Annotated in this window: 54 protein-coding genes, 1 tRNA gene and 1 pseudogene (1 of these 56 cut by a window edge); 33 read left to right on the top strand and 23 right to left on the bottom strand. The window is 67.7% G+C overall.

Features of this window, described 5'->3' with window-relative positions:
* Nucleotides 1-645 carry the 3' portion of a glycine cleavage system aminomethyltransferase GcvT gene (gcvT, locus tag CHC02_RS24865; RefSeq protein WP_089394072.1) on the top strand. 468 nt of this gene lie to the left of the window's left edge, so 645 of the gene's 1,113 nt are visible here — the last part of the coding sequence; the start codon falls outside the window, past its left edge; its stop codon occupies nt 643-645.
* Between the two features lie 316 nt (nt 646-961).
* On the opposite strand, the gene CHC02_RS24860 is transcribed toward gcvT, so the two are convergent.
* From CHC02_RS24860 to CHC02_RS24845, 4 genes are all read right to left on the bottom strand, one after another.
* Entirely contained in the window at nt 962-1,363 is a 402-nt protein-coding gene (locus CHC02_RS24860; protein WP_089394071.1) for an META domain-containing protein, read from the bottom strand.
* Complete coding sequence (locus tag CHC02_RS24855; protein ID WP_089394070.1) at nt 1,360-1,800, bottom strand: hypothetical protein; 441 nt, start codon at nt 1,798-1,800, stop codon at nt 1,360-1,362. Before CHC02_RS24855 ends, CHC02_RS24860 begins: the two co-directional genes overlap by 4 nt.
* A 73-nt stretch (nt 1,801-1,873) precedes the next feature.
* The gene (locus CHC02_RS24850; RefSeq protein WP_089394069.1) at nt 1,874-2,863 is read right to left on the bottom strand and encodes a 2-hydroxyacid dehydrogenase; all 990 of its coding nucleotides are present in this window, start codon (nt 2,861-2,863) and stop codon (nt 1,874-1,876) included.
* A gap of 8 nt (nt 2,864-2,871) precedes the next feature.
* The gene (locus tag CHC02_RS24845; RefSeq protein ID WP_089394068.1) at nt 2,872-5,616 is read right to left on the bottom strand and encodes a response regulator; all 2,745 of its coding nucleotides are present in this window, start codon (nt 5,614-5,616) and stop codon (nt 2,872-2,874) included.
* A 163-nt stretch (nt 5,617-5,779) separates the two neighbouring features.
* On the opposite strand from CHC02_RS24845, the gene CHC02_RS24840 reads away from it, so the two are divergent.
* Both CHC02_RS24840 and CHC02_RS24835 read left to right on the top strand, forming a co-directional pair.
* Complete coding sequence (locus CHC02_RS24840) at nt 5,780-6,490, top strand: response regulator transcription factor (protein ID WP_089394067.1); 711 nt, start codon at nt 5,780-5,782, stop codon at nt 6,488-6,490.
* A complete protein-coding gene (locus tag CHC02_RS24835) occupies nt 6,468-7,847 on the top strand; it encodes a HAMP domain-containing sensor histidine kinase (RefSeq protein ID WP_089394066.1) in 1,380 nt (459 codons plus the stop codon). Before CHC02_RS24840 ends, CHC02_RS24835 begins: the two co-directional genes overlap by 23 nt.
* Nucleotides 7,848-7,869: 22 nt before the next feature.
* Here the strand turns inward: CHC02_RS24835 and CHC02_RS24830 are convergent, their stop codons facing one another.
* Nucleotides 7,870-10,098: a TonB-dependent receptor domain-containing protein gene (locus CHC02_RS24830; RefSeq protein ID WP_089394065.1), complete on the bottom strand. Its 2,229-nt coding sequence runs from the start codon at nt 10,096-10,098 to the stop codon at nt 7,870-7,872.
* A gap of 332 nt (nt 10,099-10,430) precedes the next feature.
* Here CHC02_RS24830 and cysM point away from each other — a divergent pair, with 332 nt between their 5' ends.
* The 4 genes from cysM (at nt 10,431) to mazG (ending at nt 15,871) form a co-directional block, all read left to right on the top strand.
* Complete coding sequence (gene cysM, locus CHC02_RS24825; RefSeq protein WP_089394064.1) at nt 10,431-11,330, top strand: cysteine synthase CysM; 900 nt, start codon at nt 10,431-10,433, stop codon at nt 11,328-11,330.
* Nucleotide 11,331: 1 nt separating this feature from the next.
* A complete protein-coding gene (gene rlmD, locus CHC02_RS24820; protein ID WP_089394063.1) occupies nt 11,332-12,696 on the top strand; it encodes a 23S rRNA (uracil(1939)-C(5))-methyltransferase RlmD in 1,365 nt (454 codons plus the stop codon).
* A gap of 90 nt (nt 12,697-12,786) precedes the next feature.
* Complete coding sequence (gene relA / locus CHC02_RS24815; protein ID WP_089394062.1) at nt 12,787-15,045, top strand: GTP diphosphokinase; 2,259 nt, start codon at nt 12,787-12,789, stop codon at nt 15,043-15,045.
* A complete protein-coding gene (mazG, locus tag CHC02_RS24810; protein WP_089394061.1) occupies nt 15,038-15,871 on the top strand; it encodes a nucleoside triphosphate pyrophosphohydrolase in 834 nt (277 codons plus the stop codon). The genes relA and mazG overlap by 8 nt, the downstream gene beginning before the upstream one ends.
* Before the next feature lie 410 nt (nt 15,872-16,281).
* On the opposite strand, the gene CHC02_RS24805 is transcribed toward mazG, so the two are convergent.
* Nucleotides 16,282-17,214, bottom strand: coding sequence for an aspartyl/asparaginyl beta-hydroxylase domain-containing protein (locus CHC02_RS24805; RefSeq protein ID WP_089394060.1), 933 nt, complete (start codon nt 17,212-17,214; stop codon nt 16,282-16,284).
* A gap of 164 nt (nt 17,215-17,378) precedes the next feature.
* Here CHC02_RS24805 and CHC02_RS24800 point away from each other — a divergent pair, with 164 nt between their 5' ends.
* Entirely contained in the window at nt 17,379-17,918 is a 540-nt protein-coding gene (locus CHC02_RS24800) for a DUF2058 domain-containing protein (protein WP_089394059.1), read from the top strand.
* Nucleotides 17,919-17,975: 57 nt separating this feature from the next.
* Here the strand turns inward: CHC02_RS24800 and CHC02_RS24795 are convergent, their stop codons facing one another.
* From CHC02_RS24795 to purM, 3 genes are read right to left on the bottom strand one after another with little or no spacing between them, the layout of a single operon-like run.
* On the bottom strand, nt 17,976-18,692 hold the full coding sequence (locus CHC02_RS24795) for a DUF3108 domain-containing protein (RefSeq protein ID WP_089394058.1): 717 nt from the start codon (nt 18,690-18,692) through the stop codon (nt 17,976-17,978).
* Between the two features lie 10 nt (nt 18,693-18,702).
* Nucleotides 18,703-19,353 (bottom strand): phosphoribosylglycinamide formyltransferase, encoded by a 651-nt coding sequence (gene purN / locus CHC02_RS24790; RefSeq protein ID WP_089394057.1) that lies wholly within the window; start codon nt 19,351-19,353, stop codon nt 18,703-18,705.
* Nucleotides 19,353-20,414 (bottom strand): phosphoribosylformylglycinamidine cyclo-ligase, encoded by a 1,062-nt coding sequence (gene purM, locus CHC02_RS24785; protein ID WP_089394056.1) that lies wholly within the window; start codon nt 20,412-20,414, stop codon nt 19,353-19,355. Before purM ends, purN begins: the two co-directional genes overlap by 1 nt.
* 214 nt (nt 20,415-20,628) lie before the next feature.
* Here purM and CHC02_RS24780 point away from each other — a divergent pair, with 214 nt between their 5' ends.
* Both CHC02_RS24780 and hda read left to right on the top strand, forming a co-directional pair.
* Complete coding sequence (locus tag CHC02_RS24780; protein ID WP_089394055.1) at nt 20,629-21,672, top strand: DUF2066 domain-containing protein; 1,044 nt, start codon at nt 20,629-20,631, stop codon at nt 21,670-21,672.
* Between the two features lie 146 nt (nt 21,673-21,818).
* Complete coding sequence (hda, locus tag CHC02_RS24775; RefSeq protein WP_009616904.1) at nt 21,819-22,526, top strand: DnaA regulatory inactivator Hda; 708 nt, start codon at nt 21,819-21,821, stop codon at nt 22,524-22,526.
* A 242-nt stretch (nt 22,527-22,768) separates the two neighbouring features.
* Here hda and CHC02_RS24770 read toward each other — a convergent pair whose 3' ends face one another.
* The 3 genes from CHC02_RS24770 to arsC are packed head-to-tail and all read right to left on the bottom strand — an operon-like array spanning nt 22,769 to nt 24,135.
* The gene (locus tag CHC02_RS24770; protein ID WP_089394054.1) at nt 22,769-23,188 is read right to left on the bottom strand and encodes a DUF2069 domain-containing protein; all 420 of its coding nucleotides are present in this window, start codon (nt 23,186-23,188) and stop codon (nt 22,769-22,771) included.
* Nucleotides 23,189-23,785 (bottom strand): NAD(P)H:quinone oxidoreductase, encoded by a 597-nt coding sequence (gene wrbA, locus CHC02_RS24765; RefSeq protein ID WP_009616906.1) that lies wholly within the window; start codon nt 23,783-23,785, stop codon nt 23,189-23,191.
* Nucleotides 23,782-24,135 carry an arsenate reductase (glutaredoxin) gene (gene arsC, locus CHC02_RS24760; protein ID WP_089394053.1) on the bottom strand — a complete coding sequence of 118 codons (354 nt, stop codon included), beginning with the start codon at nt 24,133-24,135 and terminating at the stop codon, nt 23,782-23,784. Before arsC ends, wrbA begins: the two co-directional genes overlap by 4 nt.
* A gap of 113 nt (nt 24,136-24,248) precedes the next feature.
* Here arsC and CHC02_RS24755 point away from each other — a divergent pair, with 113 nt between their 5' ends.
* Both CHC02_RS24755 and CHC02_RS24750 read left to right on the top strand, forming a co-directional pair.
* Nucleotides 24,249-25,478, top strand: coding sequence for a YihY family inner membrane protein (locus CHC02_RS24755; RefSeq protein ID WP_089394052.1), 1,230 nt, complete (start codon nt 24,249-24,251; stop codon nt 25,476-25,478).
* Nucleotides 25,479-25,636: 158 nt separating this feature from the next.
* Nucleotides 25,637-25,834, top strand: a complete 198-nt coding sequence (locus CHC02_RS24750) for a hypothetical protein (RefSeq protein WP_089394085.1) — start codon at nt 25,637-25,639, stop codon at nt 25,832-25,834.
* 3 nt (nt 25,835-25,837) lie between these two features.
* On the opposite strand, the gene CHC02_RS24745 is transcribed toward CHC02_RS24750, so the two are convergent.
* Both CHC02_RS24745 and CHC02_RS24740 read right to left on the bottom strand, forming a co-directional pair.
* Nucleotides 25,838-26,236 carry a hypothetical protein gene (locus CHC02_RS24745; RefSeq protein ID WP_089394051.1) on the bottom strand — a complete coding sequence of 133 codons (399 nt, stop codon included), beginning with the start codon at nt 26,234-26,236 and terminating at the stop codon, nt 25,838-25,840.
* Nucleotides 26,237-26,414: 178 nt separating this feature from the next.
* The gene (locus CHC02_RS24740; protein ID WP_089394050.1) at nt 26,415-27,827 is read right to left on the bottom strand and encodes a PilZ domain-containing protein; all 1,413 of its coding nucleotides are present in this window, start codon (nt 27,825-27,827) and stop codon (nt 26,415-26,417) included.
* Between the two features lie 30 nt (nt 27,828-27,857).
* Here CHC02_RS24740 and CHC02_RS24735 point away from each other — a divergent pair, with 30 nt between their 5' ends.
* Both CHC02_RS24735 and CHC02_RS24730 read left to right on the top strand, forming a co-directional pair.
* Nucleotides 27,858-28,328: a TlpA disulfide reductase family protein gene (locus CHC02_RS24735; RefSeq protein WP_089394049.1), complete on the top strand. Its 471-nt coding sequence runs from the start codon at nt 27,858-27,860 to the stop codon at nt 28,326-28,328.
* Complete coding sequence (locus CHC02_RS24730; protein ID WP_009616913.1) at nt 28,328-28,603, top strand: acylphosphatase; 276 nt, start codon at nt 28,328-28,330, stop codon at nt 28,601-28,603. The genes CHC02_RS24735 and CHC02_RS24730 overlap by 1 nt, the downstream gene beginning before the upstream one ends.
* A gap of 34 nt (nt 28,604-28,637) precedes the next feature.
* Here the strand turns inward: CHC02_RS24730 and CHC02_RS24725 are convergent, their stop codons facing one another.
* From CHC02_RS24725 to CHC02_RS24715, 3 genes are all read right to left on the bottom strand, one after another.
* The gene (locus CHC02_RS24725; RefSeq protein WP_089394048.1) at nt 28,638-29,588 is read right to left on the bottom strand and encodes a hypothetical protein; all 951 of its coding nucleotides are present in this window, start codon (nt 29,586-29,588) and stop codon (nt 28,638-28,640) included.
* Between the two features lie 8 nt (nt 29,589-29,596).
* The gene (locus CHC02_RS24720; protein ID WP_089394047.1) at nt 29,597-31,312 is read right to left on the bottom strand and encodes a proline--tRNA ligase; all 1,716 of its coding nucleotides are present in this window, start codon (nt 31,310-31,312) and stop codon (nt 29,597-29,599) included.
* 171 nt (nt 31,313-31,483) lie between these two features.
* Nucleotides 31,484-32,806 carry an OprD family porin gene (locus CHC02_RS24715; protein WP_089394046.1) on the bottom strand — a complete coding sequence of 441 codons (1,323 nt, stop codon included), beginning with the start codon at nt 32,804-32,806 and terminating at the stop codon, nt 31,484-31,486.
* A gap of 705 nt (nt 32,807-33,511) precedes the next feature.
* Here CHC02_RS24715 and CHC02_RS24710 point away from each other — a divergent pair.
* Together CHC02_RS24710 and CHC02_RS24705 are read left to right on the top strand one after the other, a co-directional pair.
* Entirely contained in the window at nt 33,512-33,934 is a 423-nt protein-coding gene (locus CHC02_RS24710; RefSeq protein ID WP_089394045.1) for an HIT family protein, read from the top strand.
* Between the two features lie 5 nt (nt 33,935-33,939).
* On the top strand, nt 33,940-34,146 hold the full coding sequence (locus CHC02_RS24705; protein WP_089394044.1) for a SlyX family protein: 207 nt from the start codon (nt 33,940-33,942) through the stop codon (nt 34,144-34,146).
* 705 nt (nt 34,147-34,851) lie between these two features.
* On the opposite strand, the gene CHC02_RS30025 is transcribed toward CHC02_RS24705, so the two are convergent.
* The 3 genes and pseudogenes from CHC02_RS30025 to CHC02_RS24695 all read right to left on the bottom strand — a co-directional run bounded on the left by CHC02_RS30025 (nt 34,852) and on the right by CHC02_RS24695 (nt 36,139).
* A complete protein-coding gene (locus CHC02_RS30025) occupies nt 34,852-35,082 on the bottom strand; it encodes a cold-shock protein (protein ID WP_134163507.1) in 231 nt (76 codons plus the stop codon).
* 63 nt (nt 35,083-35,145) lie between these two features.
* Nucleotides 35,146-35,451: pseudogene (locus CHC02_RS30800) on the bottom strand (cold shock domain-containing protein membrane protein); the annotation flags it as partial.
* A 217-nt stretch (nt 35,452-35,668) separates the two neighbouring features.
* Nucleotides 35,669-36,139 (bottom strand): Dps family protein, encoded by a 471-nt coding sequence (locus CHC02_RS24695; RefSeq protein ID WP_089394042.1) that lies wholly within the window; start codon nt 36,137-36,139, stop codon nt 35,669-35,671.
* Nucleotides 36,140-36,356: 217 nt separating this feature from the next.
* On the opposite strand from CHC02_RS24695, the gene CHC02_RS24690 reads away from it, so the two are divergent.
* From CHC02_RS24690 to CHC02_RS24615, 16 genes are all read left to right on the top strand, one after another.
* A complete protein-coding gene (locus CHC02_RS24690; protein WP_089394041.1) occupies nt 36,357-36,620 on the top strand; it encodes an FmdB family zinc ribbon protein in 264 nt (87 codons plus the stop codon).
* Nucleotides 36,621-36,663: 43 nt separating this feature from the next.
* A complete protein-coding gene (gene aspS, locus CHC02_RS24685) occupies nt 36,664-38,442 on the top strand; it encodes an aspartate--tRNA ligase (RefSeq protein ID WP_089394040.1) in 1,779 nt (592 codons plus the stop codon).
* A 65-nt stretch (nt 38,443-38,507) separates the two neighbouring features.
* The gene (locus tag CHC02_RS24680) at nt 38,508-39,254 is read left to right on the top strand and encodes a YebC/PmpR family DNA-binding transcriptional regulator (RefSeq protein WP_009616929.1); all 747 of its coding nucleotides are present in this window, start codon (nt 38,508-38,510) and stop codon (nt 39,252-39,254) included.
* A gap of 84 nt (nt 39,255-39,338) precedes the next feature.
* Nucleotides 39,339-39,863, top strand: coding sequence for a crossover junction endodeoxyribonuclease RuvC (gene ruvC, locus CHC02_RS24675; RefSeq protein ID WP_089394039.1), 525 nt, complete (start codon nt 39,339-39,341; stop codon nt 39,861-39,863).
* Between the two features lie 26 nt (nt 39,864-39,889).
* Complete coding sequence (ruvA, locus tag CHC02_RS24670; protein WP_009616936.1) at nt 39,890-40,495, top strand: Holliday junction branch migration protein RuvA; 606 nt, start codon at nt 39,890-39,892, stop codon at nt 40,493-40,495.
* A gap of 3 nt (nt 40,496-40,498) precedes the next feature.
* Nucleotides 40,499-41,563 carry a Holliday junction branch migration DNA helicase RuvB gene (gene ruvB / locus CHC02_RS24665; RefSeq protein ID WP_089394038.1) on the top strand — a complete coding sequence of 355 codons (1,065 nt, stop codon included), beginning with the start codon at nt 40,499-40,501 and terminating at the stop codon, nt 41,561-41,563.
* A 52-nt stretch (nt 41,564-41,615) separates the two neighbouring features.
* Complete coding sequence (ybgC, locus tag CHC02_RS24660) at nt 41,616-42,062, top strand: tol-pal system-associated acyl-CoA thioesterase (protein WP_074981475.1); 447 nt, start codon at nt 41,616-41,618, stop codon at nt 42,060-42,062.
* A gap of 1 nt (nt 42,063) precedes the next feature.
* Nucleotides 42,064-42,759 carry a protein TolQ gene (tolQ, locus tag CHC02_RS24655; RefSeq protein ID WP_089394037.1) on the top strand — a complete coding sequence of 232 codons (696 nt, stop codon included), beginning with the start codon at nt 42,064-42,066 and terminating at the stop codon, nt 42,757-42,759.
* 18 nt (nt 42,760-42,777) lie between these two features.
* Complete coding sequence (gene tolR, locus CHC02_RS24650) at nt 42,778-43,242, top strand: protein TolR (RefSeq protein WP_089394036.1); 465 nt, start codon at nt 42,778-42,780, stop codon at nt 43,240-43,242.
* Entirely contained in the window at nt 43,242-44,267 is a 1,026-nt protein-coding gene (gene tolA, locus CHC02_RS24645; protein WP_167364837.1) for a cell envelope integrity protein TolA, read from the top strand. The genes tolR and tolA overlap by 1 nt, the downstream gene beginning before the upstream one ends.
* 53 nt (nt 44,268-44,320) lie before the next feature.
* Entirely contained in the window at nt 44,321-45,565 is a 1,245-nt protein-coding gene (tolB, locus tag CHC02_RS24640) for a Tol-Pal system beta propeller repeat protein TolB (protein ID WP_217900409.1), read from the top strand.
* Nucleotides 45,566-45,617: 52 nt separating this feature from the next.
* Nucleotides 45,618-46,124, top strand: coding sequence for a peptidoglycan-associated lipoprotein Pal (pal, locus tag CHC02_RS24635; protein WP_009616943.1), 507 nt, complete (start codon nt 45,618-45,620; stop codon nt 46,122-46,124).
* Between the two features lie 6 nt (nt 46,125-46,130).
* Nucleotides 46,131-46,952 carry a tol-pal system protein YbgF gene (gene ybgF, locus CHC02_RS24630; protein WP_089394033.1) on the top strand — a complete coding sequence of 274 codons (822 nt, stop codon included), beginning with the start codon at nt 46,131-46,133 and terminating at the stop codon, nt 46,950-46,952.
* A gap of 444 nt (nt 46,953-47,396) precedes the next feature.
* Nucleotides 47,397-48,044 (top strand): 7-carboxy-7-deazaguanine synthase QueE, encoded by a 648-nt coding sequence (gene queE / locus CHC02_RS24625; RefSeq protein WP_089394032.1) that lies wholly within the window; start codon nt 47,397-47,399, stop codon nt 48,042-48,044.
* 24 nt (nt 48,045-48,068) lie between these two features.
* Nucleotides 48,069-48,743 (top strand): 7-cyano-7-deazaguanine synthase QueC, encoded by a 675-nt coding sequence (queC, locus tag CHC02_RS24620; protein ID WP_089394031.1) that lies wholly within the window; start codon nt 48,069-48,071, stop codon nt 48,741-48,743.
* 59 nt (nt 48,744-48,802) lie between these two features.
* Nucleotides 48,803-48,878: transfer RNA gene (locus CHC02_RS24615), tRNA-Lys, on the top strand.
* A gap of 54 nt (nt 48,879-48,932) precedes the next feature.
* On the opposite strand, the gene CHC02_RS24610 is transcribed toward CHC02_RS24615, so the two are convergent.
* The 3 genes from CHC02_RS24610 to CHC02_RS24600 form a co-directional block, all read right to left on the bottom strand.
* Nucleotides 48,933-49,829: a TauD/TfdA dioxygenase family protein gene (locus CHC02_RS24610; RefSeq protein WP_089394084.1), complete on the bottom strand. Its 897-nt coding sequence runs from the start codon at nt 49,827-49,829 to the stop codon at nt 48,933-48,935.
* Between the two features lie 71 nt (nt 49,830-49,900).
* Nucleotides 49,901-50,803 (bottom strand): TauD/TfdA dioxygenase family protein, encoded by a 903-nt coding sequence (locus tag CHC02_RS24605; protein ID WP_089394030.1) that lies wholly within the window; start codon nt 50,801-50,803, stop codon nt 49,901-49,903.
* Nucleotides 50,804-50,873: 70 nt separating this feature from the next.
* A complete protein-coding gene (locus CHC02_RS24600) occupies nt 50,874-53,264 on the bottom strand; it encodes a TonB-dependent receptor (RefSeq protein WP_089394029.1) in 2,391 nt (796 codons plus the stop codon).
* 345 nt (nt 53,265-53,609) lie between these two features.
* On the opposite strand from CHC02_RS24600, the gene CHC02_RS24595 reads away from it, so the two are divergent.
* Nucleotides 53,610-54,530 (top strand): LysR family transcriptional regulator, encoded by a 921-nt coding sequence (locus CHC02_RS24595; RefSeq protein WP_089394028.1) that lies wholly within the window; start codon nt 53,610-53,612, stop codon nt 54,528-54,530.
* The last annotated feature ends 299 nt before the right edge of the window (nt 54,531-54,829 follow it).

Here is a 54,829-nt window from a genome sequence, read left to right as displayed (position 1 = left end):
GGACGCCTCGCCCCGGCGGTGAAGGCGCTGACCTTCATGCAGGTGGCCACGGTCGAGCTGCTCGGCGTGCAATGCAACGTCAGCCGTTCCGGCTACACCGGCGAGGACGGCTACGAGATTTCCGTGCCGGTGGCCCAGGCCGAAGCCCTGGCCCGCGCCTTGCTGGCCGAGGAAGAGGTGCAGCCGATCGGCCTGGGCGCGCGCGACTCGCTGCGCCTGGAGGCCGGCCTGTGCCTGTACGGCCATGACATGGACAGCGCCACCACCCCGGTGGAGGCGAGCCTGGGCTGGGCCATCTCCAAGGTGCGCCGCGCCGATGGCGCGCGCGCCGGCGGCTTCCCCGGCGCCGAGCGGATCTTCGCCCAGCAGCGCGAAGGCGTGGCCAGCAAGCGCGTCGGCCTGCTGCCGCAGGAGCGCGTGCCGGTGCGCGAAGGGGCGGAGATCGTCGACGCCGATGGCGCGGTGATCGGCAAGGTCAGCAGCGGCGGCTTCGGCCCGAGCCTGGGCGCGCCGGTGGCCATGGGCTACGTGGCCGGCGCCCATGCCGCGCTGGACAGCGAAGTGTTCGCCATGGTCCGCGGCAAGCGCGTGCCGATGAAGGTGGCGCGCACGCCCTTCGTGCCGCAGCGGTATTACCGCGGCTGAAGCGCATCGCGGACGGAGTCCGTTCCTGCGACCGTGCTTCCTGGAACCGTAGGAGCGGGCCCTGCCCGCGAATCGCGCGCAGGGCGCGCTCCTACAGGTGGGACAGTGGTGGCAGGGTAGGAGCGGACTCTGTCCGCGATTTGGCGGATAACGCCGTAGGCGTTATGCGCCCTACGCCAAGCCCTCCCATGACGTAGGGCGAATAACCGTTCGCGGTTATCCGCCGTTGGCCGTGTCACCGGGATGTCCGGCGTGGCCGGTGAATCCCATCGCGGACTCTGTCCGCGATCATGGCGAATAACGCCGTAGGCGCGCCTCAATCCTCCGGCCACATCCGCAGCACGCGGCTGTCGGCCGAGAGCAGGCGCAGTTCGCCCTTGTCTGTTATTTCCCAGCGCTGCACTTCGCCCAGGGCCTGGAAGAAGCGCTGTTCCTGCTCCATCAGCGCCGGCGCGCACATCCGCCGGGTGCTGCCGGGCTGGCCGAAGCTGAGCTGCTCGCCATCGATCTGGTAGCTGGCGAACCAGTGGTTGCAGCCGGCGTTGCCGAACGCCCGGCCCTGGCCGTCGAAGGTCAGGCTGACGTGGCTGCGGCCCACCAGCGGGCGCTTGCCGATCCATTCCACGCGGTAGGCCTGGTCGCTTTCCGGTTCCGTCGGGTGCTGGGCGCAGCCGGCCAGCAGCAGGGCGCCGAGCAGGGCTGTCAGCGTCTTCTTCATGCTTGCTCCCGGGCCTGGCAGGCGGGGCAGAGGTGGCGGTCGCCGTCCACGCTCCAGCCCAGCTCGGCGATGCGCGCGGTGGCGGCAGGGGCGTGGGCGGCCTTGCCGAGGCTGGCGTCGACGGCGAACTCGAAGTCCAGCATGGTCCCGCAGCCGTCGCACTTGACCTGCCAGTTGAGGATCGACAGCTCCTTGAACACCGGCCCCTTGGCCACCGCGGTCCATTGCCCCGGCGGGTTGATCAGGTGGCGCACCTTGTCCACCGTCAGCGTCATGCTCAGGTCGCGGCTGCCCTTGAGGCTGACCAGCAGGGTGTCGCCGTTCTGGATCGAGCCACCGTTGCCGGTGACCTGGTAGAGGCCCGGGCCGAGCGCGCGGCACTCGTTCAGCGTGTGTTGCGGGTTGAGCAGGTTGTAGCGGAAATCGTGTTGAGCCATGGGTCCTCCGAAAGTCCGCCCATAGTAGGGGAAGTGGCCCGGACTCGCGACCGTGGCGGCGTGGCCACGGTCCTCAGGGTTCGACGAGGTTGACAGGAGCACCTTGGCGCCAGGCGGCGATGTTGTCCAGCGTGGTCCCGGCGATGGCCGCCAGCGCCTCGCGGGTGAGGAAGGCCTGGTGCGCGGTGATGATCACGTTGGGGAAGGTCAGCAGGCGCGCCAGCACGTCGTCCTGCAGCGGCAGGTCGGAGCGGTCGGCGAAGAAGATCTCCGCTTCCTCCTCGTAGACGTCCAGCCCCAGGTAGCCCAGCTGGCCGCTCTTGAGCGCCTCGATCAGCGCCGGGGTGTCCACCAGCGCGCCGCGGCCGGTGTTGATCAGCATGGCGCCGCGCTTCATGCGCTGCAGGCTGTCGGCGTTGACCAGGTGGCGGGTGGCGTCGTTGAGCGGGCAGTGCAGGCTGATCACGTCGGACTCGGCGAGCAGTTGGTCGAGGCCGACGAAACGCCCGCCGAGGGCCTCGATGGCCGGGTTGGGGTAGGGGTCGTAGGCCAGTATCCGGCAGCCGAAGCCGCGCATGATCTGGGCGAACACCTGGCCGATCTGCCCGCTGCCGACCACCCCGACGGTCTTGCCGTGGAGGTCGAAGCCGGTCAGCCCGTGCAGCGAGAAGTCGCCTTCGCGGGTGCGGTTGTAGGCGCGGTGCAGGTGCCGGCACAGCGCCAGGACCAGCCCCACGGCATGCTCGGCCACCGCGTGGGGCGAGTAGGCCGGCACCCGCACCACGGTCAGCCCCAGGGCGTGGGCGGCGGCCAGGTCGACGTGGTTGTAGCCGGCCGAGCGCAGGGCGATCAGCCGCGTGCCGCCGGCCGCCAGGTGTTCCAGCACCGGCCGCGAGAGGTCGTCGTTGACGAACGGGCAGACCACCTCGAAGCCCATGGCCAGGGCGACGGTGTCCGGGCGCAGCGGGCTCTGCTGGAAATGCAGCTCGAAGCCGTGCCCGGGGTTGGCGGCGAGGAAGCTGTCGCGGTCGTGGTTCTGGCTGCTGAACAGGATGATGCGCATGGCCGGCCTCAGTGGGTGTCGTGGGGCGCGCGCTGCCCGGTGTGGCTTTCGGTGGCGCGGGTCAGCTCGCCGATGGCGTGGTCCAGGTCCTCCAGGGCGGCGCCGGCCTGCGGGTCGTTCTGCTTGAGCAGGGTTTCCGCGCGCTGGCAGGCGGCGCGCAACTGCGGCACGCCGCAGTAGCGGGTGGCGCCGTGCAGGCGGTGCACGCGCTCGATCAGGGTGGCGCGGTCGTTGCGCTCGCGGGCCAGGCGGATGGCCTGGCGGTCGGCGGCCAGGGAGGCGAGCAGCATGGCCAGCATGTCGGCGGCCAGGTCGGCCTTGCCGGCGGCCAGGCGCAGGCCTTCCTCGGCGTCGAGCACGGCCAGGCCGTCGGCGGCGCAGCGCCCGCCCTGGGCCGCCATGCCGCGGCCGGCCAGGGCCAGGCCGGTCCACTTGAGCACCACCTGGGCCAGCTGGCGCTCGTCGATCGGCTTGGTCAGGTAGTCGTCCATGCCGCCCTGCAGCAGGGCGCGCTTCTCGTTGGCCAGGGCGTGGGCGGTGAGGGCGACGATGGGCACCGGGCTGACCTCGCGCTGGGCCTCCCAGTGGCGGATCGCCTCGGTGGCCTGGCGGCCGTCCATGCCGGGCATCTGCACGTCCATGAAGACCAGGTCGAAGCGCTCGCGCTGCACCGCTTCCACCGCGGCCAGGCCGTTGTCCACCGCGGTGACTTCCGCGCCCAGGTCGCCGAGCAGGGTCTGCACCAGCAGCAGGTTGGCCGGGTTGTCGTCGACGCACAGCAGGTGCGGCACCTGGCGCTCGGCCCGCGGCGAGGGCTTGTCCTTGCGCGCCGGGCGCAGGTGCAGGAGCTGGTCGAGGGCGTGCTGCAGCTTGCGCGTGCAGGCCGGCTTGCTCTGCACCTGGCCCTCGGGCAGCACGGCGTTGTACTGCGACTGGTCGACGGTGGGGCACAGCACCAGGGTCTTGCAGCCCTTGAGCTCGAAGTCGCGGATGGTCTGGCGCAGCACGTCCGGCTGGCTGTCGGCGAGGTTGACGCCGAGCACCGCCAGCTCGATCGGCGCGCTGCCGGCTTCGGCGGGCTTGTCCAGGGCTTCGCGCAGGGCGTCGAGGCCGTCGAACTCGTGCACCTCCAGGCCGCAGTCCTCCAGTTGGTGGTGCAGCGCGGCGCGCGTCAGCTCGTGGGGTTCGCAGAGCGCCACGCGGTGGCCGCTGGGCGGCGCCGGCAGGTTGTCGTCGCTGTCCTCGCGGGCCTTGGGCAGGCTCAGACTGATCCAGAATTCCGAGCCTTCGCCGGAGCTGCTGTCGACGCCGATCTCGCCGCCCATCTGCTCGATCAGGCGCTTGGAGATCACCAGCCCCAGGCCGGTGCCGCCGGCCTGCCGCGACAGCGAGTTGTCGGCCTGGCTGAAGGCCTGGAACAGCGCGCGCAGGTCGGCGTTGGTCAGGCCGATGCCGGTGTCGCGCACGCTGATGCGCAGCTGCGCGCGCTCGTCGTTCTCGTCCTCGAGCATGGCGCGCACGGCGATGGTGCCTTCGTGGGTGAACTTGATGGCGTTGCTCACCAGGTTGGTCAGCACCTGCTTCAGGCGCAGCGGGTCGCCCACCAGGTTCAGCGGGGTGTCGCGGTAGATCAGGCTGACCAGTTCCAGGCGCTTCTCGTGGGCGGCCGGGGCGAGGATGGTGAGGGTGTCCTGGACCAGCTCGCGCAGGTTGAACGGGATGTTCTCGAGGATCAGCTTGCCGGCCTCGATCTTGGAGAAGTCGAGGATCTCGCTGATGATCCCCAGCAGGCTCTCGGCGGACTTCTGGATGGTACCCAGGTAGTCCTGCTGGCGCACGGTGAGGTCGCTCTTCTGCAGCAGGTTGGTGAAGCCGATGATGCCGTTGAGCGGGGTGCGGATCTCGTGGCTCATGTTGGCCAGGAACTCGGACTTGATGCGGCTGGCCTCCAGGGCCTCCTTGCGCGCCAGGTCCAGCTCGATGTTCTGGATCTCGATGGTCTCCAGGTTCTGCCGCACGTCCTCGGTGGCCTGGTCGATGTTGTGCTGCATCTCTTCCTGGGCGCTCTGCAGCGCCTCGGCCATGCGGTTGATGCCGCCCGCCAGCTCGTCCAGCTCGTGGCTGCCCAGGGCCGGCAGGCGGGTTTCCAGGCGGCCTTCCTTGAGCTGCGCGACGCCCTGGGCGATCTGCCCCAGGGGCGCGCTGATGGCGCGGCTCATGCGCAGGGAGAGCAGGGCGGTGACCACCAGGCCGCTGACGATCAGCAGCAGGCTGGTGAACAGGCTGCGGTAGCCGCGCAGCAGGGTGCCGTGGTGCGAGAGCTCCAGCTCGACCCAGCCGAGCAGGCGGTTGGCGTCCTCCTCCGGGGTGCTGGACAGGCTGCGGTGGCGGCCCAGCACCGGCAGCAGGAAGTGCGTGGTGTCCAGGCTGCTGACCAGGCTCAGGTGGGTGGCGTCGCCGCCGGGCATGGGGGTGAGGATGCTCGGCCCGGCGTGGACCAGGCGCGTGCGCTCGGGCCCCAGGAAGGTCACCGCGCGCACGTCGGGCTGGTCCAGGGCCTCGTTGGCGATGCGCTCCAGCAGCGGCAGGTCGCCGTGGTCCAGGGCGGAGGCCGACAGCGGGGCGAGCTGTTCGGCGATCAACTGGCCGCGCTCGATCAACTGCACGCGCATGTCCGACAGCTGCACCCAGGTGAAGTAGCCGCCCAGCACCAGCGTCAGCAGGCTGGTGGGCAGCAGGGTGAGCAGCAGCACCCGCCGCCGAGATCCTTGAACACGCGCGTCCTCCTAAGCGGTTTCGGGGCAGTTTAGCGGGTCGCCGGGCGGGAATCCCGCACATTGACCGCCGGACGGCTGCGCTTGCCCTGGGCATGGGCCCTCATGAATACTTGTCGTTCGCGAATAAGTCTTGTTTGCCATGATCCAGACTGCTACCAGCCAACCCCGCCTGCTGACCATCGAGGACGACCCCACCCTGGGCGCGCACCTGCACAGCCACCTGAGCCAGCGCGGCTTCGCCGTGACCTGGTGCCGCGATGGCCGCGAGGGGCTGGACCAGGCCTTGAGCGAGGCCTTCGACCTGGTCCTGCTGGACGTCATGCTGCCCGGCTGCAGCGGCCTGGAGGCCCTGCGCCAGTTGCGCCGCGAGCAGCGCGTGCCGGTGATCCTGATGTCTGCCCTGGGCGCCGAGCAGGACCGCATCGCCGGTTTCTCCCAGGGCGCCGACGACTACCTGCCCAAGCCCTTCAGCCTGGCCGAGCTGAACGTGCGCATCGACGCCATCCTGCGCCGCGTCGCCCTGGAGCGCGGCAGCCTGCTGCCGGCGGGCCCGGAGGACGCCGGGCTGCGCCTGAGCGAGGAGCCCTGCGAGGTGGCCTGGGAAGGGCAGAGCGCCGGCCTCACCGCCACCGAGCACCGCCTGCTGGAGACCTTCCTCGGCAACGTCGACGAGACCCTGAGCAAGCCGTTCCTCTACCAGCATGTGCTGCACCGTGGCTTCACCGCCCACGACCGCGGCCTGGACATGCACGTCAGCCACCTGCGCCGCAAGCTGCAGTCCATCGGTTACCTGCGCCATCAACTGCGCGCGGTCTGGGGCAAGGGTTATGTTTTCGCTAGCGCCGAATGAGCGGCGCCCGCGCCAGCTGCTGCCCGGCCGCCATTCGCTGTTCTGGCGCCTGGCGGTGCCGGTGGTGCTGCTCTGCCTGCTGCTCATCTGGCTGTCCTGGACCTGGGGCCGCCAGGTCGAGCGTCGCGGTTATTTCCTCGACGCTCAGGCCCAGGCCGTGCTGCGGGGCTACGCGGCCGACCTGGAGCGGGCCTGGAACGCCGGCGGCGAGGCCGCGGTGGACGACTGGCTGGCGCGCATGCGGGCCAGCGAGCAGACCTGGATGGTGGCGCTGGACGGCCGCCTGCAGCCCCTGGGCAGCCAGCCGCTGAGCATCGAGGAGGCCACCCGCCTGACCTTCCAGCGCGGCCTGGACTGGCCGGTGAGCAACCGCAGCCGGAGCCTGCCCTACATTGGCATTCCCTTCCCCGGGCACCCCGCCGACGGCCGCCTGGTGCTGCAGCTGCCGCAACGCTTCAAGCCCGGCGGCTACTCCGTGCTGCTGCGTTTCTTCACCCATGGGCTGGTGCCCGCCGGGCTGGCGCTGCTGCTGTGCACGCTGCTCTACCGCCAACTGATCCACCCGCTGGCGCGCCTGCGCGAGCACGCCAACGCGTTGCGCGCCGACGACCTGGGCTCGGGCGCCGCCCGCGAGGTCAGCGTCCGCCGCGACGAGCTGGGCGAGCTGGGCCGCGCCTTCGACCACATGGCCCAGCGCCTGAGCGGCCACGTGGAGTTCCAGCGCCAGTTGCTGCGCGACCTGTCCCATGAGCTGCGCACCCCGCTCAGCCGCCTGCGCGTCGCCGCCGAGAGTGCGCCGGCCGACGACCCGTTGCGCCTGCGCCTGGAGCGCGAGGTGGAGGTCATGCAGCGCCTGGTGGCCAACACCCTGGAGCTGGCCTGGATGGACACCGAGCGGCCGCGCCTGCCGCTGGAGGACGTCGCCATCCTGCCGTTGTGGGAGCTGCTGGTGGAGGACGCCGGCTTCGAGTCCGGCTGGGCGCCTTCGCGCTTCCACTGCGAGGTGCCGGTGGACTGCGTGGTCCGCGGCCATCTCAACGGCCTGGCGCAGGCCCTGGAGAATCTGCTGCGCAACGCCATCCGGCATTCCCCGGAAGGCGGTTGCATCCACCTGCTCGGCCAGCGCGAGGGGGACTTCTGGCACCTCTGCCTGGCCGACCAGGGGCCGGGGGTGGCGGCCGCCGACCTGGAGCGCATCTTCCTGCCCTTCACCCGCCTTTCCGCGGCGCGGTCCGGCGAGGGCTTCGGCCTGGGGCTGAGCATCGCCCGCAGCGCCATCCGCCTGCAGGGCGGCGAGCTCTGGGCCGAGCGCGGCGACCCCGGCCTGCGCATGCACCTGCGCCTGCCCGCCGCCTGAGGCGGGCGGGCGCGGGCCGGCGTCAGAACTCGAGCACCGCCGACAGCCACAGCCGCCGGCCCTGTTCCAGGGTGCCGGTGGTGGCCTGGGCCGTCTGGATGTAGTGGGAGGCCCAGGCGGTGCCGCCGGTGGCGGTCGTGTAGTACTCGCCGCCCAGGAAGTCCTTGTCCAGCAGGTTGTATACGGCGGCATTGAGGGTCAGGTTCTGGCTGGCCTTGAACGAGCCGCCGAGGTGGAACACCTGGTAGGCGTCCAGGTCGCCGACCTGGCGGGCGATGGCCTGGTTGGCCGCGCTGAGGTTGGCGTAGCGCGAGGTGAAGCGCGCCCGCTCGCCGTGGTGCTCGCCCTTGAGCCAGAGCTTCAGGCGTTCGTGCGCCTGCCAGTCGAGCCGGGCATTGGCCAGGTGCCTGGGGGTGTTGGTCAGCGGGGCGCCCTTGTCGTCGCCGCTGAGCTGCTCGCTGTCGGTGTAGGTGTAGTTCAGCGCCAGCGCCCAGGCCGGGGCGAAGGCCCAGCGCCCGGCCAGCTCCACGCCCTGGGTGCGGGCCTTGCCGATGTTCACCTGCTGGGCGAAGTTCTCCTGCTGGAAGCTGCTGCCCATGTCGATGCAGCCGGGCTGGTTCGGCGCGTCCGGCCAGTTGCAGTTGGCCACCGGGGGGCCGGTGTCGATCTTGTCCTTGAAGCGGGTGTGGAACAGCGTGAGGTTGGCGTTGAAGTCGGCGAGGTTGTCGTAGTAGATGCCGAACTCGGTGCTGGTGGAGGTTTCCGGGTCCAGGTCGGGGCTGCCGATGGTGATGATCTGGCCCTGGCCGCTGACGCCGTTGATGCCGTCGTGCAGCTGGTTCAGCGTGGGCGTCTTGTAGCCCTGGCTGACGCCGCCCTTGAGCGTCCAGCTGTCGGTGGTGTTCCACACCAGGTAGGCGCGCGGGCTGAAGTGCCCGCCGAAGGCCTCGTGGTCCTCGTAGCGGCCGCCGAGGGTCAGCGCCAGGTCCTCGCGCAGGCGCCACTCGTCCTCGGCGAACAGCGCCCAGGAGCTCTGCTGGAAGTCTTCGGTGGCGATGCCGTCCTCGACCTTGGCGTCCCAGTACTGGCCGCCGAGGGTGAAGACGTGCGCCTGGCCCAGGGGCATCACCAGCTTGCTGTCCAGCACCAGGTCGGTGGATTTCAGCTTGCGCGCGTCGCCGCCGACGATCGACGGGTAGCCGCTGTAGGGCACGCCCATGGTGCCGGGGATGGTGCGCCCGAGAGTCTCGGTGGCGATGTGCGTCAGGCTGCTGTCGAGGGTGCCGAAGCCCAGGCGGCCGGTGTGGGAGAGGGCGAACTGGTCGCGCTCGAAGCGCAGCTCGTCGGCGTAGCCGTTGGCCCGCGTCGGCGCGTCGCGGCTGCAGCCGTCGGTGGCGCTGCCGCCGGCCTTGCCGTCGAGGTTGCCCAGCTGGCAGTCGTCGTTGTCGTACGCCTGGCGGCCGCGCTCGAAGTCCAGGGAGATGTCGTGCTCGGTGTTGGGGGTGAAGGTCAGGCGGCTGCCGATGTTGTAGTTCTGCCCCTCCACCGGGGCGGCGCCGCGGCGGCTGACGGTGGCGCCGTCGTCGAAGCTCAGGTCCGAGGCGCCGCGGTCGAGGAAGCTGCCACGCAGGTTCAGGCCGAGCTTGTCCACCACCAGCGGGCCGCTGGCGTACAGGCTGGTGCCGCTGCTGTCGCCGTAGTCGCGGTGTTCCTGGAAGGTGTGGTCGAGGCTGAGGGTGGCGCCCCATTCGGGGGCCACCTTGCGGGTGATGATGTTGACCACGCCGCCCATGGCGTCGGAGCCGTAGAGCGTGGACATCGGGCCGCGGATCACCTCGATGCGCTCGATGGCCGAGAGCGGCGGCATGAAGCTGGTGGCGGTCTCGTTGAAGCCGTTGGGGGTGATGTTGCCTGCGCTGTTCTGCCGGCGGCCGTCGATGAGGATCAGGGTGTAGTCGCTGGGCATGCCGCGGATGCTGATGTTCAGCCCGCCGGTCTTGCCGGTGCCCTGGCCGATGTCGACGCCCTCGACGTCCTCCAGGGCCTCGGCCAGGTTGCTGTAGCGCTTCTGCTCCAGTTCCTCGCGGCTCAGCACGCTGATGCTGGCCGGCGCCTCGGTGACCTTCTGCTCGTAGCCGGCGGCGGTGACCACGGTATCGCCCAGGCTCAGGGTGTCGTTGCCCTGGGCCTGGCCGGCGATGGCCAGGGCGACGGCGCCGGCCAGGGCGTGGCGGGAAAGGGGAAGGGACATCTGTTGGCTCCTGATTGCTCGTGATGGCGGCGGAGCCTGTGGGTAACGCAAATCATTTTCATCTTCACGAAGGTTACCGCATATGTCGGCGGAGGCCTCGGATTGCGCTGCAGCCCACGGTCCATGGGCGCTGAAGCACTTTGTGGCAGCATGTGAATTGCGGAGCTTTCCTACGCGAATGTTCAGGTGTTCATATAAGGATTCCGCAGCCTCGACGCCGGGGCCGGCAGGGCCGCCGATGCCACTCGCTGCGCTTGCCGATATGGCCGGCGGCGGTTTACCGGTATCATAGGCCGTTATCCAGATCCGCCTTGCTGACGACGAGCGACTCCATGACCGTGCAGTACCCCACCATCGCCGAGTGCATCGGCAATACTCCGCTGGTGCGCCTGCAGCGCCTGCCCGGGGAAACCTCCAACACCCTGCTGGTGAAACTCGAAGGCAACAACCCGGCCGGCTCGGTGAAGGACCGCCCGGCGCTGTCGATGATCACCCGTGCGGAGCTGCGCGGCGACATCCGCCCCGGCGACACCCTGATCGAGGCCACCTCCGGCAACACCGGCATCGCCCTGGCCATGGCCGCGGCGATCAAGGGCTACCGCATGATCCTGATCATGCCGGACAACTCCACCGCCGAGCGCAAGGCGGCCATGACCGCCTACGGCGCCGAGCTGATCCTGGTGAGCAAGGAGCAGGGCATGGAAGGCGCCCGCGACCTGGCCGACCAGATGCAGCGCGAAGGCAAGGGCAAGGTGCTGGACCAGTTCGCCAACGGCGACAACCCGGTGGCCCACTACCAGGGCACCGGCCCGGAGATCTGGCGCCAGACCGGTGGCGAGATCACCCACTTCGTCAGCTCCATGGGCACCACCGGCACCATCATGGGCGTGTCGCGCTACCTCAAGGAGCAGAACCCGGCGGTGCAGATCGTCGGCCTGCAGCCGATGGAAGGCTCGTCGATCCCCGGCATCCGCCGCTGGCCGCAGGAATACCTGCCGAAGATCTTCGACGCCAGCCGCGTCGACCGCGTGGTGGACATGCACCAGAGCGAGGCCGAGGACGTCATGCGCCGCCTGGCCCGCGAGGAAGGCATCTTCTGCGGCGTGTCCTCGGGCGGCGCGGTGGCGGCCATGCTGCGCCTGTCCCGCGAGCTGGAGAACGCCGTGCTGGTGGCGATCATCTGCGACCGCGGCGACCGCTACCTGTCCTCCGGAATCTACGACCCCAACTGACATGGCCAAGCAGAGAAGCGGGCTGCGCTTCCAGCCCAGCGGCGGCGCCCGCGGCACGGGCGTGCCGGTGGGCAAGAAGCAGCGCCTGCGCATCGAGCGCCTGGCCCATGACGGCCGCGGCATCGCGCACCTGGAAGGGCGCACCTGGTTCGTCGCCGGCGCCCTGCCCGGCGAAGAGGTCGAGGCCCGCGTGCTGGCCGCGCGCAGCCAGGTGGTGGACGCCCGCGGCGAACGCATCCTGGCCGCCGCGCCGGAGCGCCGCGCCGAACCCTGCCCGGTGGCCGGCAAGTGCGGCGGCTGCACCCTGCAGCACCTGCCCCACGCCGGACAATTGGCGCTCAAGCAGCGCACCCTCGCCGAGCAGTTGCAGCGCTTCGGCGAGATCGTCCCCGAACACTGGGCAGAGCCCCTGGCCGGCCCCGAATTCGGCTATCGCCGCCGGGCCCGCATCGCCGTGCGCTGGGATGCCAAGGCCCAGCGCCTGGAGGTCGGCTTCCGCGCCGCCGCCAGCCAGGCCATCGTCGCCTTCGACGACTGCCTGGTGCTGGTGCCCGAGCTGCAGGCGCTGGCCCGCGAACTGCCGGCGCTGCTGCAGGGTTTCCAGCGGCCGCGGGCCATCGGCCACGTCGAGCTGTTCCACGGCACCGCCTGCGCCTTGCTGCTGCGCCACACCGAAGCTTTGCCCGGCGCCGACCTCGAACGCCTCCAGGCCTTCTGTTCGGCACGGGATGTGCAGCTGTGGCTGCAGGGCGACGGCGAACCGACGCCGGCCGACGGCGAGGGGCGACTGGGCTACCGCCTGGACGCCTGGGACCTGGCCCTGGCCTACCGGCCGGGGGACTTCGTCCAGGTCAACGAGCCGGTCAACGCGGCCATGGTCGCGCAGGCCCTCGACTGGTTGGCTCCCGCGGCGACGGAACGGGTGCTAGACCTGTTCTGTGGCCTGGGCAATTTCGCCCTGCCGCTGGCCCGCAGCGCCGCCTGCGTGGTGGGCGTGGAGGGTGTGCACAGCATGGTCGCGCGCGCCGCGGCTAACGCCCGGGCCAATGGCCTGGACAACGCCGTGTTCCACCAGGCCGACCTGGCGCAGCCGCTCTCCGCGGCGCGCTGGTTCGCCGGGGACGCGGCCAAGGGATTTTCCGCCGTGCTGCTCGACCCGCCGCGTGACGGCGCGCTCGAGATGGCACGGGGCATGCGCGCCCTGGGCGCCGAGCGGGTACTCTATGTGTCCTGCAACCCGGCGACCCTGGCGCGCGACGCCGGCGAACTGGCCCGTCAGGGCTATCGCCTGAAGCGTGCCGGAATCCTCGACATGTTCCCGCAGACGGCGCATGTGGAGGCGATGGCTCTGTTCGAGGCAGGTTAGGACGACCTGCGCAATCCGACCGGCCCACGCCAGAAAGGCCGGCGCAGTCGAGCGGTGTGCCGTGGCACACCGTGGGGAAGGGTAGACAAGATGGTACAGGTGAGAGCGCACCAGCCGGTCAACACCGACGGCAGCATCAACCTCGAGGCCTGGCTGGACCACGTCCAGACCCTGGTCCCGGTGCTGGATCGCAAGGTCCTGCTTCAGGCCTGCGAGTTCGCCCGCGAGGCCGAGAACAAGGCCGTCAGCCAGGTGGAAGCCGCCTGGGCCGATGGCACCTCGAGCTTCCAGACCGGCCTCGAGATCGCCGAGATCCTCGCCGACCTCAAGCTCGACCAGGAATCCCTGGTGGCCGCGGTGATCTACCGCGGCGTGCGCGAGGGCAAGGTCAAGCTGGAGGAAGTGCAGCAGCGCTTCGGCCCGGTGGTGGCCAAGCTGATCGAGGGCGTGCTGCGCATGGCGGCGATCAGCGCCAGCCTCAACCCGCGGCAGTCCATGGTGCTCGGCACCCAGGCGCAGATCGAGAACCTGCGCAAGATGCTGGTGGCCATGGTCGACGACGTGCGCGTCGCGCTGATCAAGCTGGCCGAGCGCACCTGCGCCATCCGCGCGGTGAAGAACGCCGACGAGGAGAAGCGCATGCGCGTCGCCCGCGAGGTGTTCGACATCTACGCGCCGCTGGCGCACCGCCTGGGCATCGGCCACATCAAGTGGGAGCTGGAGGACCTGTCCTTCCGCTACCTGGAGCCCGACCAGTACAAGCAGATCGCCAAGCTGCTGCACGAGCGCCGCCTGGACCGCGAGCAGTACATCGCCACCGTGATGCAGCAGCTCAAGGACGCCCTGGCCGCCACCGGCATCAAGGCCGACCTGTCCGGCCGCGCCAAGCACATCTACTCCATCTGGCGGAAGATGCAGCGCAAGGGCCTGGACTTCAGCCAGATCTACGACGTGCGCGCGGTGCGCGTGCTGGTCCCGGAGATGCGCGACTGCTACACCGCGCTGGGCATCGTGCACACCCTGTGGCGGCACATCCCCAAGGAATTCGACGACTACATCGCCAACCCCAAGGAAAACGGCTACCGCTCGCTGCACACCGCGGTGATCGGCCCCGAGGGCAAGGTGCTGGAAGTGCAGATCCGCACCCACGCCATGCACGAGGAAGCCGAGCTGGGCGTGTGCGCGCACTGGCGCTACAAGGGCACCGACGTCAAGTCCGGCTCCAACCACTACGAGGAGAAGATCTCCTGGCTGCGCCAGGTCCTGGAGTGGCACGAGGAACTGGGCGACATCGGCGGCCTGGCCGAGCAGCTGCGGGTCGACATCGAGCCCGACCGGGTGTACGTCTTCACCCCCGACGGCCACGCCATCGACCTGCCCAAGGGCTCCACGCCGCTGGACTTCGCCTACCGCGTGCACACCGAGGTGGGCCACAACTGCCGCGGCGCCAAGATCAACGGCCGCATCGTGCCGCTGAACTACAGCCTGCAGACCGGCGAGCAGGTGGAGATCATCACCGGCAAGCACAGCGGCCCGAGCCGCGACTGGCTGAACCAGAACCTCGGCTACGTCACCACCTCGCGGGCGCGGGCGAAGATCGTCCACTGGTTCAAGCTGCAGGCTCGCGATCAGAACGTCGCCGCCGGCAAGGCCATGCTCGAGCGCGAGCTGGGGCGCCTGGCGCTGCCGCCGGTGGACTTCGAGAAGCTGGCCGAGAAGGCCAACTACAAGACCGGCGAGGACCTCTTCGCTGCCCTCGGCGCCGGCGACCTGCGCCTGGCCCACGTGGTCAGCTACGCGCAGCAGCTGGTGGAGCCGGAGCGCGGCAACGAGCAGCTCGAACTCATCCCGCGCAAGCCCAGCCGCATCGGCCACGGCAAGCGCGGCGACATCCAGATCCAGGGCGTGGGCAACCTGCTGACGCAGATGGCCGGTTGCTGCCAGCCGCTGCCGGGCGACCCCATCGTCGGCTACATCACCCTCGGCCGCGGCGTCACCATCCACCGCCAGGACTGCGCCACCGTGCTGCAGCTGGCCGGCCGCGAGCCGGAGCGGATGATCCAGGTGAGCTGGGGCCCGGTGCCGGTGCAGACCTACCCGGTGGACATCGTCATCCGCGCCTACGACCGCTCCGGCCTGCTGCGCGACGTGTCCCAGGTGCTGCTCAACGAGCGCATCAACGTGCTGGCGGTCAACACCCGCTCGGACAAGGACGACAACACCGCGACCATGCGCCTGACCATCGAGATCCCCGGCCTGGAGTCCCTCGGCCGCCTGCTGGCGCGCATCTCGCAACTGCCCAACATCATCGAGGCGCGGCGCGACCGCGCGGGTGGCAAGGATGTATAAGCTCGACGACCTGCTGCACCTCATGGCCCGCCTGCGCGATCCGCGGCATGGCTGCCCCTGGGACCTCAAGCAGGACTACGCGAGCATCGTCCCCTACACCATCGAGGAGGCCTACGAGGTCGCCGACGCCATCGAGCGCGGCGACTTCGGCCACCTGCGCGAGGAGGTCGGCGACCTGCTGTTCCAGGTGGTCTACTACGCCCAGCTGGCCCGCGAGGAAAACCGCTTCGACTTCGACGAGGTGGTCCACGGCATCACCGCCAAGCTGGTACGCCGCCATCCCCACGTGTTCCCCGACGGCGACCTGTACGGCGAGCCTGACCCGGCGAAACTGGAAGAGGCGGCGGTGAAGCAGCGCTGGGAGGAACTCAAGGCCGAGGAACGCGCCGCCAAGGCCGCCGAGCCGGTGCAGCTGTCGCTGCTGGACGACGTGCCCGCGGCGCTGCCGGCCCTGAGCCGCGCGGCCAAGCTGCAGAAGCGCGCGGCCCAGGTCGGCTTCGACTGGCCGGAGGCGCTGCCGGTGGTGGACAAGCTGCGCGAGGAGCTGGACGAGGTGCTGGAAGCCATGGCCGACGGCGACGCCGAAGCCCAGGCGGAGGAGGTCGGCGACTTGCTGTTCGTGGTGGTCAACCTGGCCAGGCACCTGAAGGTCGACCCGGAAACCGCCCTGCGCGCGGCCAACGGCAAGTTCGAAAGGCGCTTCCGCTACATCGAGAGCGCCCTGCGCGACCAGGGCCGCAAGGCCGAGGAATGCAGCCTGGAAGAGCTGGATGCGCTCTGGGGCGAGGCCAAGCGCGAGGAGAAGAACCCGCTGGGGTGTGGCTAGGTTCGCCGGCGTTACGAAAAAGCCCCGCGGTGCGGGGCTTTTTGCTTTTCGTAGGAGCGAGCTGGGCTGTTCGTGCCACCGGGGAGTCCAATCGCGGACAAAGTTGCTCCTACCCCGCCACCGCTGTCCCACCTGTAGGAGCGCGCCCTGCGCGCGATTCGCGGGCAGGGCCCGCTCCTACAATGGGGCGATATGGGAGACGCGAATTTCGATTCAGTCACTCCCGCGAACGAGGGAGCCCAGAAGACAGTTGCTCCTACGCCCGTGCCTCCTGTAGGAGCGGACTCTGTCCGCGATTCGGCGGATAACGCCGTAGGCGTTATGCGCCCTACGCGGACTGTCCTGGAACGTAGGGCGAATAACCGTTCGCGGTTATCCGCCGTTGGCCGGAACGCCGGGCTCGGGACGGTTCAGCCGAACATCCAGCGCAACAGCAGCACCAGCAGCACCACCGCCAGGATCGGCCGGCCGATGCGGTAGGCCTTGGGGTAGCGGCGCTTGAACTTCTTCACCTGGGCGCCCACGGCGTTGCCCAGGCGGATCAGCACCGAGTAGGCCTGGTTGATCCCGCCGACGCGCTCGCCCTCGACGTTCTGCGGCGCGGTGGCGCGGCCGAGGAAGGCGCTGACGCGGCGGTTGATGCGCGTCAGCAGCGGCGACCTGAGCGGGCGCTCGACGTCGCAGAAGAGGATCAGGCGCGATTCGTCGGTCTCGTTCTTCACCCAGTGCACGAAGGTTTCGTCGAACATCACGTCCTCGCCGTCACGCCAGGCGTAGGGCTGGCCGTCGACGAAGATGCGGCAGGCGTCCGAGTTCGGCGTGGCCAGGCCCAGGTGGTAGCGCAGGGAGCCGGCGTAGGGGTCGCGGTGCTTGTTCAGGTGGCTGTTCGGCGGCAGGCGGGTGAACATCGCGCCCTTGACGTTGGGGATGCTGCTGACCAGCTCCACGGTCTTCGGGCACAGGCGCTGCGCGGAGGGCAGGGGGCCGTCGTACCAGGTCAGGTAGAAACGCGTCCAGCCCTTCTTGAAGAAGGAACCGAAGCCCGCCTCGTTGTTGTTCAGGGCGTCGCGGATGTAGCCCTCGTCGAACAGTTGCTCGGCTTCCTCGCGGATCATCTGCCAGTTGTCGCGCAGCTTGTCGAGTTCCGGGAAGCGCTCGCGGTCCAGGTACGGCCTGGAGGGTACGCTGGAGTTCAGGTACATCAGCGAGTTGTACGGGGCGAACCAGGCCGAGTGGTTGACCACCTGGCGCAGGAACGGCAGGCGTACCTTGCCGCGCAGGTGCACGTAGAGGATGGCGACGAGGAAGATGGCGAGGATTGCGAGGACGAGGAGCTTGATCATGGGATGGCGAGTCCGCCCTGTTTGACTGAAATACGACCGGCCACTTGCGCAATGCCGGCACAGGCCCGAGGATTATACCCTCAGCGCGCGTCGCCGCTGAATTTTCCGCCATGTCAGAATTGTCCTGCGTCAAAGTTCGCGGGCTGTCGGAGAGTCGTTAGCCAATGAGCATGTCATTGCGTGACCAGCTGCTGAAAGCCGGGCTGGTCAACGAAAAGCAGGCCAAGCAGGCCAGCAAGCAGAAACAGAAGCAGCAGCGCCTGGAGCACAAGGGCCAGGCCGAGAAGGACGACAGCCAGCGCCAGGCCGCGCTGCAGGCCCAGGCCGAGAAGCTGGCCCGTGACCAGGAGCTGAACCGCCAGCAGCAGGAGAAAGCCGAGAAGAAGGCCCGCGTCGCGCAGATCAAGCAACTGATCGAGGGGACCCGCCTGCCCAAGATGGAGGGCGACGACTACTACAATTTCGTCGACGCCAAGAAGGTCAAGCGCATCGCGGTGAACGCCCTGATCCGCGACAAGCTCAGCCGCGGCAGCCTGGCCATCGTCAGCTACGAGGGGCGCTACGAGATAGTCCCGCGCGACGCCGCGCTGCGCATCCAGGAGCGCGACGAGCGCCGCGTGGTGCTGCTCAACGAGCCCAGCGGCGAGCCGGACGAGGACGATCCGTACAAGGACTACGTGGTGCCCGACGACCTCATGTGGTGACACGGGCAGAAACGAAAAAGCCGGGCGGATGCCCGGCTTTTTTCGTTGCGGCGGCGCTTACGAGCCCTTGACCTGCTTGCCGTCGACGGTGCCGTCCTTGAGCATGATCTGGTACTCCTTGCCGTCGGTCTCCTGCTGGTACAGGCGCACGAGCAGGTAGTCCCAGTCCTTGGCGAACCAGAGGACGGTCTTGCGGTTGCTCTTGGTCGGGTCGCGCACGCGCTCGACCTTGATGGCGTCGATCTGGCCGGCCTGGGTGGCGACCTTCTCCTCGCCGAGCACGCGGAAGTCGTAGGTATCGGTGTCGGTACCCTCGATCACCTGGTAGCTCATGCTCTTCTTGCCGACGGCGACGTCGTGCTGCAGCACCAGCTGGTAGGTGGACTTGTCGAGCTGGCCGCGGTTCAGCGGCAGGCGCACGGCGTCGCCGCGGTCGCTGCCGGTGACCTGTTTCTGCGCCCAGTTGAACTGCAGGTCGGTGGACTTGTTCTTGCCCAGGCCCTCGCGGGCCCAGTGGTAGGTCTGCGGCAGGTAGGTGTCGCCCTCGACCTTGAAGGAACTGCTTTCCTTCAGGCTGGCGAGCAGCATGGAGGCCTGGAAGTCGAGTTCCCAGTTGCCCCCGTCGCCTTGCTTGAGGCTGCGGGAAGCGGTCCCGCTCAGCGGCATCTGCTTCCAGTCCGCGGTGTAGCTGGCCTCGAACGGCTTGATCTGGAACGAGGCGGCATGGGCCGGCAACGTCAGCAGGGCCATCAGGAACAGCAGGACTCTACGCATCGCGAATCTCCTAGGTTCGGAACGGGTAGCCGGTGGCCGGCAGCGCCTGGCCATCCAGCATGGCGCCTCGCTCGCCCAGGCGCAAACGGCCTTCGGCGAACCAGCGCATGGCCAGCGGGTAGATCAGGTGCTCCTGCACGTGCACCCGCGCGGCCAGCGTCTGCGGCGTGTCTTGCGACTCTACCGGGATTGCCGCCTGTACGACCAGAGGGCCGCCGTCGAGTTCCTCGGTGACGAAGTGCACCGAGCAGCCGTGCTCGGCGTCGCCGGCCTCCAGCGCGCGCTGGTGGGTGTGCAGGCCCTTGTACTTGGGCAGCAGCGAAGGGTGGATGTTCAGCAGGCGGCCGTGGTAGTGGCGCACGAAGGCCGGGCTGAGGATGCGCATGAAGCCGGCCAGGACCACCAGGTCCGGGGCGTGGGCGTCGATGCGGCGGATCAGCTCGGCGTCGAAGGCTTCGCGGTCGGCGAAGCCCTTGTGGTCCAGGACCTCGGTGGCGATGCCCGCGGCGGCGGCGCGCTGCAGGCCGTAGGCGTCCGCGCGGTTGGAAATCACCGCGCGGATGGTTGCCGGCGTGGCGCCGTCGGCCAGGCTGTCGATCAGTGCTTGCAGGTTGCTGCCGGAGCCGGAAATCAGCACCACGACATTGCAAGGACGGGACATCAGTGGCCTTTCAGGTTGTTCAGCACCACGCGCTCGGCGTCCGCTGCGCAGGCGTCGATGCGGCCGATGACCCAGGGCTGCTCGCCGGCGGCGCGCAGGGACGCCAGGGCGGCCTCGACCTGGTCCTGGGCGACGCAGATGACCATGCCCACGCCGCAGTTCAGCACGCGGTGCATCTCGTGCTCGTCGACGTTGCCTTTTTCCTGCAGCCAGTCGAACACCGCCGGGCGCTGCCAACTGGCCACGTCGATGACCGCCTGGGCGTTGTCCGGTAGCACGCGCGGGATGTTGTCCAGCAGGCCGCCGCCGGTGATGTGGGCCATGGCCTTGACCGCGCCGGTCTGCTCGATCAGCTGCAGCAGCGGCTTGACGTAGATGCGCGTCGGCGCCATCAGCAGGTCGGCCAGGGGCTTGCCGTCCAGCTGGGTGGCCTCGATGTCGGCGCCGGCGACCTCGATGATCTTGCGGATCAGCGAGTAGCCGTTGGAGTGCGGGCCTGAGGAGGGCAGGGCGATCAGGGCGTCGCCGGCGACCACCTTCGAGCCGTCGATGATCTCGGTCTTCTCCACCACGCCGACGCAGAAGCCGGCCAGGTCGTAGTCCTCGCCCTCGTACATGCCGGGCATCTCGGCGGTCTCGCCGCCTACCAGGGAGCAGCCGGCCAGCTCGCAACCGGCGCCGATGCCGGTCACCACGGTGGCGGCGACGTCGACGTTGAGCTTGCCGGTGGCGTAGTAGTCGAGGAAGAACAGCGGCTCGGCGCCGCAGACCACCAGGTCGTTGACGCACATGGCGACCAGGTCCTGGCCGATGCTGTCGTGCTTGTTCAGGTTCAGTGCCAGGCGCAGCTTGGTGCCGACGCCATCGGTGCCGGATACCAGCACCGGCTGCTTGTAGCCGGCCGGGATTTCGCAGAGCGCGCCGAAGCCGCCCAGGCCGCCCATGACTTCAGGACGCGCGGTGCGCTTGGCGACGCCTTTGATGCGTTCGACGAGGGCTTCGCCGGCGTCGATGTCCACACCGGCGTCCTTGTAGCTCAACGAGGGTTGCTTGCTGCTCATGTATCCAGGCCTGTAGATAGGAGTGATTCGTCTGCCGGCCGCGGCGCGAAGGATTCGCGGCGACCTCGCGGGAGGCGCGGGATTTTATCAGGCTTGCCCGGCAGCGGCCATCTCGCGCTGTTGCCGCTGACCGGAGGGCTGTTTAAGGTATAGGCCTTCCGGAGGGGCTTGCCAGGTGCCGTTCCCTTCCTTTCCCGTTCGTCGAGAGCCTGTCATGCGACTTACCGCCCGCCTGTTGATCCTCTGCCTGTCGTTGTTCGCCCTGCCGTCCTTCGCCGCCGCGCCGGGCAACCTCTACCAGGTGCACGAGCCGGTGGCCTCGCAGCAGCCGGACGAGCGCAGCGCCGGCCTGTCCCGCGCGCTGCAGACCCTGGTGCTGCGCCTGACCGGCGACCCCCGCGCCATCCAGAGCGGCGCGCTGGCCGGCTACTTCAAGGACCCGCAGCAGCTGATCAGCCAGTACGGCTACGAGAACGGCCCGCCGCTGGCCCTGGTGGTGGACTTCGACCCCGCCTCGGTGAACAACGCCCTGCGCCAGGCCGGGCTGCCGGTCTGGGGCGCCAACCGCCCGAGCCTGCTGGCCTGGTGGCTGAACGAAAGCGCCGCCGGCAGCAGCCTGGTGGGCGACAGCCAGGAAGGCGCCGCGCCGCTCAACCGCGCCGCCCAGCGCCGCGGCCTGCCGCTGCTGCTGCCGATGGCCGACCTCTCCGAGCAGGGCGTGGGCACCGCGCAGAACATCACCGCCGCGCAGCCCGACGCGCTGCTCGCCGCCTCCGAGCGCTATTCCGCCGATGGCCTGCTGGCGGTCGACGCCAAGGAGGATGGCGGCAAGTGGCAGGCCCAATGGCGCCTGTGGCTGGGCGACTCCCGCGAGCAGGGCCAGGCCCAGGGCGACAGCCCGGACGCCCTGGCCGATGCCGTGATGCTGGCGGTCAGCCAGCGCCTGGCGCCGCGTTTCGTCGGCGCGCCGGGCGCGGCCAGCGCCCTGACCCTGCAGGTGCAGGGTGCCAACCTCGAACGCTATGCCCAACTGCAGAAGCTGCTTGACCCCATGGGGGCGAAGCTGCTGCTGGCCCAGGGCGACAACCTGCAATACCGCCTCAACGCCAGCCCCGACCAGCTGCGCGCCCAGCTGGGCCTGGCGCACCTGCAGGAGGCCCCGGTCGAGCCGGCCCAGCAGCCGGCGCTCGACGCCAACGGCCAGCCGCTGCCGGCGCAGCCCGCGGCGCCGGGCAACGTCATGCGTTTCCGCTGGTAGTGACGCCGCGGGTGGGCCTGGCGCCGGATTCGCAGTATGCTGCGCCTCCGGCGCCTTTTCGGATGCGCCAAAATGATGATTTGGTTACACTTTTGATCCGTACGGCTTCACTGTAAGCGTTTTCGAAGAAAAGCCCCGCCCGGCACATGAAACAACCTATGCAGCTCCCCCTGGGCATCCGCCTGCGCGACGATGCCACCTTCGCCAACTTCTACCCCGGCACCAATGCCGCGGCGCTGGGGTATGTCGAGCGGCTGTGCGACTGCGACGCCGGCTGGGCGGAAAGCCTCATCTACCTGTGGGGCGTCGAGGGCGTGGGGCGCAGCCACCTGCTGCAGGCGGCCTGCCTGCGCTTCGAGCAGTACGGCGAGACCTCGGTGTACCTGCCGATGGCCGAGCTGGTGCAGTACGGCCCGGCGATCTTCGACGACCTCGAACAGCTGGAGCTGGTCTGCCTCGACGACATCGAGGCCCTGGCCGGCCTGCCGGAGTGGGAAGAGGCGCTGTTCCACCTGTTCAACCGCCTGCGCGACGCCGGCCGCCGCCTGCTGCTGGCGGCCTCGATGCCGCCGCGCGAGCTGCCGGTCAAGCTGCCGGACCTGAAGTCGCGGCTGACCCTCTCGCTGATCTTCCAGCTGCACCCGCTGACCGACGAGGAAAAACTCCGCGCCCTGCAACTGCGCGCCTCGCGCCGCGGCCTGCACCTGACCGACGAAGTCGGGCGCTTCATCCTCACCCGTGGCGCACGCAGCATGGAATTCCTCTTCGACCTGCTGGACGAGCTGGACAAGGCCTCGCTGCAGGCGCAGCGCAAGCTGACCATTCCCTTCCTCAAGGAAACCCTGGGTTGGTAGGCCCCTTCGGGGGAGCTGCAAGCTGCAAGCCATAAGCTGCAAGTCACCGGGAGCCGTACGCTCTTCGCCCTACGACGTTGCGCCGAGGTGCTTTTCTCGTAGGAGCGAGCTTGCTCGCGAATGGGCCCCGCAGCGGAATCTGTTCGCGAGCAAGCTCGCTCCTACGATGGGTCCGCCTCCGAACCCACCTGTAGGAGCGGGCCCTGCCCGCGAATCGCGCGCAGGGCGCGCTCCTACAGGGTCTAATCCTCCCCCGCCAGCTTGCGCTCGTACTGGAAGCGCCAGCGGGTGTAGAGCAGCGCCGCGCAGAACAGGCTGACGCTGAGCAGCACCTCGGCCCAGCCGTAGATGCGCTGGCCCGGTTCGAAGGTGTTGAGCACCCCGGTGATGAAGTACAGGTTCACCACGTAGCAGGCCCAGGCGTGGCCGCGGGCGCTGCCGAGCAGCATGCCGGGGGCGATGATCAGCAGCGGCAGCAGCTTGAGCGCGGTCCACACCTTCGGCACCCAGTCCGGGGCGCCGTGGGCGTCGGTGAACAGCAGGCCCCAGGTGAGGATCAGCAGGACCAGGGCCAGCAGGCTGCCCAGGCTCACCGCGCGGCTCGCGGCCAGGCGCGGGCGCAGGTGTTCGAGGGAGGGCAGGGGTTTCTTCTTGCGGGCCATTCAGCGCTCCAGTTTGCCGGCGACCTCGGCCAGGCGCTTGCCCAGCGCGCGGCACAGGGTGATCTCGTGTTCGTCCAGGGCGCGCTTGCCGTCGGCGCCGGCGAAGTGGCTGGCGCCATAGGGCGTGCCGCCGCCGCGGGTCTCCAGCAGGGCCGGTTCGCTATAGGGGATGCCGGTGACCAGCATGCCGTGGTGCAGCAGCGGCAGCAGCATGGACAGCTGGGTGGTCTCCTGGCCGCCGTGGAGGCTGGCGGTGGAGGTGAACACCGCCGCCGGCTTGCCCACCAGGGCGCCGGTCAGCCACAGGCTGCTGGTGCCGTCGAGGAAGTACTTCAGCGGCGCAGCCATGTTGCCGAAGCGCGTCGGGCTGCCCATGGCCAGGCCGGCGCAGTCCTTGAGGTCGTCCAGGGTGGCGTAGAGCGCGCCTTCCTCGGGCAGGTCCGGGGCCACCGCCTCGCACTCGGTGGACACCGCCGGCACCGTGCGCAGGCGCGCCTCCAGGCCGCCCTGTTCGATGCCCCGGGCGATCTGCCGGGCCATCTCGGCGGTGGCGCCGTGGCGGCTGTAGTAGAGCACCAGGATGTAGGGCGCGCTCAAGGCAGGATCTCCAGCACCTTCTCCGGCGGCCGGCCGATCACCGCCTTGTCGCCGGCCACCAGGATGGGCCGTTCGATCAGCTTCGGATGGGCGGCCATGGCCTCGATCAGCTGGGCGTCGCTGAGCTGCGGGTCGTCCAGGCCCAGGGCCTTGTATTCCTCTTCGCCGGTGCGCAGCAACTGGCGCGCGCCCATGCCCAGCTTGCCGAGCAGCGCCTGGAGTTCGGCAGCGCTGGGCGGCGTCTCCAGGTAGCGCACGATGGTCGGGGCCAGGCCGCGCGCCTCGAGCAGTTCGAGGGCGCCACGGGACTTGGAGCAGCGCGGGTTGTGGAAAAGTGTCAGTTGGCTCATATCCATGGGCTCGCTGGGCCGTTAAAGTGGCGGCTATTCTAACCGCCTCCCGAGGGTTGGCTGAACCATCGGCGTTCGGCCGGGCCGGCGGCCCCGCGACTTAAGGACACAGCATGCACCCGCGCCTGCAGAACCTGATCGAGTTCTGGCGTTATCTCCTCCAGCGTTTCCGCGCCGACCGTGTCAGCAGCCACGCCGCCGCGCTGACCTACACCACGCTGTTCGCCGTGGTGCCGATGATGACCGTGACCTTCGCCATCGTCTCGGCCATTCCCGCCTTCGAAGGCATGGGCGAGCGCATCCAGCTGTTCATTTTCCACAACTTCGTGCCGTCCACCGGCGAGGCAGTGGAGACCTACCTGCGCGCCTTCATCGTCCAGGCGCGCCACCTGACCTGGCTGGGGGTGGCCTTCCTGGCGGTCACCGCGTTCAGCATGCTGGTGACCATCGAGCGCGTGTTCAACGAGATCTGGCGGGTGCGCAAGCCGCGCCGCGGGGTGACGCGCTTCCTGCTGTACTGGGCGATCCTCAGCCTGGGGCCGCTGTTGCTGGGCGCCGGCTTCGCGGTGTCCACCTACGTCACTTCGCTGTCGTTGCTGTCCGGGCCCCATGCGCTGCCCGGCGCCGGCATGCTGCTGAAGTTCATGCCGCTGCTGTTCAGCGTGGCGGCCTTCACCCTGATCTACGCCGCGGTGCCCAACGCCCGCGTGCCGCCGCTGCACGCCCTGGCCGGCGGCGCCCTGACGGCCTTCCTGTTCGAGGCGGCCAAGTCGCTGTTCGGCCTCTACGTCGGCCTGTTTCCCGGCTACAAGCTGATCTATGGCGCCTTCGCCACGGTGCCGCTGTTCCTGCTGTGGATCTACCTGTCCTGGCTGATCGTGCTGTTCGGCGCCGAGCTGGTCTGCAACCTGTCCTCGACGCGCCTGTGGCGGCGCAGGGCGTTGCCGCGGCTGCTGGTGCTGCTGGGTGTGCTGCGGGTGTTCTACGAGCGCCAGCGCCACGGCGAGGCGACGCGCCTGGCGCACCTGCACCGGGCTGGCTGGATGCTGCCGGAGGACGAATGGGAGGAACTGCTGGCCTTCCTCGAACGCGAGCAGATGGTCTGCCGCTCGGGCGGCAGCGACGACGCCTGGGTGCTGTGCCGCGACCTGGGCAGCTACAGCCTGCATCGCCTGCTCAACCGCTGCCCCTGGCCGCTGCCCTGCCTGGAGACGCTGCCGGACAGCCTGCCGGAGGACTGGTACCCGCCGTTGCGCGAGGCCCTGCAGCGCTACCAGGCCGAGCGCGAGGCGCTGTTCGGCGGCAGCCTCGCGGAATGGTTGAGTCCGTCACATTCCAGGTGACGTAAAAGGTCAGTTTGCGGCGAAACGCAATGCCGGCAGCGGCGGGGCGGGGATGGAAATGCGTGGAATCGCGGGCCTCGAAAGTTTGGCACGCTTCTGGCTATAGCCGGTTCAGGACAGTGGTGTTCCCCAGAAGTTCCGAGAAGGCCCGCATCTTCATGAACAAAGACCTGAACAAAGTCGTACACCTGCACCAGCGCGACCCGCAGAGCGCCCTGGAGCGGCTGAATAGAATCACCGGTCTGCAGTTCAGCAGTTGGCCGGAATCCCTGCTGCCCAGCGTCCATGCCGCGCTCGAGGAGCAGGCTGCCGGCAACGCCGAGCCCGTCGGCGAGCCCGCCCGCCAGCTGGGCTGAGCGTTACGACAGCTGGCCGGCGTTGATCCGCTGGTCGCTGGCGATCTGTTCCACCGCCTGGATGAAGAGTTCTTCCACCGTCAGGCGCGAAAGTCCCACCGCCGAACGCAGCCTGATCTGCAGGTTGTCGATCCTGTACCTGAACGACAGCCGCGCGATGCCGGACAGCAGTATGCGTCCGCTGGCGTTGAGGGTGCCGTGGTCGATCACCACCTCGTGCTGCCGCTCGCCGTCGCCGTAGCAGGCCAGCAGCGTCACCGGCAGCTGGGCCATGCCCGGCACCTGCAGCCAGGCGGCGATGTTGTAGTCGCAGGCCCGGCCGCCGTTCCCCATGCCGAGGGGCCTGGCATTGGCCACGATGTGTTCGGGCACCCGGCTGACGATCTGATCCGTGGGCTGCATCGGTCTATTCCATGAATGGGCATCGGCCGGCGTACATGGCGCCAGCATGTTCTTCGACAGGGCGTGTAGGACATGCGGAAAGTAAATTTCCGCAAGCCTCGGCATTATAGGAAGCGTCAAGCCGGCAAAACGTGCATGTTGCCGATCCCGGCTGTGACCTGGGTCTCAATTGACGACATCAAGCCAGCCGCAGCGGGTGCCGGCTGACCAGCGGCGTGCTCAGGTTGGCCGTGGGCAGCGGGAGGATGGTCTGGTTGTCGAAGCTGGCCAGTTGCAGCCAGAGGTTCTCGCCCTCGACGAATTGCCCCTGGGGCAGCCAGATGCCGTGGTACCAGCCGTTGCCCGGTTCGGGGGTGCTCTGCAGGACCGCCGGGTGACGTTGTGCGTCAGGCGTGCGGCGCAGCCATGCCGGCCGTGGCAGGCCCTTGAGGAAGCGCAGGCCCAGGTGCAGGCCGTCGCCGTTGAGGTGGCGCCAGCGCACCATCGCCAGGATCGGCGAGCCCGGCTGGTCGAGGATCAGCAGCAGTTGCCCGACCGGCAGGCGCTGCGCCTGGCTGCCCTGGCAGACGATGCGGGCCCCGCCGGGGCTGCAGTCGGCCATCTGCGCCTCGCAGCTGCTGGCGGCGCCGGCCAGCAAGTGGGCCTGGATCGCCGTCAGGCCGATCACCACCTGGCAGTTCGCCTGCTTCTCGGCGCGGGTATGGCGGCGCGGCTGGTGGCCCAGCCAGTGGGGCCGGACCCGCTCCAGCAACTGGTTCTCTGCCGCCGGGCGCAGGGGCGCCGGGTCGTGCAGGGCGATCAGCAGCGCGCCCAGTTCCAGGCGGCGCAGTTGTTCGGCCGGTGCCGCGGGCTTCTGGTCGAAGCCCAGGCAGGGGCGATCGTCGCCCAGGTCCACCAGGTAGCCGTCCTGTTCCTCCTCCTCGTCGTCCCAGTCCTGCAGCCGGGCCAGGCCGGCCAGCGGGGCGAGGGCGCTGAACAGGTGTGGCGCCTCGCCTTCGGTGAGGTGGAAGGGGTTGCTCAGCGCCAGCAGCAGGGACTGCTGGTACAGGCCCCGCAGGGTGCCGGCCGGGGTGGGCTCGAAGGCGGCGGCGATGGGCTCGTCGAGGCACTGCTGGTACTCGCCTATCCAGTACAGCAGGTGGCTGTCGCGCCACAGCGAGCCCGGCGGCTGCTGGTATTGCTGGTAGTGGCGCAGCAGGGCCTGGGCGAGGAAGTGCTCGGCCATGTACAGGCACCAGGCCAGGTGCGGGCGCGAGGGCTTGTGGCCGTTGAGTATCTGCAGCAGCAGGCGCTTGAAGCCGGCGGCCAGTTCGCCGCACAGGTGCACGAAGAGCGCCGGGGGCGCCTTCTCGGCGCGGATCAGCCGGGTGTAGTGGCGATATTCTTCGGCGAGGCTTTGCAGCGCGCGCTGCCTTTCCAGTAAGGTCAGGGCGCAACGGTTGAGCCGGAAGAGGACGCCCAGGCAGTGCTGCAGGCCTTCGTGCAAGGGCAGTCGCCGGGCTTGCGCCAGTCCTGCCGCCAGGTTGCTCGCTGCGTCGCCGTTGTCTTCCAGGATGTCCGGCACTTCCAGGCGCAGGGCTGAGAGCATCATGACCACCCCGCATACACGAGGACTGAAGGCATGGGAGTACGGCTCCGTTTTGTCAGTGGACTGTTGGCCGGCCTGATCCTGGCCGGCTGCTCGGCGGATTACGGCGTCGATCAGTATGGAAAGAAGGTACCCACAGCAAGCCTAGATGGCCAGTGGCTAGTCATCAATTACTGGGCCGACTGGTGCGTGCCCTGCCGCAAGGAAGTGCCCGAGCTCAACCGCCTGGCGGAGGAGAACCGGGACAAGGGCGTGCGGGTGCTGGGCGTCAACTACGATGGCCTGCGGGACGCCGAGCTGAGCAAGGCCGCGCAGGACCTGGGCATCCGCTACACGGTGCTGGCCGACGACCCGGCGCCGCGCTTCAAGCTGCCGCGCAGCGAGGCGCTGCCGGTGACCTACATCGTCGACGCCAAGGGCCAGGTGCGCGAGCGCATGCTGGGTGAACAGACGGCCAGCGGCGTACAGGCGCGCCTGCTGGCCCTGCAGGAGGAGAAACGCTGATGGCGAGAATCTGCATGCACGGCTTCGTCAGTGGGCGCGTGCAGGGTGTCTACTACCGCCAGGGCACCCAGGAGCAGGCCGACCGGCTGGGCATCGACGGCTGGGTGCGCAACCTGCCCGATGGGCGGGTCGAGGTGCTGATGGAGGGGGAGGAGAGTGCCGTCCACGCGCTGCGCGAGTGGCTGCACCAGGGGCCGGAGAAGGCCCAGGTGACGGATGTGGCGTTGCAGGACATGCCGGCCCAGGGCATCACCGGCTTCATCGTCCGGCGTTGAACCCGGCGCCGGCGCCCGATGCGCCGGCGCGGGCTCAGTTGTTGGCGCCGGGGTCCGCGGCCAGGCGGCCGGCGTCGCTCAGCAGGCGCTGGAGGAATTCCTTCTGCAGCTCCGGATCGTTGCGCGTCAGCTCGATCAGGCTCTGTTCCAGTTCGCTGGCTTCCTCTTCCAGGCCGAGGTCGGACAGGCGCTTGACGCGGTGCACCCAGTGCTGCACGTCTTCGCCTTCCAGGTCGTCGTAGATCAGCGCGTGGGCTTCGTGCAGCTTGCCCCGCAGCGTCGGGCTGACCAGCAGGCCGGCTTCGGCATGGGCGCTGTCCTGGGCATCGCGTACGCTCAGCTGCAGGCGCCCGGCGCGGTACACGGCGTCGTCGCTGAAGGGGCTGTCCAGCAGGTTCAGGCGCAGGATGCCGTGGCGGTCGGTCAGCAGTTCCTGGGTTTCCTTGCCCACGCTCACCTGCACCGGGCGCTCGGCCCAGGGCAGGCTGGAGTACTCGGTGTGCCTGTTGCGCCGCTGCTCGTCGATGCTGGCCAGGTTCTGCTCGGCGCGGCCGTTGGACTGCACGTTCATGAACGGGTTCATGCCGTCGATGCCGTAGCCGATCCAGCCGCGGGTGACGCTTTCCGGCAGGTTGCCCAGGGCGAACACGTTGACCACGTTGGCGCCGATGCCGGCGACGAAGGTCACCGCGCCCAGCGGCACTTCGTAGAATTCGCGCCAGCCCTGGTAGGGGGTGTAGCGGTCGTAGCGGCGGGTGACCTCGAAGGTGGTGACCTCGAAGGTCTTCTGCTCCTGCACGCGCACGCGGCGCTGCGGCAGCTGCAGGACGCCGGGCTCGCCGACGTCGATCTGCAGGCTGTGGTCGAGCAGCTTGCGCTCGACGCGCTCCTCGTGCTCGCTGCGCTGCGACATCTGGTTGGCGCAGCCGCTCAATGCAAGGCTGCCGCACAGGGCGGCAACCTTGAGGGTGGTGCTTCGGGACATCGCGCTGCTCAGTTGCCGATCTTCGCCTTGAGGAAGTCCATGACATCGGCCACGGCGACGTTCTGCGACTCGCTGTCGCGACGGCCCTTGTACTCCAGGGTGCCTTCGCCCAGGCCGCGGTCGCTGACCACGATGCGGTGCGGGATGCCGATCAGCTCCATGTCGGCGAACTTCACGCCGGGGCTGGTCTTCTTGTCGCGGTCGTCCAGCAGCACCTCGTAGCCGGCGGCGGTCAGCTCGGCGTAGAGCTTGTCGGTGGCCGCGCGCACGCTTTCGGTCTCGTACTTCAGCGGCACGATGGCGACCTGGAAGGGCGCCAGGGCGGCCGGCCAGAGGATGCCGCGCTCGTCGTTGTTCTGCTCGATGGCCGCGGCGACCACGCGGGATACGCCGATGCCGTAGCAGCCCATGATCAGGGTGACCGGCTTGCCCTGCTCGCTGAGCACGGACAGGCCCATCGCCTCGCTGTACTTGGTGCCGAGCTGGAAGATGTGGCCGACCTCGATGCCGCGGCGGATCACCAGGGTGCCCTTGCCGTCGGGGCTGGGGTCGCCGGCGACGACGTTGCGCAGGTCGGCGACTTCCGGCAGCGGCAGGTCGCGTTCCCAGTTCACGCCGAAGTAGTGCTTGTCGTCGAGGTTGGCGCCGATGGCGAAGTCGCTCATCAGGGCCACCGAGCGGTCGACGATGCAGGGCAGCGGCAGGTTCAGCGGGCCGAGGGAGCCGGGGGCGGCGCCGATGGCGGCCTTGATCTCGGCTTCGCTGGCCATCTGCAGGGGGCTGGCGACCTGGGGCAGGTTGGCGGCCTTGATCTCGTTCAGCTCGTGGTCGCCACGGACCACCAGGGCGACCAGCTTGCCTTCCTCGGCGCCACGCACCACCAGGGTCTTGATGGTCTTCTCGATGGCCAGGCCGAACTTCTCCACCAGGTCGGCGATGGTCTTGGTGTCCGGGGTGTCGACCAGGCGCAGTTCCTCGGTGGCGGCGCCGCGCACGGTTTCACGCGGGATGGCCTCGGCCTTCTCGATGTTGGCGGCGTAGTCGGAGCTGTCGCTGAAGACGATGTCGTCCTCGCCGGAGTTGGCCAGCACGTGGAATTCGTGGGAGCCGCTGCCGCCGATGGAGCCGTTGTCGGCCTGCACGGGGCGGAAATCCAGGCCCAGGCGGGTGAAGATCTTGCAGTAGGCCGTGTACATGCCGTCGTAGGTCTGCTGCAGCGATTCCTGGTTCATGTGGAAGGAGTAGGCGTCCTTCATGATGAACTCGCGGCCGCGCATCAGGCCGAAGCGCGGACGGATCTCGTCACGGAACTTGGTCTGGATCTGGTAGAAGTTGATCGGCAGCTGCTTGTAGCTGGACAGTTCGTTGCGCGCCAGGTCGGTGATGACCTCTTCATGGGTCGGGCCGACGCAGAACTCGCGGTCATGGCGGTCCTTCAGGCGCAGCAGCTCGGGGCCGTACTGCTGCCAGCGGCCGGACTCCTGCCACAGCTCGGCGGGCTGCACGGCCGGCATCAGCACTTCCAGGGCGCCGGCGGCGTTCATTTCCTCGCGGACGATGGTCTCGGCCTTGCGCAGTACCCGCAGGCCCATCGGCAGCCAGGTGTACAGACCCGAGGCCAGCTTGCGGATCATGCCGGCGCGCAGCAGCAACTGGTGGCTGATCACCACGGCATCGGCAGGGGTTTCTTTCAGGGTGGACAGCAGGTACTGACTGGTACGCATGGTTGGCCGTTATTCGATAGCGAGGAAAAGAAAGGGACGGGGCATTGTACGGTGCGTGCCCAGCGCCGTACAGGGCGCGGCTGGGCGCGCGGGATGCCGCGGCGGGACGAGGCGCGGAAAAGGAAAAGCCCGGCGCGGGGCCGGGCTTTTCTTGACCTGCAGTCGTTCCGGTTACAGAACGGACAGCGGGTAGTCGACGATCAGGCGGAATTCGTCGATATCGCCTTCGGCCTGGTCGGCGTTGGCGCGGTGCCAGGATTGACGGATGCGGAAGGACAGGTCCTTGGCCGGGCCGTTCTGGACCACGTACTTGGCTTCCACGTTGGTTTCGTGGTGCTTGCCGTCTTCGCCGTAGCCGTAGGCAGCGTAGGCGCTGGTAGGATCGATCTTGGTGCCGTCGATATCCTTACCGTTGATGTAACGAGCCATGAAGGTCAGGCCAGGTACGCCGTACTCGGCCATGTTCAGGTCGTAGCGAGCCTGCCAGGATTTTTCGCCCGGGCCGTTGAAGTCGGAGTACTGGACGGAGTTGGCGAGGAAGATCGAGTCCGCCGCTTCGTTGTTGTCACCGATGCCGATGTAGTCGAACGGAGTGTTGCCGTTCACTTTCTGGAAGGCCAGGGTGAAGGTGTGGGCGCTCAGGGTATAGGCGGCGGCCAGGGAGAAGGTGTTGTTGGTGATATCACCAGCCTTCGCGCTGCCTTCGTCCTTGGTGTTGTAGTAGTTCACGTCGAAGCCCAGGGACTGGGCGTCGGCGATCGGCAGGGTGTAGTTCAGGTTGACATAGTACTGTTTCCAGACGTCTTCCAGCTTGGCGCCGTACAGCGATGCGCTGAAGTTGTCGTTGAAGGCGTACTTGCCACCGACGAAGTCGGCGGAGCTGGCGTCAACGCCGGCGTAGGTCGCCCAGATGTCACCATCGCGGTTGGTGGTGGTCTGGCCGGTGCCGGAGTAGTAGTGACCTGCCTCGACGTCCAAGCCTGCGATTTCGCTGCTCATCAGGCTGAAGCCAGTGGCGGTCTGCGGCAGCAGGCGGGTGCCGCCGACGGCGAATACCGGGGCGGTGGGCTGCATGTCGCCGAATTTCAGCTCGGTCTTGGAGACGCGAACCTTGACGGCTGCGCCGGCCTTGCCGTAATCGTCGGCCTTGTCGCCGTCGTCGTGGACCGGCAGGTTGCCGGTGGCGCCATAACCGCTGCCGCCATCCAGTTTCAGGCCCAGGTAGCCGAAGGCGTCAACGCCGAAGCCGACAGTACCCTGAGTGAAGCCGGAGTTGTAGTTGGCCCAGAAACCCTGGGTCCAGTCGCGGGCGTCAACGGCGCCATCTTTCTTGTTGCGGTTGAAGTAGTAGTTGCGGACCAGGAAGTTCAGGCTGCTGTCTTCGACAAAGCCTTTGGATTCCGCTTGATCGCTGACGAAGGCTTCGGCCATGGCCAGTTGCGAGGTGGCTGCAGAAATCGCCAGGGCAATGGCGCTCCACTTCATCACTTTCATCGTGATTGCTCCTTTGGTTTTGAAATTATCTGCCATCACTATGTGCCGCGGTGACGGCTCGTTCTTCTTGTCGGCGCTAACTTATAGCACGCGTGTTGTCTTGGCGATAGTTGCCGGAAACTTCAAACGGTTTCTTTATGGCACTGTCGCAAACATGTATGACAAGTGTCGCTTCCAAGTAGGTCTCATCTTGAGAATCTGGTTATGCGACGACTTGACGCTCGCTTGTTTTATTTCCCCTTGGTGGTGTCGCGTATCTTCTGGTTGTTTTTTGTTCAATTGCGATCCGCGCTTTTGTTGTTCTTCCCGGTGGCGAGCATCTAGCAACATCCGTGCTCAAAAGCCGATTCGGTCCCGCGAAGGTTTCACCATCGCTCCGGATGTTGCACGGTGTATGCCGTTGGCGCGCGGATTTCAAGATGTTGCGGAAATATTTGCGACTTCTCCTACGCGCCCGGCGCTTGTCCGGGGTTGCAGGTTCGTTCGAGAAGCCGGGGTTTTCCTGCCAGGTTCCTTTCAGTAGACGGCAGATGCCCGTGCTTCCCTGTTGTCGGAAAGTGCCCCGATTTGGCGCAGTGCACGAATAGGGTGCCGCGCAACTGCGCCGTGGCTGCCGTTCCGCGCCTGCCTCTAGTATCCTGCGCGCCCAGCGCCCCCGAGGGGGCTAAGCTTCCCTTCAAAGACTGGTCGAACAGGAGAAGTCAGATGTTCGTCTTGGATTCCCGCCTGCAGCAGGACACCATCGCGCTGGGCGACTTTCCCCTGAGCCGCCTGCTGCTGATGAACGATGCGCAGTACCCCTGGTTCATCCTCGTGCCGCGCCGCGCCGACGTCAGCGAGATCTTCCAGCTGGCGCCGGACGAGCAGCAGGAGCTGTGGCGCGAGGCCACTCACCTGGCGGAAGTGCTCAAGGACACTTTCAAGGCCGACAAGATGAACGTTGCCAACCTGGGCAACGTGGTCAGCCAACTGCACATGCACGTGATCGTGCGGCGCCGGGACGACGCCGCCTGGCCGGGCCCCGTCTGGGGCCGGCACCCGGCGCGCCCCTACACCGCCGAGGAACTGCTGGCGGTGCGCGGCAAGCTGCGCATGGCGCTGGGCGACGGCTTTCGTTTCGAGGAGTGAATGCCATGAACCTTGAAGAGCGGGTGACCGACCTGGAGAGTCGCCTGGCGTTCCAGGACGATGCCCTGCAGACGCTGAGCGACGTGGTCTACGAGCAGGAGCGCCTGATCGAGCGCCTGCGCCTGCAGATGCAGGCGCTGCTCAAGCGCCTGGACGACCTGCAGGGGCAGGTCGGTATCGCCGAGGACGAGGCGCCGCCGCCGCACTATTGATGGTGGTCGTGGGTGGCGTAATGCCGTGTATGCGGGGTGTTGTGTCTGGTGTCTGCCGGTGAGAGTGGGGTTTGGGGGTTGAGCCCGCGCCCTCTCCCCAACCCTCTCCCGCAAGCGGGAGAGGGGGCTGTCCCGGGCAAGCGGACAACGCAGCGTCAGCCGGCAAGTCCGTAGGGCGAATAACCGTTCGCGGTTATCCGCCGCCATCCGTGCCACCGGGGCGTCCGGCGTGGCCGGTGAATCCAATCGCGGACGAGGTCCGCTCCTATGCCCGTGCTTCCTGTAGGAGCGGACTCTGTCCGCGATTCGGCGGATAACGCCGTAGGCGTTATGCGCCCTACGGGTTTCCAGCGAAACCTCCGAGCGCACCGGAACGCCCCTTCAGAAGGCCGAGCGAAACCGGCGCTCAGGAGGTCATGCGACGTGGATGTCGCGAGAGCCCCGGTCAGCACAGGGACGTGCTGTCGGGGCGGGCCTCCGTGGCGGGGGAGTTCGCGAGGGTAGCCCGACATCCTTGGGTTTCCGCATTCGCGGGAATGACGAGGGGGCGGAGCATGGGGGCGGGACAAGGGACGAAGGCCCCGCGAGCAAAGCCATGACCCCACCCCACATGAAAATGCCGTTTCCCCATAAGAAGAAACGGCATCCTGTTTTAAGCAAACGGCATTGCACCCATCAACGGGCTTCCGCGTTTCTGCTTGCCCGTCAGCGGCGGCCGGGCAGGGCGGCGATCACGTCCTCCGCCTGCAGGCCCTTGTCGCGTTGCACCACGGAGAACTCCACGCGCTGGCCCTCGATGAGGATGCGGTGGCCTTCGCCGCGGATGGCGCGGAAGTGCACGAAGATGTCCTCGCCGGTGTCGCGGGAGATGAAGCCGAAGCCCTTGGAGGTGTTGAACCACTTCACGGTGCCGGTCTCGCGGTTCTCGTCGCTGATCGGGGCTTCGGGCGCCGCCGGGCTCGCGCTGGGGCGTTTCTGCAGCCGGCCGGCGAGTTGCAGGACCACGGCGATGGCGAGGATCAGCAGGGGCAGGACGATGGCGGGCTGGTCGCCGATGGAGGGTAGCGGGGCCAGCAGGATGAGGATCTGCAGGACCACGGCCAGGGCGATCAGCGCCGATACCAGGCTCTGCAGCTGTTGTACCCGCTGGCTGGCGGGGGTGAGCAGCAGGGCGGTCAGGCCGAGCAGGGCCAGGTAGACGGCATCGGCGTTTTGCAGGTAGGGGATGGCATCGGCGCGCAACGAGGGCGCGAAGGACAACACGAGGGCGGCAACGCCCGTCAGCAGGTGGACGATTTTCAGCATGGTTGTGGATTCACCTTGAGCGGTAAGCGTAAAGAGAAGCAGCCGGTCGGGCGGTCTGGTTCGCAGCGATGAAAATGACCTGAAAGAGGCCGGCAGCCTATGCGCGGCGCGCACGGGCGGTATTTAACAGCAAACCGGTAACCTTCTCAAATCAACCGCTTAGCGCCTGGGGTGGGGCAGGTGAGCCCGGCGTGGCGCCGGGCTCGGTGGGGCGGTGTCAGTGGGCGAGCAGGCTGCGCAGCATCCAGGCGGTCTTCTCGTGGACCTGCATGCGCTGCGTCAGCAGGTCGGCGGTGGGCTCGTCGGCCGCCCGGTCGGCCAGCGGGAAGATGCTGCGCGCGGTGCGCACCACGGCTTCCTGGCCCTGGACCAGCAGGCGGATCATTTCCTGGGCATCCGGCACGTCCTGCTCTTCCTTTATAGAGGAAAGGCGGGCGTAGGCGGCGTAGGTGCCCGGCGCCGGGAAGCCGAGGGCGCGGATGCGCTCGGCGATGCTGTCCACCGCCAGGGCCAGCTCGGTGTACTGCCCCTCGAACATCAGGTGCAGGGTGTTGAACATCGGCCCGGTGACGTTCCAGTGGAAGTTGTGGGTCTTCAGGTAGAGGGTGTAGGTATCGGCCAGCAGGCGCGAGAGTCCTTCGGCGATGGCGGCGCGGTCCTGTTCGGTAATGCCGATGTCGATTTCCATGGCGTCTTCCTCTTGGTGAAAATTCCAGGTCAGGCTATCACGCACGCGGGTGCGCCCATCCTGGTTTGAATCAAAGCATCCGATAGTCGATTTCTATCAGGGGCTGCGACGCGGCGGCCGCCGGAGGGCGGCTGCAAGCCATGGTTTTTTCAGGCTATAATCCGCGCCTTTGCCGCGGGATGCGGGCCCGCGGCCAGATAGCAGCCAAGGTGTCCCGATGCCGATTTACGAATACCAGTGCCGTTCCTGCGGCCATCAGCTGGAAGCCATGCGGAGGCTCAGCGATGCGCCGCTGGTCGATTGCCCGGCCTGCCAGGCCCCGGAATTGAAGAAGATGGTCTCCGCCCCCGGCTTCCGCCTGAGCGGCGGCGGCTGGTACGAAACCGACTTCAAGACCGGCGCGAAGAAGAACCTGGCGTCCGCCGAGTCCGCCTGCCCCGCCACGGGCTGCGGCTCGGGCGCCTGTGCCGCCGGCGAATGAGCGGTTCCCTCGAATCCAAGACTTGCGAGAAGCGAAACACACCATGATGCGCAGCCACTATTGCGGCCAATTGAACGAGAGCCTGGACGGCCAGGAAGTCACGCTTTGCGGTTGGGTGCACCGCCGTCGCGACCACGGCGGGGTGATCTTCCTCGACATCCGTGACCGCGAAGGCCTGGCCCAGGTGGTGTTCGACCCCGATCGCGCGGAAACCTTCGCCAAGGCCGACCGCGTGCGCAGCGAGTACGTGGTGAAGATCACCGGCAAGGTGCGCCCGCGTCCGTCCGGCGCGGTCAACGCGAACATGGCGTCCGGCGCCATCGAGGTGCTGGGCTACGAGCTGGAAGTGCTGAACCAGGCCGAGACGCCGCCGTTCCCGCTGGACGAATATTCCGATGTGGGCGAGGAAACCCGCCTGCGCTACCGCTTCATCGACCTGCGCCGCCCGGAAATGGCCGCCAAGCTGAAGCTGCGCGCGCGCATCACCAGCAGCATCCGCCGCTACCTGGACGACAACGGCTTCCTCGACGTCGAGACGCCGATCCTCGGCCGCCCGACCCCCGAGGGCGCGCGCGACTACCTGGTGCCCAGCCGCACCTACCCGGGCCACTTCTTCGCCCTGCCGCAGTCGCCCCAGCTGTTCAAGCAACTGCTGATGGTGGCCGGCTTCGACCGCTACTACCAGATCGCCAAGTGCTTCCGCGACGAGGACCTGCGCGCCGACCGCCAGCCGGAATTCACCCAGATCGACATCGAGACCAGCTTCCTCGACGAGAGCGACATCATCGCCATCACCGAGAAGATGGTGCGCCAGCTGTTCAAGGAAGTGCTGGACGTCGAGTTCGACGAGTTCCCGCACATGCCCTTCGAGGAAGCCATGCGCCGCTACGGCTCGGACAAGCCGGACCTGCGCATTCCGCTGGAGCTGGTGGACGTCGCCGACCAGCTGAAGGACGTGGAGTTCAAGGTCTTCTCCGGCCCGGCCAACGATCCCAAGGGCCGCGTCGCCGCCCTGCGCGTTCCGGGCGCCGCGTCCATGCCGCGCAGCCAGATCGACGACTACACCAGGTTCGTCGGCATCTACGGCGCCAAGGGCCTGGCCTACATCAAGGTCAACGAGCGCGCCAAGGGCGTCGAGGGCCTGCAGTCGCCGATCGTCAAGTTCATCCCCGAGGCCAACCTGAACGTGATCCTCGATCGCGTCGGCGCCGTGGATGGCGACATCGTGTTCTTCGGCGCCGACAAGGCCAAGGTGGTATGCGACGCCCTGGGCGCCCTGCGCATCAAGGTCGGCCATGACCTCAAGCTGCTCACCAAGGAGTGGGCGCCGATGTGGGTCGTGGACTTCCCGATGTTCGAAGAGAACGACGATGGCAGCCTGACCTCGCTGCACCACCCGTTCACCTCGCCCAAGTGCAGCCCGCAAGAGCTGGAGGCCAACCCGGCCAGCGCGCTGTCCCGCGCCTACGACATGGTGCTCAACGGCACCGAGCTGGGCGGCGGCTCCATCCGTATCCACGACAAGGCCATGCAGCAGGCGGTGTTCCGCGTGCTGGGCATCGACGATGCGGAGCAGGAAGAGAAGTTCGGCTTCCTGCTGGACGCCCTCAAGTACGGCGCGCCGCCCCACGGTGGCCTGGCCTTCGGCCTGGACCGCCTGGTGATGCTGATGACCGGCGCCGCGTCGATTCGCGAAGTGATCGCCTTCCCGAAGACCCAGAGCGCCGGCGACGTCATGACCCAGGCGCCGGGCACCGTGGACGGCAAGGCCCTGCGCGAGCTGCACATCCGCCTGCGCGAGCAGCAGAAGGCCGCCGAGTAATTCCAGATGAACCGCGGCGGCGCACAGCCTGCGCCGCCGCCGCAACAAGCTAGACGGAGTGAGTTATGGCTGGTCATTCCAAATGGGCCAACATCAAGCACCGCAAGGAGCGTCAGGACGCCAAGCGCGGGAAGATCTTCACCAAGCTGATCCGCGAGCTGACGGTCGCCGCCAAGCAGGGCGGCGGCAACCCGGCTGACAACCCGCGTCTGCGCCTGGCCGTGGACAAGGCGCTGACCGCCAACATGACCCGCGACACCATCGATCGCGCCATCGCCCGTGGCGCCGGCTCGAACGACGCGGACAACATGGAGGAACTGACCTACGAGGGTTACGCGCCCAGCGGCGTGGCGATCATCGTCGAGGCCATGACCGACAACCGCAACCGCACCGCGGCGGAAGTGCGCCATGCCTTCAGCAAGTGCGGCGGCAACCTCGGCACCGATGGCTCGGTGGCCTACATGTTCGACCGCAAGGGGCAGATCAGCTTCGCCCCCGGCGTCGACGAGGATGCCCTGATGGAGGCGGCCCTGGAGGCCGGCGCCGACGACGTGGTGACCAACGACGACGGCTCCATCGACGTCTTCACCAGCTTCGCCGACTTCATCGCGGTGAACGAGGCGCTGACCGCCGCCGGCTTCAAGGGCGAGGAAGCGGAGATCTCGATGATCCCCTCGACCACCGCGACCCTGGACCTGGAGACCGCGCAGAAGGTGCTCAAGCTGATCGACATGCTCGAGGACCTGGACGACGTGCAGAACGTCTACTCCAACGCGGACATCCCCGAAGAGGTGATGGCGCAGCTTGGCTGACGCCATCACCGACCTGGGCCTCGGGCCGGAAGCCGGAGCCGTCGGATTCGACCGCTCCGGCTTCCTGCTTCTGGTTTCCGGCACATGACCCTGATCCTGGGCATCGACCCCGGCTCGCGCATCACCGGCTTCGGCGTGGTGAGGGACACCGGCCGCGGCTGCGAATACGTCGCCTCCGGCTGCATCCGCACCGGCAGCGGCGCCCTGCACGAACGCCTGCAGATCGTCTTCCGTGGCGTGCGCGAGGTCATCCAGACCTACCACCCGACCATGATGGGCATCGAGCAGGTGTTCATGGCGCGCAACGCCGACTCCGCGCTCAAGCTCGGCCAGGCCCGCGGCGCGGCCATAGTGGCGGCGGCGGAGGAGGGGCTGGAGATCGCCGAATACACCGCCAGCCAGGTCAAGCAGGCCATCGCCGGCACCGGCGGGGCCGACAAGCTGCAGGTCCAGATGATGGTCATGCACCTGCTGAAGCTGACGCAGAAGCCGCAGATCGACGCCTCCGACGCCCTGGCCATTGCCCTGTGCCACGCCCACACCCGGCAGAGCCTGGTGCCCCATGGCCTGACGACGGCGCGCCGTCGCGGCGGGCGCCTGCGCCTGTAACCGACAACCTGCAAGGACCCTGAGCCGTGATTGGACGCCTGCGTGGCACCCTGGCGGAAAAGCAGCCGCCGCACCTGATCCTCGACGTCAACGGCATCGGCTACGAGCTGGAAGTGCCGATGACCACCCTGTATCGCCTGCCCGCCCTCGGCGAGCCGGTGACCCTGCACACGCACCTGGTGGTGCGCGAGGACGCCCATCTGCTCTACGGCTTCGCCGAGAAGCGCGAGCGCGAGCTGTTCCGCGAGCTGATCCGGCTCAACGGCGTCGGCCCCAAGCTGGCGCTGGCCCTGATGTCGGGCCTGGAAGTGGATGAGCTGGTGCGTTGCGTGCAGGCGCAGGATACTTCCACCCTGGTGAAGATCCCCGGGGTCGGCAAGAAGACCGCCGAGCGCCTGCTGGTGGAGCTCAAGGACCGCTTCAAGGCCTGGGAGAACATGCCGACCATCGCCCCCCTGGTGGCGGAACCGAAACTGGCCGCAACAGTCTCAAGCGCCGAGGCCGATGCCGTCAGCGCGCTGATCGCGCTAGGCTTCAAGCCCCAGGAGGCGAGCCGCGCCGTGGCCGCCGTGGAGGAAAAAGATTTGTCCAGCGAAGAACTCATCCGCCGCTCGCTCAAGGGCATGGTCTGATCCATGATCGAGACCGATCGCCTGATCTCGGCCGCCACCGCCGGCCCTCGCGAGCGCGAGGAACAGCTGGACCGCGCCATCCGCCCGCTGAGCCTGTCCGACTACATCGGCCAGCCCGGCGTGCGTGAGCAGATGGAGCTATTCATCAGCGCCGCCCGCGGCCGCAAGGAGGCCCTGGACCACACGCTGATCTTCGGCCCGCCGGGCCTGGGCAAGACCACCCTGGCGAACATCATCGCCCAGGAGATGGGCGTGGCCATCAAGAGCACCTCCGGCCCGGTGCTGGAGCGCCCCGGCGACCTGGCGGCGCTGCTGACCAACCTCGAGCCGGGCGACGTGCTCTTCGTCGACGAGATCCACCGCCTCTCGCCCATCGTCGAAGAAGTGCTGTACCCGGCGATGGAAGACTTCCAGCTCGACATCATGATCGGCGAAGGGCCGGCGGCGCGCTCCATCAAGCTCGACCTGCCGCCCTTCACCCTGGTCGGCGCCACCACCCGCGCCGGCATGCTGACCAACCCGCTGCGCGACCGCTTCGGCATCGTCCAGCGCCTGGAGTTCTACAGCGTCGACGACCTGGCGACCATCGTCGCCCGTTCGGCCGGCATCCTCGGCCTGGACATGGACCCGGCCGGGGCCTTCGAGATCGCCCGCCGCGCCCGTGGCACGCCGCGCATCGCCAACCGCCTGCTGCGCCGTGTGCGCGATTTCGCCGAGGTGCGCGCCAGCGGCGCGATCAGCAGCGAGGTGGCGGACAAGGCGCTGAACCTGCTGGACGTCGACGAACGTGGCTTCGACCACCAGGACCGGCGTCTACTGTTGACCATGATCGACAAGTTCGACGGCGGGCCGGTCGGCCTGGACAACATCGCCGCGGCCATCGGCGAAGAAAAACATACGATCGAGGACGTGCTGGAGCCCTATTTGATCCAGCAAGGCTATATCATGCGCACGCCGCGGGGACGGGTCGTCACCCGGCATGCCTATCTGCATTTCGGTCTGAAACTGCCGAAGCGGATGGGGGAGGATACGATGCCGGATCTTTTCTCGTCTGAAGATGGTAATTAATTGCATTTGTGGCTGATTGCCGATTGGCAAAGCCCCAACTTGGTTCTAGAGTATGCGCGCGCAACACGGGGGTCAGCCGTTCGAGCATCGATTCCGGGTCTATTACGAGGACACCGATGCGGGCGGCATCGTCTACTACGTCAACTACCTCAAGTTCATGGAGCGGGCTCGCACCGAGCGGCTGCGGGCTCTGGGCTTCGCCCAATCCCAGCTGGCAGGTGAGAACCTGCTTTTCGTCGTTCATTCGGCCGAAGCGCGCTACCACGCGCCGGCCCGTCTGGACGACGAGCTGGTCGTCAGCGCCGAGGTCGAGGAGTTGAACCGCGCGAGCCTGCGTTTCCGTCAACAGGTTCGTCGAGCGTCGGATTCGGCCTTGCTATGCGAAGGCCGCTTCCTGGTGGCGTGCGTACGGGCTGACAACCTCAGGCCCCGCGCCATCCCCGAAGTGTTGCGTGCGGCATTTGCCGGCACTCCGGACACCCTTTCAGCAGGAGAATAACGTGGAACCGAACGTCGTCGACCATACCTCCATGTGGAGCCTGATCAGCAACGCCAGTATCGTGGTGCAGCTGGTCATGCTCACCCTGGTGGCCGCCTCGGTCACTTCTTGGGTCATGATCTTCCAGCGCAGCAACATGATGCGCTCGGCCAAGAAAGCCCTGGATGGCTTCGAGGAACGCTTCTGGTCGGGCATCGACCTGTCCAAGCTGTACCGTCAGGCCGGCAGCAACCCCGACCCGGACTCGGGCGTGGAGCAGATCTTCCGTGCCGGCTTCAAGGAGTTCTCGCGCCTGCGCCAGCAGCCCGGCGTCGACCCGGACGCGGTGATGGAAGGCGTGGCCCGTTCCATGCGCGTGGCCATCTCCCGTGAGGAAGAGAAGCTGGAAACCAGCCTGCCGTTCCTCGCCACCGTCGGTTCCACCAGTCCGTACATCGGCCTGTTCGGCACCGTCTGGGGCATCATGAATTCCTTCCGCGGCCTGGCCGCCGTGCAGCAGGCCACCCTGGCCACCGTCGCCCCCGGCATCGCCGAGGCCCTGATCGCCACCGCCATCGGCCTGTTCGCCGCGATCCCCGCAGTCATCGCCTACAACCGCTTCGCCGCGCGCTCGGAAATGCTGATCGGCCGCTACTACACCTTCGCCGACGAGTTCCAGGCCATCCTGCACCGCAAAGTCCACGCCAGCGACGATTGACCAGAGAGGTGAGCCGACATGGCAAGGGTCCGTCATAAACGCAAGCCGGTCGCGGAAATGAACGTGGTGCCATACATCGACGTGATGCTGGTACTGCTGGTCATTTTCATGGTGACCGCACCGATGCTGAACCAGGGGGTCAAGGTCGACCTGCCCAAGGTCTCCAGCGAAGTGCTCCCGCAGGACAACGACTCGCGGGTGCTGACCATTTCGATCAAGGCCGACAAGACCTATTACTGGAACATGGGTTCGGAAGTCGACCCCGACCAGGGCAAGGGCAGTCAGACCGCGGTGGCGCTGGACCAGCTGGTCAGCGCGGCAACCGCCATCCTGGCCCAGAACAGCAGTCAGGGTAAGAAAGTGCAGGTCTTCGTGCGTGGCGACAAGGCTGTCGACTACGGCTCCGTCATGGCTGTCATGGGCGGATTGCAGAAGGCCGGCGTAGGTAACGTCGGGCTGATTACCGAGGCGCCCGGAACTTGATGCAACGCGAACACTCCCCATCGGAAAGCTACTTCTGGCCGGTCGTACTGGCGGTAGCGCTGCACGTCCTGATTTTCGCGATGCTCTTCGTCAGCTGGGCCATGACGCCCGAGCTGCCGCCTGCGCGTCCGATCGTCCAGGCTACGCTCTACCAGCTCAAGTCCAAGAGCCAGGCCACGCAGCAGACCAACCAGAAGATCGCCGGGGAGGCGAAGAAGACCTCTGCCAAGCAGTACGAACAGGAACAGCTGGAGCAAAAGAAGGTCGAGCAGGAAGCCGTAGCCGCGGCGAAAGCTGCGGAACAAAAGAAAGCCGATGAGGCTCGAAAGGCTGCGGATGCCGAGAAAGCTGCGGAAGCCGCCAAGGCCGCCGAGGCGAAGAAAGCCGCAGACGCCGCCAAGAAGGCGGCCGAGGCCAAGGCCGCTGCGCAGAAGCAGCAGGCCGACATCGCCAGGAAGAAGGCCGAGGAAGAGGCCAAGAAGCAAGCCGCGGAGGAGGCCAAGAAGAAGGCCGCCGAAGAGGCCAGGAAGAAAGCTGCGGAGCAGGCCAAGAAACTCGCCGCCGCGGAGGACGCCAAGAAGAAGGCTGCCGCCGACGCCGCGAAGAAGAAGGCCGCTGCCCAGGCAGCGGCGAAGAAGGCTCAGGAAGACAAGAAGGCCCAGGCCCTGGCCGAACTGCTGTCCGACGACACGCAGCGCCAGCAGGCCCTGGCCGACGAACAGGGCAACGAGGTGGCAGGCAACTTCGACGACCTGATCCGCTCCCGGGTATCCGAGGGCTGGTCGCGTCCGCCATCGGCCCGCAACGGCATGAGTGTTACCGTGCAGATCAGCATGCTGCCCGATGGCACCATCACCAATGCGACCGTCGTCCGCTCCAGCGGCGACAAGGCGTTCGACAGTTCCGCGGTGAACGCCGTGAGGAACGTCGGTCGCATTACTGAAATGCAGGGCCTGAGTCCCAAGGACTTCAATCCCTACCGTTCCTTCAAGATGACCTTCACGCCTGAGGACCTCACGCTGTGATCAAGATTTTCAGAGGATTGCTCGTCGCCCTGCTCTGCGTGGCAGGCGTAGCGATGGCAGATGAGAAGAACATTCTGGTGACCAGCGGGGCCGACCGGGCCGTGCCGATCGCCGTGGTGCCCTTCGGCTGGCAGGGCGGCAACGTCCTGCCCGACGACATGGCCAACATCATCGGCAACGACCTGCGCAACTCCGGTTATTTCGAGCCGATCCCGCGGCAGAACATGATCAGCCTGCCGGCCCAGGCCAGCGAGGTGATCTACCGCGACTGGCAGGCCCTCGGCGCGCAATACGTGCTGATCGGCAACATCACCCCGGCCGGCGGCCGCCTGCAGGTGCAGTACGGCCTGTTCAACGTCGCCACCCAGCAGCAGATCGTCACCGGCAGCGTCGGCGGCAGCGTCGAGCAGCTGCGCGACATGTCGCACTTCATCGCCGACCAGTCGTTCGAGAAGCTCACCGGCATCAAGGGCGCCTTCTCCACCAAGCTGCTCTACGTGACCGCCGAGCGCTTCTCCGCCGACAACACCCGCTACACCCTGCAGCGCGCCGACTACGACGGCGCCCGCCCGGTGACCCTGCTGCAGTCGCGCGAGCCGATCCTCTCGCCGCGCTTCTCGCCGGACGGCCGCCGCATCGCCTACGTGTCCTTCGAGCAGAAGCGCCCGCGCATCTTCATGCAGTACGTCGACACTGGCCGCCGCGAGCAGCTGACCAACTTCGAGGGCCTCAACGGCGCCCCGGCGTTCTCCCCGGACGGCAACCGCCTGGCCCTGGTGCTGTCGCGCGACGGCAACCCGGAGATCTACCTGATGGACCTGGGCTCGCGCCAGCTGCGCCGCCTGACCAACAACGCGGCCATCGACACCGAACCCTTCTGGGGCAAGGACGGCTCGACCCTGTACTTCACCTCGGACCGTGGCGGCAAGCCGCAGATCTACAAGATGAACGTCAACAGCGGCGCTACCGACCGCGTGACCTTCACCGGCAACTACAACGCCAACCCGAAACTCTCGGCCGACGAGAAGACCCTGGTGATGGTCCACCGCCAGGAAGGTTTCACCAACTTCCAGATCGCCGCCCAGGACCTGCAACGCGGCAATCTGCGGGTACTTTCGAATACAACCCTCAACGACTCGCCCACTGTCGCGCCAAATGGCACGATGATAATATACGCGTCCCGCCAGCAGGACCGGGGCGTGTTGATGCTGACCAGCATCAACGGACGTGTTCGGTTACCGCTACCCACCGCTCAGGGCGACGTGCGTGAGCCTTCCTGGTCCCCTTACCTGAACTGACGGTTGCCAACTGTTTCAAACTTATACACTGGGGTTCATTAGGAGTTACATGATGGAAATGCTGAAATTCGGCAAATTTGCCGTTATCGCCCTCGCCATGGCCGTAGCCGTAGGTTGCTCGTCCAAGAAAGGCGATGCTACTGGTGAAGGCGCCAATGGCGGCGTTGACCCGAACGCCGGCTACGGCGCCAACAGCGGTGCCGTTGACGGCAGCCTGAGCGACGAAGCCGCTCTGCGCGCTATCACCACCTTCTACTTCGAGTACGATAGCTCCGACCTGAAGCCGGAAGCCATGCGCGCTCTGGACGTACACGCCAAAGACCTCAAAGGCAGCGGCCAGCACGTTGTCCTGGAAGGCCACACCGACGAACGCGGCACCCGCGAGTACAACATGGCTCTGGGCGAGCGTCGCGCCAAGGCCGTTCAGCGCTACCTGGTGCTGCAGGGTGTTTCCCCGGCTCAGCTGGAGCTGGTTTCCTACGGTAAAGAGCGTCCGGTTGCCACCGGCCACGACGAACAGTCCTGGGCTCAGAACCGTCGCGTCGAGCTGAAGAAGTAAGACCCTATGCGCCTGCGATTTCTGACCTTGATGGCCTGCGGCCTGCCGCTGATGGCGGCGGCCGCGGTTCCGGTGGTGGATGGTAACGATGGCGGCTACGCCAGCGCGCCGCCCGCGGGGTACGGCACCGCAGGCACTGATGGTGCTTATGCCGGTGGCGGGGCGGCTGCGGCCGCTCCCGTCTCCGGGCAAGCCCAGCTGTTCCTGCAACTGCAGCAGATGCAGGACGAGATCGCCCGCCTGCGCGGCACCCTCGAAGAGCAGCAGAACCAGATCCAGCAGCTGAAGCAGGAAAGCCTCGAGCGTTACCAAGACCTCGACCGTCGCCTTTCCTCCGCTCCGGCACAGAACTCCTCCACCGACGGCAGCGCCGCCGGTGCGGGCGCAGCGGCCGGCGCCGCAGCCGCCCAGCAGCAACAGGCCCAGCCCGCGAGCAGCGAGCCGGGCGATCCGGCGAAAGAGAAGCTCTACTACGACGCGGCTTTCGACCTGATCAAGGCCAAGGACTTCGACAAGGCCAGCCAGGCCTTCGGCGCCTTCCTGCGCAAGTACCCCGGCAGCCAGTACGCCGGCAACGCCCAGTACTGGCTCGGCGAGGTGAACCTGGCCAAGGGCGACCTGCAGGGCGCCGGCCAGGCCTTCGCCAAGGTCAGCCAGGCCTACCCGAGCAGCCCCAAGGTGCCGGACTCGCTGTACAAGCTGGCCGACGTGGAACGCCGCCTGGGCAACAACGACAAGGCCCGCGGCATCCTCCAGCAGGTGGTCGCCCAGTACCCGGGCAGCTCCGCCGCGCAACTGGCCCAGCGTGACCTGAAGAGCCTCAAGTAAGCCTCTTGTCGCTCATCTGAAAACGCCGTTTCTTCCAGCAGGGGGAAACGGCGTTTTTCATTGCTACCGGGGTGTCCGGCGTGGCCGGTAAATCCGATCGCGGACCCTACGCCGCCCCACCCACGTCATCCCCATGTAGGAGCGCGCCCTGCGCACGAATCGCGGGCAGGGCCCGCTCCTGCATCACCGGCCAGGAGCGAGCCTCCCCGGAACTGTAGGAGCGGACTCCGTCCGCGATTGCGTTGAACCCCACCATCGCCCGAATGAACAACATTCCGCGCCGGGCGCCGGTTTTTTCGCTAGAATCGCCGCCACCCGGAGCCGCGGAGCGGTTTCAGCTCGGCTGATGTCTGCCCGCCCGGGGTTCCCGGACGCCTGTCGCGTTCGCTCATTACACCGCAACGGAGGCGGATGGCCTGTACAGCCGTCACGCCCGTGGCTGATATGCAACAGACCCTGCGAATCACCGAGATCTTCTACTCGTTGCAGGGGGAAGCGCGCACCGTCGGACTGCCGACCGTGTTCGTGCGCCTGACCGGCTGCCCCCTGCGCTGCCAGTACTGCGACTCCGCCTACGCCTTCAGTGGCGGCGAGATACGCAGCCTGGACAGCATCCTCGAAACCGTCGCCGGCTACCGGCCGCGCCACGTCTGCGTCACCGGCGGCGAGCCGCTGGCGCAGCCTAATTGCCTGCCGCTGCTGCAGCGCCTGTGCGATGCCGGCTATGCGGTGTCGCTGGAAACCAGCGGCGCGCTGGACATCTCCGCCACCGACCGCCGCGTCAGCCGGGTGCTCGACCTGAAGACCCCGGGCTCCGGCGAGGTGCGCCGCAACCGCTACGAGAACATCGCCCAGCTCACCGGCAACGACCAGGTCAAGTTCGTCCTCTGCTCCCGCGAGGACTACGACTGGGCGGTGTCCAAGCTGATCGAGTACCGCCTCGACGAGCGTGCCGGCGAAGTGCTGTTCTCGCCGAGCCACCACCAGCTGGCGCCGCGCGAGCTGGCCGACTGGATAGTCGCCGACAACCTGCCGGTGCGCTTCCAGATGCAACTGCACAAGCTCCTCTGGAACGACGAACCGGGTCGCTGAGACGCGGACGGGAAGGGTAACCACATGACTCAGAAGAAAGCCGTCATCCTGCTCTCCGGCGGGCTCGACTCCGCCACCGTGGTGGCCATGGCCAAGGCCGAGGGCTACGCCTGCTACAGCATGAGCTTCGACTACGGCCAGCGTCACCGCGCCGAACTCCAGGCCGCCGAGCGCGTCGCCCGCCAACTGGGCGTGGTCGAACACAAGGTCATCGGCCTCAACCTCAACGGCATCGGCGGCTCGGCGCTGACCGACAGCAGCATCGCCGTGCCCGAGGCGCCCAGCGAGGGCATCCCGGTCACCTACGTGCCGGCGCGCAACACCGTGTTCCTTTCCCTGGCCCTGGGCTGGGCCGAGGTGCTCGGTGCGCGGGATATCTTCATCGGCGTCAACGCCGTGGACTATTCCGGCTACCCGGACTGCCGCCCCGAGTTCGTCGAGGCCTTCGAGCGTATGGCCAACCTGGCCACCAAGGCCGGTGTCGAGGGCGACGGCTTCCGCATCCAGGCGCCGCTGCAGTTCCTCTCCAAGGCACAGATCATCCAGGCCGGCGTGGCCCGTGGCGTGGACTACGCGCTGACCGTGAGCTGCTACCAGGCGGACGATGAAGGCCGCGCCTGCGGCAAGTGCGACAGCTGCCGCCTGCGTTCGGAAGGCTTCGCCGCGGCGGGGATTCCAGACCCTACGAGATATTTCTGAAAAATTTTTCGTAAGGGTGTTGTTTTTGCGTTAGAAATCAGTATTATACGCCTCGCGTTGGGTCGTTAGCTCAGTCGGTAGAGCAGTTGGCTTTTAACCAATTGGTCGTAGGTTCGAATCCTACACGACCCACCACTTCGCAAAGCCCCTGGCCATAGGCCAGGGGCTTTTTCTTTGCCCGCGAGAAACTCAGAACGGCCGGCTGCCGCCCAGGCTGATGCGCTTGAGGCGCCGCCGCTCGCTGGCCGGGAAGGCGTTGCGGCCGTGCAGGGTGGCCTGGTTGTCCCACCAGACGATGTCGCCCACTTTCCATTTGTGCGTGTAGCTCAGCTCCGGGCGCTGCAGGTGCGCACGCAGCCGCTCGATCAGCGCCTTGCCCTGCTGCGGCTCGTGACCGGGGATTTCCACCTCGGTGTGCACGCTGAGGTAGAGCACGCGCTTGCCGCTTTCCGGGTGGGTGCGCACCAGCGGGTGCTCGGTGCCCTGGATCGGCTCGATGTCCGGGGTGCGGTAGCTGACGAAGCCGCCGGCGTAGCCGTTCTTCAGGCGCACGAAGGGGTTGTAGTTGATCAGCCGCAGGCCGTCGATCTCCCGGCGGGTGGCCTCGTCCAGGCTTTCATAGGCCAGCGCCAGGTTGGTGAAGTGCGTCTCGCCACCGCTGTTCGGCACTTCCAGGGCGTAGAGGAAGGAGCCGGAGGAGGGCAGCGGCGTCCACTGGTGGTCGACGTGGGCGGGCAGGGCGAAGTTGCCCAGCTCGCCGTCGCCGGTGTTGGCCACCTTGACGATGTCCGGGGCCTTGCCGTCGGCGCCGGAGGACAGCACCGGCACGTCCGCCGGCGGCTGGAACACCGCGCCGAACAGGGTGGCGAAGCGCAGGTACTGCTCGTCGTCCAGCTGCTGGTCGCGGAAGATCAGGATGTGGTGCTCGCGGTGGGCCTGCCTGATCGCCAGGATTTGCTCCGGCGTCAGTGGCTGGCGCGCGTCCAGGCCGCGGACCTCGGCGCCCAGCGGGGCGTCGAGGGGGATGATGGCGAAGGGTTCGATCAGGGGTTCTTGCGGTGCCTTGAGGGCGGCGGATTGGCTCATGGTTTGGTTCTCCATGTCAGGCTTGGGTCACCCTCTCCCTTCAGGGCGAGGGTTAGGGAGAGGGTGCGCTTTCAGGCTTTCCTGACGGTCCGGCTACGCTGCCCATCCACCCCCACTGGCACCTCGCCGGCCAGGGTCACGCGTCGCACGATGCGCGGCTGGGTGCCATAGTCGTCCACCGCGTAGTGCTGGGTGGCGCGGTTGTCCCAGATGGCCACGTCGCCGGCCTGCCAGCGCCAGCGCACGGTGTTCTCCAGGCGGGTGACGTGGCTCTGCAGCACCGCGAAGAGGTGCTGGGAGTCGTGCTGCGACAGGCCCTTCAGGCGCTTCACGAAGTGCCCCAGCAGCAGGCTGCGTTCGCCGCTGACGGGGTGCACGCGCACCACCGGGTGCTCGGTCTCGTAGACGGTGGAGGTGAACACCTTGCGGTAGTGTTCCAGGCGCGCCGGGTCGGCGTTGGGCTTGGTGGCGGCGTAGTCGTATTCGTTGCTGTGCACCGCCCAGAGCTTATCGGCCAGGGCCTTGAGTTCGTCGGTGAGGTCGTCGTAGGCGCTGGCGGTGTTGGCCCAGACGGTGTCGCCGCCGGCTTCCGGGGCCACCACGTTGCGCAGGATGGAGGCCTTGGGGTAGGCCTCGACGAAGGTCACGTCGGTGTGCCAGGAGTTGGCCCGGCGGCCTTCGGCGCCATCCAGTTCGAGCAGGTACTCGGTGCCGTCGCGCACCGGCACCGTCGGGTGCGCCACCGGCTCGCCGAGCAGCTTGGCGAAGGCCTCCTGGCCCTGGTCGTCGAGCTGATCCTGGCCGCGGAAGAAGATCACCTTGTGCTCGACCAGGGCGGCCTGGATGGCCTCGACCGTGGCGGCGTCCAGGCTGCCGGACAGGGTCACCCCGCGGACCTCGGCGCCGATGCGCCCGGCCACCGGGTGGATGTCGAGTCGTACGGCGGGTTGTACGGCGTGTGCTGCGTTGCTCATCTGGTTTTCCTCATTGCTGTCGGTGGTACTGCAAGGGGCCGCGCGGGACTGCGCCGCGCGGCGAGTGGGATCAGAAGTCGTAGCGGACCGAGGCGCCCAGGGTGCGCGGCTGGCCCACCGAGGCGGTGTAGGAGCCGTTGATGCTGGCGAAGGCGGCCAGGTAGTAGTCCTTGTCGAAGGCGTTCTTCAGCCAGACCGAGGCATCCAGCTGGCCGTCGCCGAGGTCGTGGCGCACGCCGACGGAGAAGTTCGCCAGGCCGTAGCCGGGGATCTTCGAGAGGTCGGAGTCGTCCAGGGTGCCCTCGGCCTCGGAGCGGTACGAGTAGCTGGCGTTGACGTAGGGTTCGAAGCGGTTGGCCAACTGCCACTTGTATTCGCCGTTGAGGTTGGCGATCCATTTCGAGGCGCCGACCACGCGCTTGCCGGTGAGGTCGCAGCTGGCCGGGGCGCCGGGCTGGGTGCTGATCTCCGCCGGGCACGGGGCGTCCTTGAACGACAGGTAGGTGACGTCGTTGTAGGAGCCGTTGAAGTTCAGCGTCAGGCCGCGGATCGGCAGGGCGGTGGCCTCCAGCTCCAGGCCGCGGGAGCGCACGCTGCCGGCGTTGGAGAGCACCTGCACCAGCTGGGTGGAGCCGGCCGGCTGGTACAGGGTGGTGGCCTGGTAGCCGTGGATGCCGGTCCAGAAGAGGTTGGCGTTGAGCTGCAGGCGGCGCTCGAGCAGCGTCGATTTCAGGCCCAGTTCGGCGTCGTTGGCCCGCTCCGGGCCGACCAGCAGGGAGTCGGCGCCGGCGCTCGGCGCACTGGCCACCGCCAGGTTCACCCCGCCGGACTTCTCGCCATGGGACAGCGAGGCGTAGCCCAGCAGGTCGTCGCTGAACTGGTAGCTCAGGCTGAGCAGCGCCGAGGGGGCGAAGCTGTACACGCTGAGGTCGCCGGAGTCGTAGGCGCCCAGCTGGCCGTTGCGCACCACCGCGCCGGCGCCGGTCACGGGGGCGCCGCCCACCGGGGCGTAGCGCTTCACCTTGGCGTCCTTCTCCTCGTAGGTGCCGCGCAGGCCGGCGGTGAAGTCGAGCTTGTCGGTGAGGTGCCAGGTGCCCTGGGAGAAGAGCGCGAAGCTGTCGGTCTCGATCTTTCCGTTGGCCTTGCTGGAGGTGCTATTCAGCGCGTTGAGGTTGGTCCCCAGCAGGTAGCTGTCGGCGAAGGGGCCGTAGTCGGTGAAGGTCTTGTTGCCCAGGTTCTGGTTGAACGCGTAGGCGCCGACCACGTAGTCGAAGGCGCCGCCGGTGGGCGAGGCCAGGCGGATTTCCTGGGAGAACTGGCGGTCGCGCACCGCCACCCCGGTGTTGCGGATCGCCGAGACGTTCAGCTGCTCGTCGTTGGCCGGGGTGAAGTTCCAGAAGCGGTAGGCGCTGATGGAGGTCAGGGTGAAGTCGTTGGCCAGCTTCCAGTTGGCCTCCACCGAGCTGCCGCCCTGGTGCACGCTGACGTGCTGGCGGCTGTCGATGTTGACCTTGTGCCGGTCCGAGTCGGCGATCGGCGAGGCGCCGACCAGCGCGGCGCGCTGCCAGAAGCGCGGTGCGGCGCCGTAGACGACCATGCTGCCGTTGCTGGAGTCCTCCTCGTTGTACTCGCTGATCCAGCGCAGGCTGAAGTCCTCGCCGGGCTTGTACAGCAGTTGCCCGCGGATGCCCTGGCGCTCGCCGCCGTTGAGCTTGTTGTCGTCGTGGATGTTGGTGATGTAGCCGTCGCTGCGGGTGCGGTAGGCCGAGACGCGCCCGGCCAGCTCGTCGGTGAGCGGCCCGGAGACGGTGCCGCGGCCCTGGAAGTAGCCTTCCTGGCCGCCGGAGACCTCCACCGTGCGCTCGGGGGTGAAGGTCGGCGCGCGGGTGCTGATGTTGAGCACGCCGGCGGTGGTGTTCTTGCCGAACAGGGTGCCTTGCGGGCCGCGCAGCAGTTCCAGCTGCTCGATGTCCAGCAGGTCGAACACCGCCATGCCCGGGCGGCCCAGGTAGACGTTGTCCAGGTAGACCCCGGCGGAGCCTTCCAGGCCGTCGCTGGCCGGGTTGTTGCCGATGCCGCGCACGGCGATGCTCGACTGGCGGGCGTGGATGTAGGCGACGTTCACGCTGGGCAGCACCTGCTGCAGGTCCTGCACCTTGGTGATGCGCTGGTTCTCCAGGGTGGCGCCGTCGAGCACGGTGATGGGCGTGGGCACCTTCTGCGAGTCTTCCTCGCGGCGCCGGGCAGTGACCGTGACCTTGCCCAGGGCGGTGGCCTGGGGGTTGCCCTTGTCGGTGGCGGCCTCGGGCGTGGCGCCGGTGGTGTCGTCCTGCTCGGCGGCCTGCAGCGGCAGCGCGCCGCCCAGGGCGAGCAGCAGGACCAGGGCGTAGTCGGGGGCACCGGGCCGGGTTCGGCCGGGGCGGGGCGTGAACGGGGATTGCAGCGAGGCACTCTGGCTCATGGTTTTTTCCTTGCATCAGGCACTGCCCGGCTGGGCGCGGGCAACAGGGGGCCGCGCCATGCAAGGCATGGCGTGAACGGCTCTCTTCGATTCGGTGGGCGTCTGGGCGACGCCGGGCATTCAGCGGCTACAGCCGTGAGGCGGAAGCATTCGTGCCGGCAGCAGGCGCGGGGCGAAAGGGTGCAAGGCCATCGGTGGCTCCTGGTCGAGGGGCATACTCTTATTTCTTAAAAGAATAAATATAAGTTTTATTCTTCTTTGACGGAATAAGAGCTTGCATTTAAAACCAGCGCATCCCCCACGGCAAATGCCTTTGTCCAATATTTTCAATGCCGGTAAAGCATCATGGATCTGCGCCAACTGCGTTACTTCATCGCCCTCACCGAACACCGCAGTTTCGTCCGCGCGGCCGATGCCATGGGCATCACCCAGCCGGCCTTCAGCCGCAGCATCCAGGGCCTGGAGCAGGAGCTGGGCTGCCAGCTGGTGGACCGTGGCAGCAAGGAGCTGCGCCCCACACCCGAAGGCCAGGTGGTGCTGCAGCATGCGCTGCGCCTGGTGCAGGGCGCGGCCAACCTGACCCAGGAAATCACCCAGTTGAACAAGCTGGACGCCGGCGAACTGCATTTCGGCTGCGGGCCGGCGCCGGCGCAGAAGCTGGTGCCCGACGCGGTGGCGCGGCTGATCCGGCGGCACCCGCGGCTGCAGATCGACTTCCAGGTGGACAACTGGGAGCGCCTGTCGCGCAGCCTGCTGCGCGACGAGATCGAGTTCTTCATCGCCGACATCCGCCACTTCGAGGCCGACCCCGGCTTCCAGACGCGGCCGCTGAACCCGCGGCGGGGCTTCTTCTTCTGCCGCGCCGGGCACCCGCTGCTGGCCAAGGAGAGCCTGTCCACCAACGACCTGTTCGCCTACCCCCTGGCCTCCGCGCGGATGCCGCCGGGCATCCGCAAGCTGCTGGCCAACCTCAGCGGCAAGAGCGACCTGCAGGCGAACATCCAGTGCGAGCACCTGGGCTCGCTGGTGCGCATCGTCAGCCAGACCGACGCCATCGGCGTGGGCAGCGAGGACGGCCTGCGCCAGGCGCTGGCCAACGGCGAGGTGGCGCGCCTGCACCTGCGCAACCTGCCGCACAACATCGACAGCCTGCAGGCGCGCTGCGGCATCGTCAGCCGTACCGGCTACCGCCTTTCGGCGGCGGCGCGGGCGCTGATCGAGACGTTGGTGGAGCTGGACGAGGAAGAGCGGAGCGCGGTGGCGTGAAGCGACCGGCGGGGCGGGGGTGATTCTGTAGGAGCGAGCTTGCTCGCGAACCTTGGGCCTGTGCTCCGATCTCCCCTTCGCTATTCCCGCGAACGCGGGAACCCAATTGGCTTGGGGGCTTGGTGTAGCGCGCCGCTCCGAGTGCGTTGATGTCTCTCGTTTCGCCCCCTCGGGCGAGTCCCTTTTGTCAAACGCCACAAAAGGAACCAAAAAGGCTTGCCGGTACGACTCACCCACATAGGTGACAAATCGGTTCAGGCACATGGGTAACAGTTTCTAACCTGCAGGGGTCACCTCAC

It is taken from the genome of Pseudomonas delhiensis (assembly GCF_900187975.1).
Lineage (GTDB): Bacteria > Pseudomonadota > Gammaproteobacteria > Pseudomonadales > Pseudomonadaceae > Pseudomonas > Pseudomonas delhiensis.
The sequence above is the reverse complement of the archived record's forward strand: the minus strand, read 5'-3'. Positions and strand labels throughout refer to the sequence as shown.

Coding starts and splice junctions, on each gene's coding strand:
- queE (WP_089394032.1), top strand. CDS start 47,397: ATGCAACAGACCCTGCGAATCACCGAGATCTTCTACTCGTTGCAGGGG.
- queC (WP_089394031.1), top strand. CDS start 48,069: ATGACTCAGAAGAAAGCCGTCATCCTGCTCTCCGGCGGGCTCGACTCC.
- CHC02_RS24605 (WP_089394030.1), bottom strand. CDS start 50,803: ATGAGCAACGCAGCACACGCCGTACAACCCGCCGTACGACTCGACATC.
- tolR (WP_089394036.1), top strand. CDS start 42,778: ATGGCAAGGGTCCGTCATAAACGCAAGCCGGTCGCGGAAATGAACGTG.
- CHC02_RS24690 (WP_089394041.1), top strand. CDS start 36,357: ATGCCGATTTACGAATACCAGTGCCGTTCCTGCGGCCATCAGCTGGAA.
- CHC02_RS24830 (WP_089394065.1), bottom strand. CDS start 10,098: ATGTCCCTTCCCCTTTCCCGCCACGCCCTGGCCGGCGCCGTCGCCCTG.
- pal (WP_009616943.1), top strand. CDS start 45,618: ATGGAAATGCTGAAATTCGGCAAATTTGCCGTTATCGCCCTCGCCATG.
- CHC02_RS24705 (WP_089394044.1), top strand. CDS start 33,940: ATGAACCTTGAAGAGCGGGTGACCGACCTGGAGAGTCGCCTGGCGTTC.
- CHC02_RS24800 (WP_089394059.1), top strand. CDS start 17,379: ATGAGCATGTCATTGCGTGACCAGCTGCTGAAAGCCGGGCTGGTCAAC.
- CHC02_RS24780 (WP_089394055.1), top strand. CDS start 20,629: ATGCGACTTACCGCCCGCCTGTTGATCCTCTGCCTGTCGTTGTTCGCC.
- relA (WP_089394062.1), top strand. CDS start 12,787: ATGGTACAGGTGAGAGCGCACCAGCCGGTCAACACCGACGGCAGCATC.
- CHC02_RS24755 (WP_089394052.1), top strand. CDS start 24,249: ATGCACCCGCGCCTGCAGAACCTGATCGAGTTCTGGCGTTATCTCCTC.
- ybgF (WP_089394033.1), top strand. CDS start 46,131: ATGCGCCTGCGATTTCTGACCTTGATGGCCTGCGGCCTGCCGCTGATG.
- purN (WP_089394057.1), bottom strand. CDS start 19,353: ATGTCCCGTCCTTGCAATGTCGTGGTGCTGATTTCCGGCTCCGGCAGC.
- CHC02_RS24725 (WP_089394048.1), bottom strand. CDS start 29,588: ATGTCCCGAAGCACCACCCTCAAGGTTGCCGCCCTGTGCGGCAGCCTT.
- CHC02_RS24710 (WP_089394045.1), top strand. CDS start 33,512: ATGTTCGTCTTGGATTCCCGCCTGCAGCAGGACACCATCGCGCTGGGC.
- mazG (WP_089394061.1), top strand. CDS start 15,038: ATGTATAAGCTCGACGACCTGCTGCACCTCATGGCCCGCCTGCGCGAT.
- CHC02_RS24860 (WP_089394071.1), bottom strand. CDS start 1,363: ATGAAGAAGACGCTGACAGCCCTGCTCGGCGCCCTGCTGCTGGCCGGC.
- CHC02_RS24840 (WP_089394067.1), top strand. CDS start 5,780: ATGATCCAGACTGCTACCAGCCAACCCCGCCTGCTGACCATCGAGGAC.
- hda (WP_009616904.1), top strand. CDS start 21,819: ATGAAACAACCTATGCAGCTCCCCCTGGGCATCCGCCTGCGCGACGAT.
- purM (WP_089394056.1), bottom strand. CDS start 20,414: ATGAGCAGCAAGCAACCCTCGTTGAGCTACAAGGACGCCGGTGTGGAC.
- CHC02_RS24610 (WP_089394084.1), bottom strand. CDS start 49,829: ATGAGCCAATCCGCCGCCCTCAAGGCACCGCAAGAACCCCTGATCGAA.
- CHC02_RS24850 (WP_089394069.1), bottom strand. CDS start 2,863: ATGCGCATCATCCTGTTCAGCAGCCAGAACCACGACCGCGACAGCTTC.
- tolB (WP_217900409.1), top strand. CDS start 44,321: ATGGCAGATGAGAAGAACATTCTGGTGACCAGCGGGGCCGACCGGGCC.
- tolA (WP_167364837.1), top strand. CDS start 43,242: ATGCAACGCGAACACTCCCCATCGGAAAGCTACTTCTGGCCGGTCGTA.
- ruvB (WP_089394038.1), top strand. CDS start 40,499: ATGATCGAGACCGATCGCCTGATCTCGGCCGCCACCGCCGGCCCTCGC.
- CHC02_RS24730 (WP_009616913.1), top strand. CDS start 28,328: ATGGCGAGAATCTGCATGCACGGCTTCGTCAGTGGGCGCGTGCAGGGT.
- ruvC (WP_089394039.1), top strand. CDS start 39,339: ATGACCCTGATCCTGGGCATCGACCCCGGCTCGCGCATCACCGGCTTC.
- aspS (WP_089394040.1), top strand. CDS start 36,664: ATGATGCGCAGCCACTATTGCGGCCAATTGAACGAGAGCCTGGACGGC.
- CHC02_RS24805 (WP_089394060.1), bottom strand. CDS start 17,214: ATGATCAAGCTCCTCGTCCTCGCAATCCTCGCCATCTTCCTCGTCGCC.
- ybgC (WP_074981475.1), top strand. CDS start 41,616: ATGCGCGCGCAACACGGGGGTCAGCCGTTCGAGCATCGATTCCGGGTC.
- cysM (WP_089394064.1), top strand. CDS start 10,431: ATGACCGTGCAGTACCCCACCATCGCCGAGTGCATCGGCAATACTCCG.
- CHC02_RS24835 (WP_089394066.1), top strand. CDS start 6,468: ATGTTTTCGCTAGCGCCGAATGAGCGGCGCCCGCGCCAGCTGCTGCCC.
- CHC02_RS24795 (WP_089394058.1), bottom strand. CDS start 18,692: ATGCGTAGAGTCCTGCTGTTCCTGATGGCCCTGCTGACGTTGCCGGCC.
- CHC02_RS24695 (WP_089394042.1), bottom strand. CDS start 36,139: ATGGAAATCGACATCGGCATTACCGAACAGGACCGCGCCGCCATCGCC.
- CHC02_RS24680 (WP_009616929.1), top strand. CDS start 38,508: ATGGCTGGTCATTCCAAATGGGCCAACATCAAGCACCGCAAGGAGCGT.
- CHC02_RS24770 (WP_089394054.1), bottom strand. CDS start 23,188: ATGGCCCGCAAGAAGAAACCCCTGCCCTCCCTCGAACACCTGCGCCCG.
- CHC02_RS24595 (WP_089394028.1), top strand. CDS start 53,610: ATGGATCTGCGCCAACTGCGTTACTTCATCGCCCTCACCGAACACCGC.
- CHC02_RS24735 (WP_089394049.1), top strand. CDS start 27,858: ATGGGAGTACGGCTCCGTTTTGTCAGTGGACTGTTGGCCGGCCTGATC.
- CHC02_RS24720 (WP_089394047.1), bottom strand. CDS start 31,312: ATGCGTACCAGTCAGTACCTGCTGTCCACCCTGAAAGAAACCCCTGCC.
- rlmD (WP_089394063.1), top strand. CDS start 11,332: ATGGCCAAGCAGAGAAGCGGGCTGCGCTTCCAGCCCAGCGGCGGCGCC.
- CHC02_RS24750 (WP_089394085.1), top strand. CDS start 25,637: ATGAACAAAGACCTGAACAAAGTCGTACACCTGCACCAGCGCGACCCG.
- CHC02_RS24600 (WP_089394029.1), bottom strand. CDS start 53,264: ATGAGCCAGAGTGCCTCGCTGCAATCCCCGTTCACGCCCCGCCCCGGC.
- CHC02_RS24745 (WP_089394051.1), bottom strand. CDS start 26,236: ATGCAGCCCACGGATCAGATCGTCAGCCGGGTGCCCGAACACATCGTG.
- arsC (WP_089394053.1), bottom strand. CDS start 24,135: ATGAGCCAACTGACACTTTTCCACAACCCGCGCTGCTCCAAGTCCCGT.
- CHC02_RS24855 (WP_089394070.1), bottom strand. CDS start 1,800: ATGGCTCAACACGATTTCCGCTACAACCTGCTCAACCCGCAACACACG.
- CHC02_RS24740 (WP_089394050.1), bottom strand. CDS start 27,827: ATGATGCTCTCAGCCCTGCGCCTGGAAGTGCCGGACATCCTGGAAGAC.
- CHC02_RS24715 (WP_089394046.1), bottom strand. CDS start 32,806: ATGAAAGTGATGAAGTGGAGCGCCATTGCCCTGGCGATTTCTGCAGCC.